We start from the raw sequence: 57671 nt of genomic DNA, 5'->3' as shown, positions 1-57671 counted from the left end.
ATGAGTCCGAACCCCGAAACTTCCCCTCTCCCCCCCCAAGTAACAGCTCCAGCGGGCCTGGACCTGACGCGCTGGCTGGCCGTGGGCAGCTTGCTGGGCCTGATCGTGCTGGGCCTGGCCTGGGAAATCTGGCTGGCCCCTTTGCGCGATGGGGGCAGTTGGTGGGCCATCAAGGTGCTGCCCTTGTGCATCCCGGTGGCTGGCTTGCTGAAAAACCGGATGTACACCTACCGCTGGGTCAGCCTGTTGGTATGGCTTTATTTCACCGAAGGCGTGGTGCGCGCTTGGGGTGATGCTTGGCCGTCCTCAGGATTGGCCGCGCTGCAAACCTTGCTCTGCACCACCTTGTTTGTGGCGTGCGCGCTGCATGTGCGCATCCGCTTCAAGGCCGCGAAAGCCACGGGGAACTTTGTGCCCGCGCCCCGAGAATGAGCGGTTTGCGCCACAGCCTGTCTACTCACTTCTGACTGCCATGACCGAACTGACCCTTTCCCAAACCGCCCTGATCGCGCAGCTTCGCGCCCTCTGTGGCCATGCCAACGTACTCGCCCACGACGACCCGGGCGCTGACCTGAGCCCCTGGGAGCAAGACTGGCGCAAGCGCGTCAAGGGTCTTGCGCTTGCCGTGGTGCGCCCGGGCAACACCCAAGAAGTCGCCGCCGTGGTCAAGGCCTGCGCGGCGGCCAGGACGCCCATCGTGCCTCAAGGCGGCAATACCGGGCTGGTGGTGGGCGGCGTGCCCAATGGCTCGGGCACCCAGATCGTGCTGAGCATGACGCGCATGAACGCCGTGCGCGCCATCGACCCGGCCAACCTGACCATCACCGTGGAAGCCGGTTGCGTGCTGCAAAACCTGCAGACCGCCGCTGAGAATGCCGGATTTTTGTTCCCCCTGAGTTTGGGGGCGGAGGGCAGCTGCACCATCGGTGGTAACTTGGGCACCAACGCTGGGGGCACTCAAGTGGTGCGCTACGGCAATACCCGCGAGCTGTGCCTGGGCTTGGAAGTCGTCACCGCACAAGGTGACATCTGGCACGGCCTGACCGGGCTGCGCAAAGACAACACCGGCTACGACCTGCGCAACCTGATGATCGGCAGCGAAGGCACGCTGGGCATCATCACCGCCGCCTCCATGAAGTTGTACCCCCAGCCAGCGGCGCAGTTGACCGCTTGGGCTGCTGTGCCCAGCATGGCAGCGGCCGTACAGCTGCTGGGGTTGGCGCACCAGAACCTGGGGCCAGGTCTCACGGGCTTTGAGGTCATGGGCCAGTTCGCGTTGAGCCTGGTCGACAAACACTACCCGCAGCTGCGCGTGCCGCTTTGGCAAGCAACGCCTTGGTGCGTGCTGCTGGAGAACTCCGACAGCGAAAGCGAAAGCCACGCCCGGGGACAGTTTGAAGCCTTGCTCGAAGCCGCACTGCAAGCCGGCTGCATAACCGATGCCGTGGTCGCCGAAAACCTGACGCAAGCCAAAGGGCTGTGGCACATCCGCGAAACCATCACCCTGGCCCAGGTGCAAGAGGGCCTGAACATCAAACACGACATCAGCATCCCGGTCTCTCTCATCCCGGCCTTTGTGGACGAGACCGACGCCCTGCTGGCGCGCGAAGTGCCCGGCGTGCGTCTGGTCGACTTTGGCCACTTGGGCGACGGCAACCTGCACTACAACGTGCAAGCCCCCCAAGGGGCCGATGAAAAAGCCTTCTTGCACGACTTTGAAGACAAAGTGAACACCCTGGTGTTTGACCAGGTGCTCAAATTCAAGGGCTCGATCAGCGCCGAGCACGGTGTTGGCGAACTCAAAGTGGGCAAGTTGCCGTTGTACAAAGACCCCACTGCCCTCGCCATGATGCGGGCCGTGAAAAAAGCGCTGGACCCGCAGAACATCATGAATCCGGGGCGCGTTCTGGCCTGAATCACCCTTTAAACTTGCTCACCATGAACTCCCCTGTCCGCCCACTTCACCGCCCTGTTCGCAGCCAGTACGAAGACTTCATGCGCCACGTCTACACGACAGGCGTGCTGAAGGGCGACCGCACCGGCACCGGCACGCGCAGCGTGTTTGGCCACCAGATGCGGTTTGATTTGAACGAGGGCTTTCCGCTGGTCACCACCAAAAAGGTGTTTTTACGGGCCATCATCGTGGAGCTGCTGTGGTTTTTGCGTGGCGACAGCAACGTGAAATGGCTGCAAGAGCGTGGCTGCACCATCTGGGACGAATGGGCCCGCGAAGATGGCTCTTTGGGCCCGGTTTACGGCGTTCAGTGGCGCAGCTGGCCCAAACCTGGTGGCGGCCACATCGACCAGATTCAGCAGGTCATGGACACGCTCACAAACAACCCCGATTCGCGCCGCATCATCGTGAGCGCCTGGAACGTGGCCGAACTGGACCAAATGGCCCTCATGCCTTGCCATGCGTTCTTCCAGTTCTATGTGGCCCCACCGCAAAACCCCGGCGAAAAAGCCAAACTCAGCTGCCAGCTGTACCAGCGCAGCGCCGACATCTTTTTGGGCGTGCCCTTCAACATCGCCAGCTATGCGCTGCTGACCCACATGGTGGCGCAGCAATGCGACATGGACGTGGGCGACTTCATCTGGACCGGTGGGGATTGCCACATTTACAGCAATCACCACGAACAGGTCGAACTGCAATTGAGCCGCACCCCCATGGCCTACCCGACGCTCAACATCAAGCGCAAGCCCTCGTCGATCCTGGATTACGAATTCGAGGACTTCGAAGTGGTGGGTTACGAATGCCACCCCGCCATCAAGGCCCCTGTCGCGGTCTGATGAAGCTGCACCTGATTTATGCCCGCGCCCGCAACGGCGTGATCGGCAAAGACAATCAAATGCCCTGGCACCTGGCCGAGGACTTGGCGCACTTCAAGCGCGTCACGCTCGGGCAGCCGGTCATCATGGGCCGCAAGACTTGGGACTCGCTGCCTGCGCGGTTTAGGCCGCTGCCAGGGCGATTGAACATCGTCATCACACGCCAAAGCGACTGGCAAGCCAAAGGCGCATGGCGTGCAGCCTCCTTGGATGACGCCATGCGCCTGTGCGGTGACGCGCCCGATGCGTGGATCATGGGCGGTGCCGAGATCTACCGCCAAGCCGAGCCCCTGGCCAGCACGGCGGTGGTGACCGAGATCGATGCAGACTTTGAAGGCGACGCCTTCGCGCCCGAACTGGGTGCTCAGTGGCAAGAGGTGCAACGCGAACAACACACCACGACAAGCGGCTTGGGCTTTGCTTTCGTCACCTACCAACACAACATCAAGTCATGAAAATTGCCACCTGGAATGTGAACTCCTTGTCTGTGCGTCTGGCGCAAGTGCTGGACTGGCTGGCCGCCCACCCAACCGAGGTGCTGGCCTTGCAAGAACTCAAGCTCACGGACGACAAATTCCCTGTGGCAGCTTTCACCGAGGCAGGTTACCAAGCCCAGTGGTTTGGCCAAAAAACCTACAACGGCGTGGCGCTGATCTCCAAAGCCGAAGGCGCGGAGGTGGTCAAAAACATCCCCGGCTTTGCAGACGACATGTCGCGCGTGATCACCGCCACCTACCCCGATGGGGCGGGTGGCACGGTGCGGGTGATCGGTGCTTATTTCCCGAATGGCCAAGCACCGGACAGCGATAAATTTGTCTACAAAATGCGCTGGATTGATGCCTTGCGCGATTGGGTGCAAAGCGAGATGAAAAAGCACCCGAACTTGGTGCTCACGGGCGACTTCAACATCACCTTTGACGAACTCGACATGTGGGACCCGGTGGGCCTGGCGGGCACCATCCACTGCACCGTGGCCGAGCGTGAAAAACTGCAAGCCCTGACCGATTTGGGCCTGACTGACAGCTTTCGACTGTTTGAGCAGCCCGAGAAAAGCTACAGCTGGTGGGACTACCGCGAGTTTGCATTCCGCCGCAACCGGGGCCTGCGCATCGACCACATCCTGATTTCACAAGCCCTCAAAGCACGCGCCAGCGCCTGCGTCATCGACCGCGCCCCCCGCAAAAACGAGCGGCCCAGCGACCACACGCCTGTGGTGCTGACGCTGTCCGAGTGAGCTGCTGACCACCAGGATCAGGGAGGCACGGTGTGGTGCCAATACCGCCGAGCCCCATCCCTTTCACAGTGCACCGCCTCGGGTTTTGAGCTGACCCAGCGCGCAGCGCCACAGCGGGTGTTTTCAACCAAATCAATGCCCAACGCCCTGTAACGCTGAACCACAGGCTCTGCCGGATGGCCGTAACGGTTGCGGTAGCCGGCTTGAACCACGGCCACTTGGGGCTTCAAGGCTTCGATGAATGGGCCAGTGGACGATGTTTTGCTGCCATGGTGTGGCACCAAGAGCAGGTTCACGGGCTCAAGGCCTGACGCCACCAGGGCCAACTCTTGCGGGGCCTCAATGTCACCCGCCAACAAAGCCGAGGCTGTGCCGTGGCTGATGCGCAGCACACAGCTGAGCGCATTGGGCTTGGTTTTTTTGTCCAAGGGCGCGCCAGTCACTTGTTCAGGCGGATGCAGGATCTCAAAAAGCACCCCATCCCAGACCCAGGATTGTCCGGCTTGGCAGCGCGTCCAGCCCGGCCGCAGGCTGTGCAATCGGTGGCCCTCTTCCAAAGAAGACCACAGCGCCGCTTGAGGCTGCATGGCCAGCACCGCCGCCGCCCCCCCCGTGTGGTCGCTGTCTCGATGACTCAGCATCAAGGTATCAATGCGCTCGCCCATCTGCGCAAGCAAGGGCACCAACACCCGGTGCCCCGCATCACTTTCGGGTGAATAACTTGGCCCTGCGTCGTACAGCAAGCTGTGCTGTGCGGTTCGCACCAGCACCGCATTGCCCTGGCCCACATCAGCGGCCAGCAACTCAAAAGTGCCCGCCGCAGGTCTGGGCGCTTGCCAAAAAAGAACGGGCCACAGCAGCGGCAGGCAGAGCAACTTCCAGGACAAGGGCGCTTTGAGCACCAGCACCACGGCGCCAAACAAGGCCAAAGCAGCGAAGCCCCAAGGTGCCATGGCCATAGACACAGAGGACATGGGCCATGAAGCCATCCAAGTCAACACCACCGACAGCGGTTGCAAAGCCCAAACCGCCAAATCCCAAGCGCCCGACCACGCCACCCCCAGCATGGCCAAGGGCGTGACCAAGAAAGTCACCCAGGGTATGGCCAGCAAATTGGCCAGCAACCCCACCAAAGAAACCTGCCCAAAAAATAACAATCCAAGTGGTGCCAAGGCGACTGTGACAATGAACTGCTCCCGAACCAAAGCCCCAGCACGTCTTGACCAAACTCTTGACCAAACCGGATGTTTTTCTCCCGGCTCCCAAGCATGGCCCGTCGCCATCAAAATCCCCACAGCCACAAAACTGAGCCAAAAGCCCGGCTGCAACATGGCCCAAGGGTCCCAGGTCAGCACCACCGCCCCGGCCAAAGCCCAGACCAATGGCCCAGGCCAAAGCCGGGCCGACAGTTTGAGCAGCACCACCACCGCCAACATCCACATCGTGCGCTGCGCGGGCACCCCCCAGCCGCTGAACAAGGCATAAAAACCCGCCAGCACAAGCCCGGCCAAAGCCCCCACCTGAGGGGCGGGCCAACGCAAGGCCCCGACAAATCCCCAAGGCACCGACCGTCGCCAGCCCCAAGCCACGACCAGCGAAGCCAGCCAGGCGAACATGGTCACATGCAGACCTGAAATGCTCATCAAATGGGCCACCCCGGTGGCCCGAAAGAGGTCCCAATCGCTTCGCTCGATGGCGGCCTGATCGCCCGTGACCAAGGCGGCGATCACGCCACTGTGTTGGGCTGACGATGCACCACCTGGCACCGCGGCCAGATGGGTCAGCAAACGATCCCGAACCGACTGCCTCCAGCTTTCTATCGGGTGACGCCCCGTGCTGGCCAGCCGCTCTGGGCTCGGGTCTTTGACGCCTGTTTTGACATACCCGGTGGCCCGAATATTTTGCTCCCACAGCCACAGCTCGTAATCAAAACCCCTGGGGTTCAGATGGCCGTGAGGCGCTTTCAAGCGGACACGCAGTCGCCATCGCTCACCCGCCTTCACCGGCTCGGGCAATGCCGACAAGTTCCATCCGCTGTCGTGTCTGCCATCTTGCCCGTACCACCCCAAATACACCTGCGAGGGCAGTTCGGTGTCCATGTCGATCGCCCGGTTTTGACCTGATTGATCAACCCGCCAGGCTTGCTCAATGCGAAAACGAAAACGCCACCCCACGTCTTGCCGCTGCGGCATGGCTTGCACCACACCCACCACATCCAAATCTTGGCCCTCCAACGCGGGGTCGATGGCCAACGACCGCGACAGCGCATGCAGACCCGTGACAGCAAACGAAAGACAAACCAACACGCCCCCCACAAGGAGGGTTCTGGGCCTAAAGGTCGGGTATCGGCGGTGGATCCAACAACCTGCGCCACCCGCCAAGGACGCCAGTGAGACATAAGCCGAAACAGCCCAAAGTGTCTCTTGCTGCAGTTGCAAAGCGATTCCAGCACACCAAGCAACCAGGGCAAATAACCAACCTTGTCCTGTGCGCGTGCTCATGGACAAACCTGTGGGATGAAAGTTGGGCTGGGACGCAGACTTGAATTGAGGTTCATGACAGCCTCCCTGAATGGGCTGGTGGTGGGAATCGCTCGGTAGTGATGCAAAGCGTACTTTTTACAACAGTTTAGACAGGTCTCATGCCCTTTGTCTTGATCAGCGCGCGAATGCGTTTCGGCGACAATCCCAACACTGGCCTCAGGTCAGCGCCGATCCACCCACACCAAGAGCCCACAACATGAACGTCTATGACACCCTGAAGTCCCTGAACATTGAGCTCCCTCCCGTGGCCCTACCTGCTGCGGCCTATGTCCCTTTTGTGCAAACCGGCAACCTGGTCTTTTTGTCGGGCCACGTTGCCAAAAAAGACGGCAAAGCGTGGGTGGGGCAACTGGGCAAGAACATCGACACCCCCGAAGGCCAGAGAGCTGCGCGTGCCGTGGCCATTGACCTGATGGGCACCCTGCACGCGGCCGTGGGCGATCTGAACAAGGTCAAGCGCATTGTCAAAGTGATGAGCCTGGTCAACTCCACCGGCGACTTCACCGAACAGCACCTGGTCACCAACGGCTGCAGCGAATTGTTGGGGCAGGTTTTCGGACCCCAAGTGGGTGCCCATGCCCGCAGCGCCTTTGGTGTTGCGCAAATCCCCATGGGCGCTTGCGTTGAGATCGAACTGATCGCCGAGATCAATTGAACGACCTAATCCCATTCGCATTTTTTAAAAGAGAAACACCATGACCATTTCCATGTCCAGCGCCACCCTGCCCGTCTGCACCCGCATGCTCACCAACCTGGGCCACATTCTGGCCAAGGCCGAGCAGTTTGTAGAAGCCAAAAAGATCGACCCCACGGCGCTGACCACCTACCGATTGGCGCCGGACATGCTCCCTTTCACACGCCAGGTGCTGATCGCCTGCGATGCGGTTAAAAACGGCGTGGCCCGTTTGAGCGGAGTCGAAGCGCCCAAGTTTGACGACACCGAAACCACCCTGGCCCAGCTGCAAGAACGCATCCTCAAAACCCTGGCCTTCATCGCTACCGTGCCCGCCTCTGCACTGGACGGCACCGAAGACAAAGAAATCACCTTTCCGGCAGGCCCTGGCAAAACCCGCACCCTCAACGGGCAAAACTACCTGACGGGCTGGATGCTGCCCAACATGTACTTCCACATCACCACGGCCTACACCATCCTGCGCCACAACGGGGTTGAAGTGGGCAAGATCGATTACCTGCTGGGTGCTCAGGGCTGAACTGGGAGCTCAGGGCTGAGTTGGCGATGACAGGCCTGATTGTCCCCACAGCCCGTGTCCAAAGCTGTGGAAAAGTGCAGGGACAAGCCGCCAAAGGCCCGACCAGCATGGGCTGACGGGGCGTGCTTAAAAAAGCATCACTCTACCCGCGTCACCCGATTCGGCTTGAAGCCCAGATCCGCCACTTTGCCCTTCTTGGCCCGCGCCACTTTGGCATTGTTCAGGCTGCGGATTTCCAGCGTTTCTTCTCGCGCTTTGCCACCGCGCCCAATGCCTTCGATCTTGATGCTGCGGGTATAGGCCGCAGCACCGGCCAAGCTGTCTTTGGCCTCCAGGTCGATCAGCATCAGGCCCCGTCCGCCTTTTTCCATGGTCTTGAGTTCGTTGATCTCAAAGGTCAAGACACGGCCGCCCGTACTGGCACAGCACACGCTGGTCGCTGCAGGCATGGGCAGCTTGTCGGCAGGCACGGTGGCGCTGGAGCCGCTCACATGGCTGGGGGCGCAGACGGTTTCGCCGTCGCCCAGGCTGATGAAAGCCTTGCCCGCTTTGTTGCGCGAGATCATGTTCTCGACCGAAGCCAAGAAGCCGTAGCCGCCCGAGCCACTCAACAGCAGCATGGCGTTGGCGGGGCCTGCAAAGTAGTGGGCAATTTGCGTGGTGGGCTCCAGCTCGATCAGCGTGGTCACAGGCTGCCCGTCGCCTCTTGCGCCGGGCAAGGTGGCCACAGGCACGCTGTAGACGCGGCCGTTACTGCCCATGATGATGAGCGTGTCCACCGTGCGGCACTCAAAGGTGCCGTACAGGCCGTCGCCCGCCTTGAAGGCAAAGCTCGTGGCGTCGTGGCCGTGGCCAGTGCGGGCACGCACCCAGCCTTTTTCCGACACGACCACCGTCACCGGCTCGTCCACCACCTTGACTTCGGCGATGGCTTTTTTCTCTTCCTGGATCAAGGTGCGTCGCGGGTCGGCAAAAGTCTTGGCGTCGGCTTCGATCTCCTTGACCATCAGGCGGCGCAGCGCGGCGGGGCTGCCCAAAATTTCTTCCAGCTTTCCTTGTTCACCGCGCAGTTCACTCAGCTCTTGCTCGATCTTGATGGCCTCAAGTCGCGCCAGTTGGCGCAGGCGGATTTCGAGGATGTCTTCGGCCTGGCGATCGCTCAAGCGGAAGGCCTCGATCAGCGCCGGCTTGGGCTCGTCGCTGTGGCGGATGATGCGGATCACCTCGTCGATGTTGAGCAAGACCAGCTGACGGCCTTCCAGAATGTGGATGCGGTCCAGCACTTTGTTCAAGCGGTGCTGGCTGCGGCGGGTGATGGTGGTCTGACGAAAGCTGATCCACTCCACCAACATCTGGCGCAGCGACTTTTGAATCGGCTTGCCGTCGATGCCCACGGACGTCATGTTGATCGGTGCCGAGGTTTCCAGGCTGGTGTGCGCCAGCAAGGCGGTGATGAGTTCTTGCTGCAGGGTGCGGCTGGTCTTGGGCTCGAACACCAGGCGCACGGCGGCGTCTTTGCTCGATTCGTCGCGCACCACGTCCAGCACCGCCAGCATGCTGGCTTTGAGCTGCAACTGGTCGGTGCTGAGCGCTTTTTTACCGGCTTTGACTTTGGGGTTGGTGAGTTCTTCGATCTCTTCGAGCACGCGCTGCGAGCTGACACCTTGCGGCAATTCGGTCACTACCAGTTGCCACTGGCCCCGGGCGAGTTCTTCGATCTTCCAGCGGGCACGCACTTTGAGGCTGCCGCGACCGGTGCGGTAAGCGTCGGCGATGTCGCTGGCCGGGCTGATGATCTGACCACCACCAGGGTAGTCGGGGCCGGGGATGATGGCCATCAACTCGCCGTCGCTCAGCTTGTCGTTCTTGATCAAGGCGACGCAAGCGTCGGCCACTTCGCGCAGGTTGTGGCTGGGGATTTCGGTGGCCAGGCCGACAGCGATGCCGCTGGCGCCATTGAGCAAGCTGAAGGGCAAGCGGGCGGGCAGCTGGCGCGGCTCTTCGGTGGAGCCGTCGTAGTTGGGGATGAAGTCCACCGTGCCCATGTCGATCTCATCCAGCAGCAAACTGGTGATGCGCGACAAACGCGCTTCGGTGTAACGCATGGCGGCCGCGCCGTCGCCGTCACGCGAGCCGAAGTTGCCCTGCCCGTCGATCAGCGGGTAGCGCTGCGAAAAGTCTTGCGCCATGCGCACCAGCGCGTCATACGCCGCTGTATCACCGTGTGGGTGGTAGCGGCCCAGCACATCGCCCACCACGCGGGCGCTTTTGACGGGCTTGGCGGCGGTGTTGTTGTTGGGGCCGCTGTACGACAGACCCATGCGGTCCATCGAATACAAAATGCGCCGCTGCACCGGCTTTTGGCCGTCGCACACATCGGGCAAGGCGCGGCCTTTGACGACGGACAGCGCGTATTCGAGGTAGGCACGCTGGGCGTAGGCGCCCAGGTGGTCGCCTTCGGGGGCGGCTGGGGTTTCGGGGGTCAACAGGTCAGTGGTCATGGCAATGGTTTTGTAGGTCGGAGCTTTAGCTCCGACGTGGGGTGCGCACACATTTGTCGGAGCTGAAGCTCCGACCTACAAGAAATTCAAACGTCGATTTCGATGCTGTCGCCGTGCAGTTCCATCAGCTCGCGGCGGGCGGCGGCTTCGCCTTTGCCCATCAGCTGGGTCATCAGGTTTTCGGTGCCCGCGTTGTCCAGTGGGCCCAACTCGATCGGCAGCAAGCGGCGCGTGTCGGGGTTGAGCGTGGTGTCCCACAGCTGCTCGGCGCTCATCTCGCCCAGACCCTTGAAGCGGCTGATGCTCCAGCCACCTTCTTTCACGCCGTCTTTGCGCAGCTTGTCGATGATGGCGGTGAGTTCGCCGTCGTCCAGCGCATAAGCTTTGGATGCGGGCTTTTTGCCGCGTGCCGGTGCATCGACGCGGAACAGCGGCGGCCGCGCCACATACAAATGACCGGTTTCGATCAGCTTGGGGAAATGCCGGAAGAACAAGGTCAGCAGCAGCACCTGGATGTGCGAGCCGTCCACGTCCGCGTCGGACAAGATGCAGACCTTGCCGTAGCGCAGGTTGCTCATGTCAGGGTTGTCGTTGGGCCCGTGCGGGTCCACGCCGATGGCCACCGAGATGTCGTGGATTTCGTTGTTGGCAAACAGGCGGTCGCGGTCCACTTCCCAGGTGTTGAGCACCTTGCCGCGCAGGGGCAAGATGGCCTGGCACTCTTTGTTGCGGCCCATCTTGGCGCTGCCACCGGCCGAGTCGCCCTCGACCAAAAACACCTCGTTGTGCAGGATGTCTTTGCTCTCGCAATCGGTCAGTTTGCCGGGCAGCACGGCCACGCCGGAGCTCTTGCGCTTTTCGACCTTCTGGCCCGCTTTTTGGCGGGTTTGCGCGGCCTTGATGGCCAGCTCGGCCAGCTTTTTGCCGTGGTCCACATGCTCGTTGAGCCACAACTCCAAAGCCGGGCGCACAAAGCTGGAGACCAGGCGCACCGCGTCGCGCGAGTTCAGGCGCTCCTTGATCTGGCCCTGAAACTGCGGGTCGAGCACTTTGGCGCTCAGCACATAGCTGGCACGCGCAAACACGTCTTCGGGCATGAGCTTGACGCCTTTGGGCAGCAAGCCGTGCAACTCGATGAAACTCTTGACAGCGGTGAACAGGCCGTCGCGCAAGCCGCTGTCGTGTGTGCCGCCCGCGCTGGTGGGAATCAGGTTGACGTAGCTCTCACGCACCGGCGCACCGTCTTCGGTGAAAGCCACCGCCCACGAAGCGCCCTCGCCTTCGGCAAAGCTGTCGTGGTTCGCATCGGCAAAGCCTTCACCTTCAAAAATCGGAATGACCGGGTCGCCATTCAGGGTTTGCGTCAGGTAGTCGCGCAGCCCTGCTTTGTATTGCCATTGCTGGGTTTCCTTGGTTTTCTCGTTCAGCAAAGTCACCGTCACGCCCGGCATCAGCACCGCTTTGCTGCGCAGCAGGTGGGTCAGCTCGTTCATGGGCAGAGCGCTGGATTCAAAATATTTGGCGTCGGGCCAGGCGCGCACCGTGGTGCCTTGCTTGCGGTCGCCTTCGCCTGACTTGCGGGTGACCAAAGGCTCTGTCACATCGCCGCCCGAAAAGACCAGGCTGGCCACTTGGCCTTCACGGTAGCTGGTGGCCTCCAGCCGTTTGGACAGCGCATTGGTCACCGAAACGCCCACGCCGTGCAAACCGCCCGAGAAGCTGTAGGCACCGCCCTTGCCCTTGTCGAACTTGCCGCCCGCATGCAGTCGGGTGAACACCAGCTCGATCACGGGGGCGTTTTCTTCGGGGTGCAGGCCAAAGGGAATGCCCCGGCCATCGTCTTCGATGCTGACCGAGCCGTCCAAGTGCAGGATGACTTTGATCTTTTTGCCGTAACCCGCCAGCGCCTCGTCGGCGGCGTTGTCCAGCACTTCTTGAATGATGTGCAGCGGGTTGTCGGTGCGGGTGTACATGCCCGGGCGTTGTTTGACGGGCTCGAGGCCCTTGAGGACTCGAATCGAGCCTTCGGAGTACTCGGTGGGAATTTTGACAGTTGATTGGGTGACCATGGAGGCGGATTGTAGTGGGATTTACGAAGGCTTACTGGATGCATAGACAGTGGTTAAGGCGCAACAAATGAGCGAGGCATCTGCGAGACGGCTGATGTCCAAGCAATTGGTTAAAGTCGGGAGATGCAAAACAAACCCCTGTCTCTAACCCAGGTACTCCTTTGTGGTGCGGCCATCGTCACCCTGTCGATGGGCATTCGCCACGGCTTTGGCTTGTGGCTGCAGCCCATCACCCAGGCCCAAGGCTGGGGACGTGAAGAATTCGCCTTTGCCATGGCCATCCAAAACCTCTCTTGGGGTTTCATGGGCATTTTTGCGGGCATGGTGGCCGACAAGTTTGGCGCGTTTCGCGTGATTGCCTTGGGCGCCGTGGTCTACGGCGTAGGCCTGTTGGGCATGGCCTGGGCTACTGACCCTTGGGTGTTCGCGCTGTTTACCGGGGTGATCATTGGCACCGCCCAAGCCGGGACTACCTATGCCGTGATTTATGGTGTGATCGGCCGCAATGTACCCGCTGAGCGCCGCTCTTGGGCCATGGGCATTGCAGCAGCCGCCGGCAGTTTTGGTCAGTTTTTGATGGTGCCTGTCGAGGGCTTGCTGATCAGCCAAATGGGCTGGCAAACCGCTTTGGTCATTTTGGCTGCGGCAGCGATGCTGATCATCCCGCTGGCTTGGGGTCTGCGCGAACCTGCACTGAACGGGCCCGGCCAAGTCAAGCGAGACCAAACCATTGGCCAGGCTTTGAAGGAAGCCTTCAAGTACCCCAGTTTTCAGCTGCTGATGGCGGGCTATTTCGTGTGCGGATTTCAGGTGGTGTTCATTGGCGTGCACATGCCCAGCTACCTCAAAGACCACGGCCTGGCCCCGCAGGTGGCCAGTTATGCGCTGGCCCTGATCGGCCTGTTCAACGTGTTTGGCACTTACATCGCAGGCACCATGGGCCCCCAAATTGCCAAGAAAAATATCCTGGTTTCCATCTACATTGGCCGCTCAGTGGCCATCACTTTGTTTTTGCTGGCGCCGCTCACGCCCACCAGTGTTTACATTTTCTCGGCCGTCATAGGCTTGTTGTGGCTGTCTACTGTACCGCCCACCAACGCGGCTGTGGCTCAAATTTTTGGCGTCGCACACTTGTCCATGCTCAGCGGCTTCATCTTTTTCGGCCACCAAATTGGCTCGTTCATGGGCGTGTGGCTGGGCGGGTATTTATACGACAAAACCGGCAGTTACGATGTCGTTTGGTACTTGGCCATTGCCTTGGGCATTTTTGCAGCCTTGGTCAATCTCCCGGTACGTGAAAGCCCCATCATCCGTAACCCCCCTCAAACCACATGAGCACCCGGCAAACCTGGCTGTTGCTGGGGGCTGCAGCCCTGGGCCTGACGTTCTGGCTGTATGGCCAGTCAGACGTGGTCATCATGCTGTCCGAACAACTGTGGTCCTGCTTTTAGCCCCACCGCCTTGAAAGCGCCGACGACATGCATGGCACCGAAAACCCCTCCGCCTGGCTGCAACGCTGGGCCCACCTGATGGCCCCGGGCTGCACCGTGCTCGATGTGGCTTGCGGCGCAGGCCGTCACATGCGTTATTTGGCCAATCTTGGTCACCGTGTCACGGGTGTTGACCGCAACCCTGAAGCCGTGGCGCTGGCCCAAAGCAGCGGTTCGGTCATTTGCGCCGACATTGAAAACGGCCCTTGGCCCTTTGCCGGGCAAACCTTTGCTTGCGTAGTGGTCACGAATTACCTCTGGCGGCCCCTGCTGCCCACCCTGGTGCAAAGCGTGGCACCGGGCGGCGTGCTGATTTACGAAACCTTTGCGGCAGGCAACGAAAGCGTGGGCAAGCCCTCGCGGCCTGACTTTTTGCTGCAGCCCGGCGAACTCCTCCAAGCCACGGTTGGCTTGCGCACCGTGGCTTACGAAGACGGTTTCGAGGCCTCGCCGGACCGCTTTGTGCAGCGGATAGTGGCCGTGAGATCCGGGGCAACCGAGGCCTTGGAACGCAGGCCATTGCAACCGGCCTGAAACTGCGCCAACTTCAGGCTGTTGCATGGCTTTGCCCCCTTGCAAGGTGTGCCGATCGCCCGGTGACTTGCACTCGTTAGAATGGTCTTTTTTCTTGCTCAGAAACACCTGACATGACCACCGAATTTCGCCCCATCCGTGGCAGCATCCCTGCCATGATCACCCCCATGCTCACAGACGGCAAAGTGGATTACCCGACTTTGCGAAAACTGATCGACTGGCATGTGGCCGAAGGCACCGATGCCATCGTGGTGGTGGGCACATCGGGCGAATCGCCCACTGTGACGGTGGAAGAACACTGTGAAATCATCCGTGTCTCGGTTGAACAAGCGGCCAAACGCATCCCCATCATTGCTGGTTGTGGCGCGAACTCCACCGCAGAAGCGATCAATCTGGCCAAATTTGCACAAAAAGTTGGCGCCGACGCGCAACTGCAAGTAGTGCCTTACTACAACAAGCCCACCCAAGAAGGCCTTTACCAGCACTTCAAAGCCATTGCCGAGGCCGTGCCGACGCTGCCCGTGATTCTTTACAACGTGCCAGGCCGAACCGTGGCCGATTTGCAGCACGACACGGTGCTGCGCCTGGCCCAAGTGCCCGGCATCATCGGCATCAAGGAAGCGACCAGCAACATCGAGCGTGCCCAGTGGCTCATCCGTGACGTCCCCAAAGAATTTGCGGTGTTTTCAGGCGACGACGCCACCGCAGTGGCCCTGATGCTGTGCGGCGGCGCTGGCAACATCAGCGTGACGGCCAACGTGGCCCCTCGCCTGATGCATGAACTGTGCATGGCAGCGATCCATGGCGACGTCAAAGAAGCCATGCGCATACAGTTTCAACTGCTGCCTGTGCACAAAAACCTGTTTGTCGAAGCCAACCCCATACCCGTGAAATGGGCCATGCAGCGCATGGGCCTGTGCGGCCCCACACTGCGCTTGCCCATGACCGAGCTCTCCGCGTCTCAACAGCCTCTGGTTGAAGCGGCCATGAAGGCCAGCGGCCTGATTTGATGGACAACCCCAGGATATTTGTGAACCCTCTGTTTTTTAACGCCATGCCCAACTTACATTTCAAACGCTCCGCCACTGTGTTGGCCTTGTCCAGTTTGCTCAGCGGCTGCTCGATGCTGCAAGAAGACAAGATTGACTACAAAAGCGCCGCCAAAGCGCCCACTCTCGAAGTGCCACCGGACCTGACGCAACTGCGCAAAGAATCGCGTTACGCCATCGAAAGCACTTCAGCTACCGCCTCAGGCTTTCAAAATGCGGGCAGCCGCGTGGTCGACGCGGGCACTGCAGCCAACGCTCTGGGGCCCGTCAGGATTGAGCGCCAGGGCAACCAGCGATGGCTGGTGGCCAGCTTGCCCGCCGACAAAGTCTGGGAGCCCCTGCGCGAGTTCTGGACCAGCAATGGTTTTGTGCTGGTGACCGATGCCCCCGATGTCGGCATCATGGAAACCGAGTGGGCAGAAAACCGGGCCAAACTGCCGCAGGACTTCATCCGCAAAACACTGGGCAAAGTGCTGGACTCCTTGTACTCAACGGGTGAACGCGACAAATTCAGAACCCGTGTGGAGCGCAACGCACAAGGTGGTGTCGAGATCTACGTCACCCACCGGGGCATGATTGAAAATTACTCGGACAGTCAGAAAGTTTCAACCATCTGGCAACCCCGACCCAGCGACCATGAGCTGGAAATTGAATTCCTGCGCCGCCTGATGGTCAAGCTGGGCACCTCGACAGAAGTCGCCAAAACGACCGCTGCAGCAGCCATCAACACGCCAGACACCATCAGCCAAGTCAGCAGCCTCAATGGCCAGCCCGTGATCGTGCTTCCGGACAACCTGGACCGCGCATGGCGCCGTACAGGTGTTGCCTTGGACCGCAGCGGCTTCACGGTAGAAGACCGTGACCGCACCGCTGGCGTGTACTTTGTGCGCTATGTGGCCGCTGGCACCACCAACGAACCGACGGGTTTCCTCGGACGTCTGTTTTCCAGTAAAAAAGATGTGCCTTCAACGCTGACCAAATATCAGATCAGCATCACTTCGTCTGGCGACAACCAAAGCACGCTGCGCGTTCTGACCGCCAGTGGTCAACCCGAAGCATCGGCCCAGGATGCCGAGCGCATCTTGAAGTTGATCGCGGCCGACTTGCGCTGAACGCGTGATGTCAAGACGAAAAAAAACCCCGCTTTGCGGGGTTTTTTGTAACCCATCCGGTTTGCACCGGATGAATGCGATCACTTGGAAGCAGATGCGTCAGCAGCTGGAGCAGCGGCAGGAGCCGATGCGTCAGCAGCTGGAGCTGGAGCAGGTGCTGCTGCAGGTGCTGGAGCTGGTGCTGGGGCTTCTTTTTTGCCGCAAGCGGACAAAGCAGCAGCAGCGATGAAGACGGCCAGAACGAGGGACTTGTTCATTTTGATTTTCCTAAGGTATGAATGAGAAAACAATTTCCGGAAATTGTTTCAACGGTTGTTAAAGCCGTTGAAACTGAGCCAAAAGCACTCGAGCTCTTTTGTACTCAGCCTTGGATTATAGCGTTTTCCCTAGTCATGCAAAAGAAAGCTTGCTCGTGTCTTGCATTTATTTGGTGCAGTCAATAACACTTAGAAATCAAACTCACAAAGCCTGCAGCCAACCCGCGCTGGCCCAATCCAGCAACGCATCCTTCGCATCTGCACTCAAAGTCTTGACTTTTCTGCCCATCATGAAGCGATCATCGGCCAATTGACGCAAAGCGATCGCATCACGCCCTCCAACCTTGAAGCTCTCTCCGTTGATGAAAATGTGCTGTTCGTCGTACATCATTTTGGTGCGCAGGTTGAGCTGAACGCCCGCCGACAGATCAAGCTCGCCTTGTGCGCCATCGAACCAAACATGCGCTTTCGGCTCGGTCAGATACTCTCCGAGCAAACTATCGAGGAGCTGAGGGTTTTTCAATGCTTTGTCGACAACTTGCCGCGCGAAGCCAGCCAAAGCCTGTGGAATAGCGGCAGGAGACGACACAGCCGCTTGTTTCGGATCGCGATAAAGCCCATCACCCACACCGTCGAAAGCCTCATCGGCCAAGCCCAGCAACAACTCACGCGCCAACTCGCCCTCTTGGGGCGCCCGAAAGCCCATCGACCAGGTCATGCACTCCCCCACGGCCACGCCATCGTGTGCATATTTGGGCGGCAGATACAGCATGTCGCCGGGGTTGAGAACAAACTCTTCTTCGGCTTCAAAGTTTTGCAAAATCTTGAGCGGCACGCCTGGCTGCAGACTCAGGTCTTTGTTGCGGCCAATACGCCAGCGGCGCTGGCCATGCGCCTGCAGCAAAAACACGTCATAGCTGTCAAAGTGTGGCCCCACGCCACCCCCATCGGTGGCGTAGCTGATCATCACATCGTCCAGCCGCGCATCGGGCACAAAGCGGAACTGCTGCAGCAGCGCATGCACCCCGTCGTGGTGCAAGTCGACGCCTTGCACCAGAAAAGTCCATTTTTTCTGGCTGAACGGCGGCAGACTCCGTTTTGGGAAGGGCCCGTGTTTCATCTTCCACCCCTTGGACGAATCCACGATCAAACGCGACTGCACGCCCTCCTCGCCCGCCAGCGCCAACAAGTTGGCACGGCCCACGCAGGGCACAAAGCCCGGGATGGCATTGCGCACCAGCAAAGGCTTTTTTTGCCAGTGGCGCTTCATGAATTGGCTGGGGGTCAGGCCGCCGAGCAGGGCCAAGGCTTGTTCTGTGTTCATGTGGGAGATCCGGTTGCTCAGGCCGAAAGACCTGCGCTAAAGACAAGGCGGCCAAAAACGGGCCGCCAAACTGCGACAATTGTCCTATGGAAATCAAGACACCTTCTGTGGTCGCACTGACCTGGACACTCAAAGACACGCTGGGCGAAGTTCTGGACACCTTGGACGAGCCCGTTGAATTTTTCATTGGCGGCCAGGACCTGCTGCCCAAGATTGAGGAAGCGCTGCAAGGCCACGAAAAAGGCGCCAAGGTCGACCTGCACCTGGAGCCAGAGGACGCCTTTGGCGACTTCAACGAAGAGCTGCTTTTCTTGGAGCCGCTGGCCCTCTTTCCCGAAGGACTCGAGCCTGGCCTCACCATCGAAGGCACCGCCTTACCCGAGGGCTGCAACCCCGACGCACCACGCAATGCGCTCTACACCGTGACCGAAATCTACCCTGAGCATGTGGTGCTGGACGCCAACCACCCGCTGTCGGGCATCGCGCTGCGCTTGCACCTGAAAGTGGAATCGGTGCGCGAGCCCAACGAAGCCGAAGTGGGCAGCGGCAGCTGTGGCAAGGGATTTTTCAAGATTGAAGTCGGCGACGAGGGCAGCCTGACGCCGCCCACGCTGCACTGACCCCTCATTAACAGCGCCCTCAAGGCGCTTATTTTTGGCCGGTCGAGCCGTAACCGCCTTCGCCACGCTCGCTGGGTGCAGCAAATTCATGGACCACGTTGAACGTGGCTTGGAGCACGGGCACGATCACCATCTGAGCGATGCGCTCCATGGGTTCAATGGTGAACGACACGTCGCTGCGGTTCCAGGCGCTGACCATCAACTGCCCTTGGTAATCGCTGTCAATCAAGCCCACCAGATTGCCCAGCACGATGCCGTGCTTGTGGCCCAAGCCAGAACGCGGCAGCAACATGGCCGCGTAACCAGGATCCTTGAGGTGGATCGCCATGCCCGTGGGCACCAGTTGCCAGGCATTGGGTGCCAAGGTGAGCGGCGCATCCAGGCACGCGCGCAGATCCAAACCTGCGCTGCCAGGGGTCGCGTAATTGGGCATTTGCGCGGCGATGCGCGCATCGAGAATTTTGACGTCAAGGTTCATGGTCATGCTTGTGCTCCGCCCAGCCGCCGGGCAATGTCTTCAATGAGTTGAACGGCCAGCACCTGCTTGCTGGCCTGCGGCAGCTCCCGAGCGCCTTGTTCGTCCACCAGCAGCAAGGCGTTGTCGTCCTGCCCAAAAGTGGCCGGACCGATGTTGCCCACCAGCAACGGCACTCGCTTGCGCAATCGTTTGGCTGTGGCGTAGGCCAGCAAGTCGTGGCTTTCGGCGGCAAAGCCGACGCAAAACAGTGTGCCCTTTTGCGCCGCAGCCGACTGGGCCACGGTGGCCAAAATGTCGGGGTTCTCCACAAAGCTCAGCTCCGGCGTCTGCCCTGATCCGTCTTTTTTGATTTTCTGACCGGCCGAGTTGGCTGGACGCCAGTCTGCCACCGCAGCCGTGGCGACAAATACACCCCGATCAGGAACATGGGCCTGCACGGCTTGCAGCATATCGCGGGCGGAGCGCACGTTCACGCGTTTGACACCTCGGGGCGTGGCCAGGCTCACCGGGCCTGCGATCAGGGTCACATCGGCACCCGCCATGCGGGCCGCACGCGCAATGGCAAAACCCATCTTGCCGCTCGACAAATTGGTGACGCCTCGGACCGGATCGATGGCCTCGTAAGTGGGACCGGCTGTCACCAACACCGACTTGCCCGCCAGCACCTTGGGGCTAAAAAACGCCTCCAGGTCATCCAAAATTTCTTCGGCTTCCAGCATGCGGCCGTCGCCCGTCTCGCCGCAAGCTTGGTCGCCCTGCCCCACATCCAGCACATGGATGCCGTCGGCCTTGAGCTGCGCCACATTGCGCTGCGTGGCGGGGTTGGACCACATTTCGCGGTTCATGGCCGGTGCCACGATCAGCGGAACCTTGTCCAGTGGTCGGGCCAAGCACATCAAGCTCAACAGTTCGTCGGCACCGCCATGCAGCAGCTTGGACAGAAAATCGGCACTGGCCGGGGCCACCACAATCGCATCGGCCTCACGGCTGAGGTTGATGTGGGCCATGTTGTTGGCCTCTCGCGGGTCCCACTGCGAGGTGTAAACCGGCCTGCCCGACAGGGCCTGCATGGTCACTGCCGTCATGAAGTGCTCGGCCGCATCGGTCATCACGACCTGCACCGTCACGCCCGCCTTGACCAAGGCGCGGCAGAGTTCTGCCGACTTGAAGGCCGCGATGCCGCCCGACAAGCCCAGAACGATATGTTTTCCAGCCAATGTGCTCATGCGTGGAAATGTAGCAGACGTGACTGTCTATAATCACGATTTCCACCTACCGGGCGCTTCAAGCACCCGTTCTGGACATGACCAAATTTGTCTTCGTCACCGGCGGTGTGGTGTCTTCCCTGGGCAAGGGTATCGCCTCCGCTTCGCTCGCCGCTCTCCTTGAATCGCGCGGCCTGTCTGTCACCCTCATCAAGCTCGACCCTTACCTCAATGTGGACCCCGGCACCATGTCGCCGATCCAGCATGGCGAGGTGTTTGTGACCGACGACGGCGCAGAAACCGATCTGGACCTGGGCCACTACGAGCGCTTCATCAACACCCGGATGAAGAAGGCCAACAACTTCACCACCGGCCAGATTTACAAAAGCGTGCTCGAAAAAGAGCGCCGTGGCGATTACTTGGGAAAGACCGTGCAGGTCATTCCCCACGTCACCAACGAAATTCAGGACTTCGTCAAGCGCGGCGCAGGTTACGGCACCCCTGAGGCGGTGGATGTGGCCATCGTCGAGATCGGCGGTACCGTGGGCGACATCGAATCTTTGCCTTTTTTGGAAGCCGTGCGCCAACTCAGCTTGCGCATGGGGTCCAACAACACCGCCTTCGTGCACCTGACCTACGTGCCCTGGATTGCGGCTGCAGGCGAACTCAAGACCAAGCCCACCCAACACACAGTCCAAAAACTGCGCGAAATCGGCATCCAGCCCGATGCCTTGCTATGCCGCGCAGACCGCTACATTCCGGACGATGAGCGTGACAAAATCTCGCTTTTTACCAACGTGCAAAGCTGGGGCGTGATCTCCATGCCCGACGTGGACACCATTTACAAAGTGCCCCGCGTGCTGCACGAGCAAGGCTTGGACGGCCTGATCTGCGACAAATTGCGCCTGAGTACCCCACCGGCCAACCTCAAACGCTGGGATGATTTGGTCCACGACACCGAGCACCCGCAAGGCGAAGTGACGATTGCCATGGTCGGCAAATACGTGGAACTGTCCGACAGCTACAAATCGGTCAACGAAGCGCTGCGCCATGCCGGCATGCGCAACCATGTGCGCGTGAAGATCGAGCACATCGATTCCGAAACCATGACCTCCGAAACCGTGGCCAACTTGGCCCGCTTTGACGGCGTGCTGGTGCCCGGCGGCTTTGGCAAGCGCGGTGTGGAAGGCAAGATCGAAACCGCGCAATTCGCCCGCACCCACCAAGTGCCTTATCTGGGCATTTGCTTGGGGATGCAGGTCGCCACCATCGAATACGCCCGCCACATGGCTGGCATGGATAACGCCAACAGCACCGAGTTCGAACCTGATACGCCCTTCCCGGTGATCGCTTTGATCAACGAGTGGAAAGATGCCGACGGCACCATCCAGGTGCGTGATGCCAATTCGGACTTGGGCGGCACCATGCGCTTGGGCGCGCAAAGCTCGGACGTGGCCAAGGGCACACTGGCACACCAGATTTATGGCGACGTGGTCACCGAACGCCACCGCCACCGGTATGAAGCCAACGTCAATTACCTGGACGACCTGCGCAAAGCGGGCTTGGTGATCTCGGCCTTGACCCAGCGCGAGCAACTGACCGAAATCGTTGAGCTGCCGCAAAACGTCCACCCCTGGTATGTGGGTGTGCAATTCCACCCTGAATTCAAGTCCACCCCGTGGGACGGTCACCCCCTGTTCAACGCCTTCATCAAGGCGGCCATTGCGCACCAGGCCAAGGCCTGATTCCCCTCACAGGACACCCCATGAAACTTTGCGGATTTGACGTTGGCCTGCACCAGCCCTTCTTTTTGATCGCGGGCACCTGCTCGATCGAAGGCCTGGAGATGTCCATTGAAGTGGCGGGCCGCCTCAAAGAGGCTTGCTCGGCGCTGGGCATTGCGCTCATCTACAAAGGCTCGTTCGACAAGGCCAACCGCTCCTCAGGGAATACCCAGCGAGGCGTGGGCATCGATGCGGGCCTGAAAATTCTCCAGGAGGTACGCCGTCAAATTGGCGTGCCCATCCTCACCGATGTGCACGACGAATCGCAAGTCAAAACCGTGGCCAGCGTGGTCGATGTGTTGCAAACCCCCGCCTTCTTGTGCCGCCAGACCGATTTCATACGCGCCGTGGCGCAGTCGGGCAAGCCGGTCAACATCAAGAAAGGCCAGTTTTTGGCCCCTTGGGACATGAAAAACGTCATCGACAAGGCCCGTACTGCAGCACGCGAAGTCGGCATGCCCGAAGACAACTTTTTGGCCTGTGAGCGCGGCGTGAGCTTTGGCTACAACAACCTCGTGGCCGACATGACGAGCCTGGCCGAAATGCGCAAGACCGGCGCACCGGTGGTGTTTGACGTGACCCACTCGGTGCAAAAACCGGGGGGCCAAGGCACCAGCAGCGGCGGCGCGCGTGACATGGTGCCGGTGCTGGCCCGTGCAGGCGTGGCCGTGGGCGTAGCAGGTCTGTTCATGGAAACCCACCCCAAGCCAGCAGACGCGTGGTCCGACGGCCCGAACGCGGTGCCCCTGGGCCAGATGAAGGCACTGCTCGAGACGCTGGTGCAGCTCGATGCCATCACCAAAAAGAACCCGTTTTTAGAGGACGATTTTTCATGAGCGCTTACATCATTGCCCACGTTCAAGTCACCAACCCGGTGCAGTACGAAGAGTACAAAAAATGGTCGACAGCCGCCATGAAAACCGCTGGTGCAGAAGTCTGCGTGCGCGGCGGCCAGGTTCAAGTGCTCGAAGGCGACTGGGCGCCCGAACGCATCGTCGTCCTGAAGTTTCCTTCTTTTGAAGCGGCCAAAGCTTTTTACGAACTGCCCGAATACCTGAAAGCCCGCGAAGCGCGCGAAGGTGCCGCCATCATGCGCATGGTGGCCGTTGAGGGCGTTTGACCCCTTGGCTTGGAATACTTGTTTTATTTTTCATTTTTGAGAGACTTCCCAAATGAGTGCAATCGTAGATATCGTCGGCCGTGAAATCCTCGACAGCCGTGGCAACCCCACCGTCGAATGCGACGTGCTGCTGGAGTCCGGCGTCATGGGCCGCGCCGCTGTGCCGTCTGGCGCATCGACTGGCAGCCGCGAAGCCATTGAGTTGCGCGATGGCGACAAGAGCCGCTATTTGGGCAAAGGCGTGCTCAAGGCGGTGGAGCACATCAACACTGAAATCTCCGAAGCCGTGCTGGGGCTCGACGCCTCCGAGCAGGGCTTTTTGGACCGTACCCTGATCGACCTGGACGGCACCGACAACAAGTCACGCCTAGGTGCCAACGCCATGCTGGCCGTGTCCATGGCCGTGGCCCGTGCTGCAGCCGAGGAATCTGGCTTGCCGCTGTACCGCTACTTTGGCGGCATGAACGCCAACCAATTGCCCGTGCCCATGATGAACGTCATCAATGGCGGCGCGCACGCCAACAACAACCTGGACTTGCAAGAGTTCATGATCATCCCCGTGGGCGCACCGTCGTTCCGTGAAGCCGTGCGCTGGGGCGCTGAAGTTTTCCACGCCCTGAAGAAAATCATCCACGACAAGGGCATGAGCATTGCCGTGGGCGACGAAGGCGGCTTTGCTCCCAACGTCGACAGCCACGAAGCGGCCATCCAGATGGTGCTGGATGCCATCACGGCTGCGGGTTACACCCCTGGTGAGCAAATCGCCATTGGCCTCGATTGCGCCGCCAGCGAGTTCTACAAAGACGGTAAATACAAATTGTCCGGTGAAGGCCTGGAGCTGAGCGCTGAGCAATGGACCGACATGCTGGCCACCTGGTGCGACAAGTACCCCATCATCAGCATCGAAGACGGCATGGCCGAAAACGACTGGGATGGCTGGAAGGTGCTGACCGACCGCTTGGCCAACAACGTGCAGATCGTTGGCGACGACCTGTTCGTGACCAACACCAAGATCTTCAAGGAAGGCATCGACAAGGGCATCGCGAACTCAATCCTGATCAAGATCAACCAGATCGGCACGCTGACCGAAACCTTTGCAGCCATCGAAATGGCCAAGCGTGCCGGTTACACCGCCGTCATCTCACACCGCTCGGGGGAGACCGAAGACTCGACGATTGCCGACATCGCGGTGGGTTTGAATGCGGGTCAGATCAAGACCGGCTCCATGAGCCGTTCCGACCGCATGGCCAAGTACAACCAGCTGCTTCGCATCGAAGAAGACCTGGGCGAAGTGGCGGTGTACCCTGGCCGCAGCGCTTTTTACAACCTGCTTTGAACAGTGCGTCATGGGCAACCGCCTGGTCCCGATCGTGCTGTTCGCCTTGCTGGCGATCGTGCAAGCCCAACTGTGGTTCGGCCCGGGCAGCCTGCCGCATGTGAGTGAGTTGCGCCAAGAGCTGGCGCAGCAAAAACAGGCCAACGAAGAAGCCCGTCGCCGCATGGATCAACTGAGCGCCGAAGTCAACGACCTCAAAGAAGGTCTGAACATGGTGGAGGAGCGGGCCAGACAGGAACTGGGCATGGTTAAGGCCAACGAAATTTTCGTGCAGATCGCCAAATGAACCATCCCCCTACCGGGTGGATGCCGCCTAGGACATGAGAGCCCTTCGTACAGCCATTGTGGGTGCCGAAAGCACAGGCAAAAGTTGGCTCACTCAGGCCTTGGCCGAGGTTTTGCGCGACAGGGGCCAAACGGTGCACACGGTGGACGAAGTGCTGCGCCACTGGTGCGACCGCGCTGGTCGTACACCGCAGCGCCACGAGCAAATGGCCATCGCGCAACAACAAGCCGATGCCGCGCATACCCTGGCCCAGCAAGCGCCCGACACCTGGCTGTTGTCGGACACCACGCCCCTGATGACCGCCGTCTACAGCCATCTTCTGTTTGATGATGAGCGCCTCTACCCCATGGCTTTGGCGCATCAAGCCCTATACGACATCACCTTGGTCACGGGCCTGGACCTGCCCTGGCTGGCCGACGGCCTGCAACGCGATGGCCCCCAAGTACGTGGTCCGGTTGACACCTTAGTGCGGCAAGCGCTAGAGCGCTCAGGCATGCCATATCGGGTGGTGTATGGCCAAGGGCCACGGCGCTTGAACAACGCCTTGCTGGCTCTGGGTTTGGAGGGCGAGGATGCCTTCGCACAACACATCCGTGAGCAAGGCCAGTTCGCGATCAACCAGGGCCGCAGCGTTTGGCAATGCAACGACTGCAGCGACCCCGCCTGCGAGCACAAGCTGTTTACCCGGCTTGTGAAGCAGCGCTCAGCTGACTGACACAAAGCACCTTACTGAAGAGGTCATTGGACTTGAACGCATCATCACCTGTGTCAATAATTCCAGAACGAGCATCGGTTCAGTCCCTATGGGTCAGAAACCATGGACAGCCCCTAGAGCGGCACAAAAGCCAAAGCCGTGACGTAGACCTCGCCAAAGGCGTCAATGCTGACGCGGGAGCTTGGGGATCACGCAACCGCTGATGGGGCGATGGTGAAAAAAATGCAACCAGCCAGGATGGCTCAAGCAACTTTTTGACCCAGAACCCGCACAGAAGACCATTTGAAACGTGATTTATTCCTTGTAAGCTCCACAAAAACTTGTATGAATTCAAAAACTTAGAGCCACAAATTGATCTCAAATTCTGTGTCTCAATCATGCTTGGTTTCGAATTCATGCAAACCCATTAATAAATTGTATTTTAGATATACATATTATTAATTTATAATTAAATGATTTATTATTTAATCATTTTACACTCTGATTTGTCCACTCAAAAGCATTGAGAGCACGTTCGGAATAAATTTGATCAGTGACAATAAAGGCGGGAGCTCCCAGCCGGGCTTGCAGATGCAAAACTGGCGTGCCTAAATTTTTCTCAATGGATGTAATGGATGCCATGACTCAAGCGACCGAATTCGCCCCCGGCCTGACCATTCAGGGTTTTGCCGCCCCGATTAAACTTTCCCAATTCAAGCTGATCGCTTTCGACATGGACTCGACCTTGATCAACATCGAGTGTGTGGACGAAATCGCCGATGCTGCAGGACGCAAAGCAGAAGTGGCGGCCATCACCGAAGCGGCCATGCGTGGCGAAATCGCCGACTACAAAGAGAGCTTGCGCCAGCGCGTGGCCCTGCTCAAGGGTGTGACAATCGCACACATGCATGAGGTGTTGAGTGCGCGACTGCGCCTGAATCCAGGCGCGGCAGATTTGGTAAGCGCCTGCAAGGCTGCGGGTATGAAAGTGCTCTTGGTTTCGGGCGGCTTTACCTATTTCACCGACCATGTGCGCGATGTCTTGGGCATCGACTGGTCGCGCTCGAACGTGCTGGAATTAGAAGATGGCGTGCTGACCGGTCGCATGGTGGACCAAGCCTGGGGCGATATTTGTGACGGTGAAGAAAAACGCAAAACCCTTTTGGACACTTGCCAAATGATGGGCATCACACCAGACCAGGCCATTGCCATGGGAGACGGCGCGAATGACCTGCCCATGATGGGCGTGGCTGGTTTGTCGGTGGCTTACCACGCCAAACCCAAAGTGCGTGAGCAAGCCATGGTGGCCATCCATGAAGGTGGCTTGGATCGACTGCTGGAAGTTCTTACCCATTAAAGGGCCTGTTCAACACGGCTGTCCCAGCCAACCGAAGCTCAGGGCTTTTGGCCTGACAAAAGCAAAGCCAAACCCGTGTCGTCCAGCACGGGCACCCCCAGCGCTTGGGCTTTGTCGAGCTTGCTGCCCGATTCGGCCCCAGCAACAACGTAGTGGGTTTTTTTGCTCACCGAACCGGCCACTTTGGCACCCAGGGCTTCGAGTTTTTCCTTGGCTTCGTCGCGGCCCATACTTTGCAGCGTGCCGGTGAGCACCACGGTGATGCCCGTCAAAGGCATTTCTGTTGGGGCCAAGGCCTCACCTTCGGGCCAGGAGACCCCCGCATCGCGCAGGGCTTGCACCACTTCGCGGTTGTGTGGCTGATCAAAAAAGGTGCGAATGCTGTGGGCCACCACAGGGCCCACATCGGCCACTTGCAAAAGTGCGTCTTCGCTGGCGGCCATGATGGCATCGAGTTGACCGAAGTGGCGGGCCAGTTCTTTGGCTGTGGCCTCGCCCACATGTCGAATGCCCAGGCTGAACAAAAAGCGCCCGAGGGTGGTGGTTTTGGACTTTTCCAAAGCCTCGAGCAAGTTGACGGCAGATTTTTCGGCCATGCGGTCCATGTTGGCCAAGCGGTCGAGCTTCAGGTGGTACAGGTCGGCCAATGTGTTGACTTGGGCCGTGTCCACCAGTTGGTCCACCAGTTTGTCGCCCAAGCCGTCCACATCCATGGCGCGGCGGTGGGCAAAGTGCCAGATGGCCTGTTTGCGCTGGGCGCTGCAAAACAGCCCACCCGTGCAGCGGTGGTCGGCTTCGTCCTCTTCCCGCTCAGCCTGGCTCCCGCACACGGGGCAGTGGGTCAACATGGTGAACTGTGGCGCGTCTAAGGGACGGCGGTCCAGCACCACCGACACCACCTCAGGGATCACATCACCCGCTCGGCGCACGATCACGGTGTCGCCCACCCGAACGTCCTTGCGACGAGCTTCGAGTTCGTTGTGCAGCGTGGCATTGGTCACCGTGACACCCCCCACAAACACCGGGGCCAATTTGGCCACAGGCGTGAGTTTGCCGGTGCGGCCCACTTGCACATCGATGGCCAACACCGTGGTCATTTCCTCTTGCGCGGGGTACTTGTGCGCCACTGCCCAGCGTGGCTCGCGGGTCACAAAACCCAAGCCAGCCTGCAGCGACAGATCGTTGACCTTGTAGACCACACCGTCAATGTCGTAAGGCAAGGCATCGCGTTCCGCGGCCATGCGCTGGTGAAACGCCACCAACCCGGCAGCCCCTTGCACACAAGCGGTTTGCTCGGCTACAGGAAAGCCCCAAGCCTTGAGTTGCATGAGCATGTCGTAGTGAGAGGTCCACTGCGGACCACCTTCGTTGGCGGGCGTGATGTCGCCCAGGCCATAAGCAAAAAAACTCAGCGGACGTTCGGCCGCAATGCCCGAGTCGAGCTGGCGCACCGCACCCGCCGCAGCGTTGCGCGGGTTGACGAAGGTTTTTTCGCCTTTGGTTCCTGAGGCGATGCGTTGGCGTTGGCGCTCGTTCAGGGTTTCAAAATCGTCGCGGCGCATGTAGACCTCGCCGCGCACTTCGAGCACGCTGGGCGCGTGGGTCGGCAGTCGCAAGGGGATTTGCCCGATGGTGCGGATGTTGGTGGTGACGTCTTCACCGGTTTCGCCATCGCCTCGGGTGGCCGCTTGCACCAGCAAGCCGCCTTCGTAACGCAAGCTCATGGCCAGGCCGTCAAATTTGAGTTCGCCCACGTAGCCCACGCAAGGGTCAGATTCGCTCAGGCCCAGCTCTTTGCGGATGCGGGCGTCAAAGGCCTCGGCCCCGCTGGCTTCGGTGTCGGTCTCGGTGCGGATGCTGAGCATGGGCACCCGGTGCGCGACTTGGGCAAAAGCGTTCAGAACCGCCCCACCGACACGCTGGGTAGGCGAGTCGGATGTCAGCAGTTCGGGGTGCGCCAATTCTAGGGCTTGCAGCTCGCGAAAGAGCCGGTCGTATTCGGCATCGGGGATTTCGGGTGCGTCCAGCGTGTAATAAGCATGGGCATGGTGGTGCAACAGGCGGCGCAGGGCTTGAGCCCGGCTGGCCGGAGTGTCGGCAGGTGGCAATGCCGTCGATGATTCGGCAAACAAGTCGTCAAAAAGGCCTGGCGTGGTGGGGCTCACGGCTGTGGGGGCATTCAAGAGAACAGACGGCGGGCTTGGGGCGATCCGGCTGACAGCTCACGGGCGTCCAGCGCGTCATACAGCTGCTGCAAGTCCAGACCAATCTGGTCAAGCGTGGCTTCACTGAGCACCTGGCCTTCGCCATCGGTCACCACACCGTCCATCTGTGCAGCCAGCGAAACAGCGGCTTCGCGCAGGCAGACATAGGGCTGCTCTTCACGGGCGGTCTGGGGCACATCCAGGCTCAATGCAAAAGAGCGAATGGCCGACAGATCCGGGTCTTCGGCCATCGCCGCATGGGCATCAAAGGTGAGTGAAAGGACAGCGGGCAGGCCTGGCACCAAGGCAGGCAAAACCATGCGGCCGGGCATGGCACCGGGAACAAAGCCCAAGCGAGCAGCATGCTGATGAATGTAGCCAGGGCTCCAGGTTGCGGTGCGGGCACACAGCGTGAAGCTCAGCTGAGCGTCGTGCACGCTGGCAAATTGGTCCAGCTCTTTGGCGCGTGCGACATCTTCCAGCATGTCACTGAAACTGGCGCTGCCGCCTATGGCATCTGCAAAAGCCTGCGTTTTGACCACGAATTCAGAAAACTCGATGTTGTTGAGCGCACCCATTCGGTTGGCCAGTTGAACCCCCGCCTGAAAGGCGTTGTAACGTCGCCCAGCGGCCAGTGCTTCCCACTGCCCTGTTGCTTGCACAAGCCCCTCGACAGAAAACAACTTGGTGCCAACCCGGCGTGTGGTTGGCAGGGCCGCCAAAGCGGCGTCACCCGACACAGCTTGGTCCACTTCGATCGAAGCCAACACGTCGATCAATGCGTCCAATTGGGGTTTCCGATCGGGCTGGTTCAGGTGCGTGAAAGCATCTTGCAGAACGGGATCAATGGCATCGGTGCTGCTGACAGGAACAGCGTGGTCGGCGTTCAGCACAGGTTCGATGGCATTTAAAGCCGACTCGAGCGGAGGATCTCGTTGGGGGTCGGCTTGGCGAGGCGCGTTTTTGCGTGATGTCCAGTAGTTGTAGACCACCACGGCACCCACCGTGAGCGCTCCGATGGCGGCCAGACTCAACTGCAATGAGCTCATCGATTCCAACATAACTTCCTCAGGCCACGTCGGCCAATGACACTGCGGACTCCATGTCCACAGCCACGATGCGTGAAACGCCCTGCTCCTGCATGGTCACGCCGATCAACTGCTCGGCCATTTCCATGGCGATCTTGTTGTGACTGATGAACAGGAACTGGGTCTCTTTGCCCATGCCCTTGACCAGCTTGGTATAGCGTTCGGTGTTGGCGTCGTCCAGCGGCGCGTCCACCTCGTCGAGCAAGCAAAATGGTGCGGGGTTGAGCTGAAAAATTGCAAACACCAATGCGATGGCCGTGAGGGCTTTTTCGCCACCCGACAGCAAGTGGATGGTCTGATTTTTCTTGCCCGGCGGCTGGGCCAGCACCTGCACACCGGCGTCCAAAATTTCGTCACCGGTCATGACCAAACGCGCATTGCCGCCGCCAAACAACTCAGGGAACATGCGGCTGAAGTGCTCGTTGACGATCTTGAAGGTGCCACCCAGCAATTCGCGGGTTTCAGCGTCGATCTTGCGGATCGCATCTTCCAGGGTGTTCATGGCGTCGGTCAGGTCGGTGCACTGGGCATCCAGAAAGGTCTTGCGCTCACGCGATGTGGTGAGCTCTTCAAGCGCGGCCAAATTGACCGGGCCCAAAGCGGTGATTTCGCGGTGGATGCGGTCGATCTCACCTTGCAGCCCAGTCACGCGCACCTGGCCAGCCTCGATAGAAGCAGACACGGCCTGCAAGTCTGCCTGCGCATCGGCCAGCAGCTGGCTGTATTGCTCCAGCCCCAAGCGTGCGGCTTGTTCCTTGAGCTGCAAATCGGTGATGCGTTGACGCAGCGGTTCGAGTTCGCGTTCAAAGCTCACACGGCGCTCGTCGCTGGCGCGCAGTTTGGCGGTCAGCTCGTCGTAGGCGCTGCGCCGTGCGCCCAATGTTTGCTCGCGCTCCAGTTTGACGGCCAGCACATTTTGCAAACCAGCTTGTGCAGCGGCATCGGTCAGGCGGTTGAGTTCGTCTCGGGCGCGCTGCATTTCGGCGTCGATGCTGGCCACTTGCTGCTGCGCGGTCTCGATGATGCGCTGCAGCTCGGCCCGGCGGGCATCCAGGCTGCGCTGTGAAAATTGGGCTTCTTGGGCGCGGCGCTCCAGGCTGCGCTGTTGTTCGCGGCATTCGGACAGCTTGCGCTCGGCCTCGATCACGCGTTCATCCAACTGGGCGTGGCGCTCTTGCGTGTCGGCCAGCTGCATGTCCAGCTCTTCAAAGCGGGCTTCGGCGGTGACGCGGCGCTCTTGCAGCTCGTCCAGTAAAGCCTCGATTTCGGCCAAGTCGTTGTTGATCTGCTCGCTGCGGGCGCGGGTTTGGGCCACCAACTGCGACAGGCGAAGGGTCTCAACCTGCAGCGCGTGGGTGCGTGACTGGCTTTCGCTGGCTTCGCGGCGCACGGTGATCAGGCGCTGCGAGGCATCGGCATAGGCCGCTTCGGCCCGCACCAGGGCGCTGCGGCTTTCTTCAGAAATCAGGGTCTGGGCGCGCAGCTGCTTTTCCAGGTTCTCGATCTCTTGAGCGCGGCCCAGCAAACCGGCTTGCTCGGAGTCTTGCGCGTAAAACACCACGCTGTTGAGTTGAACCGCATGGCCAGCCTGCACCAACAGGGTTTCTCCCGCGTGCAATTGACTGCGCCAGGCCAGCGCGTCTTCCAGATTGGGGGCGGTGTAGCAGCCATGCAGCCAATCGGCAAGCAATGCCGACAAGCCGGCATCGTGCACACGCAGCAACTCGGCCAAGGACTTGCAGCCTGAGGGCATGCCACTTCGCGGAGCGGCTTTGGCTGCCAAAGGCGGGCTGAAAAAGCTCAGCTTGGCGGGCGGCGCGTCATTGGCAAACGCGCGCACCATGTCCAGGCGTGACACTTCGAGCGCCGACAAGCGCTCACGCAGAGCCGATTCGAGGGCGTTTTCCCAGCCGGGCTCGATGTGGATGCGGCTCCAAAGGCCTTCCAGACCGTCCATACCGTGCTTGGCCAGCCAAGGCTTGAGTTTGCCGTCGGTACGCACCTTCTCTTGCAGGGCCCTGAGCGCCTCGATGCGGGCGCTCAGATCGGCCAAGCGGGACGATTCAGTGTTCACGGCGGATTGGCGGGTGCGGCGGTCTTCTTCCAAGGCTGGCACCTGTTCTTGCAGGTCTTGCAGCCGGGCTTCCGATTCAGCAGACAGGGCTTCGGCCTCGGCCAGCTGTTCTTGCAACTGCTGCAGGCGTGCTTCATCGGGCGCGGCCAAGGCGTTGCGGTCGGTCAGCAAGCGTTCGCGGCGGTTGTCCTGCTGGCGCGATTGTTCTTCGACGTTGCGCTGGTCTGCGGCGAGCACGCCAATTTGCTGCTGCACCTGCACCACAGCAGCACGCTGGTTATTGGCGTCGTTTTGCGCTTTGAGGAGGGCTTCTTCCAAGTCGGGCAAGGCCATGGCTTGGTCTTGAACTTGCGCTGCCAGCGTCATGCTCTGGTCTTCGGCTGTGGCCGCTTGCTCGGCCAGGGTTTCCAGCTCGGCTTGCGCGTCTTGGCTGCGTGTGCCCCATTGCGCGGTTTGCTCCAACAGCTGCTGCAAGCGCTGCTCGGCGCGTTGGCGTCCTTCCACCACAAAGCGGATTTCTGCTTCGAGCTTTCCAACCTCGGCACTGGCTTCGTACAATTTCCCTTGGGCTTGGTTGACCTCGTCACCTGCAGCGTAATGCGCTTGACGGATGGTTTCCAGGTCGGCCTCGACGTGCCGCAAATCGGCCATGCGCGATTCCAGTGCATTGACCGCTTGGTCAACGTCCGACTTCATGCGGCCTTGGTCGGCCTCGGCGTCGCGGCGCTTCAAAAACCACAACTGATGCTGCTTGAGCGTGCTGTCGGCCTGCAAGTTGTTGTAACGCTGGGCCACTTCGGCCTGCTTTTCCAACTTTTCCAAATTGGCGTTCAATTCACGCAAGATGTCGTCGACCCGGGTCAGGTTCTCGCGGGTGTCGGACAGGCGGTTTTCGGTCTCGCGGCGGCGCTCCTTGTATTTGGACACGCCTGCGGCTTCCTCCAAAAACAAGCGCAGCTCTTCCGGGCGCGACTCGATGATGCGGCTAATCGTCCCTTGGCCAATGATGGCGTAGGCGCGTGGGCCCAAGCCCGTGCCCAAAAACACATCCTGCACGTCGCGGCGGCGCACCGGCTGGTTGTTGATGTAATAACTGCTGTTGCCGTCGCGGGTCAACACGCGCTTGACCGCGATCTCGGCAAATTGGCCCCACTGGCCACCGGCGCGGTGGTCGGCATTGTCAAACACCAGCTCCACACTGGCGCGGCTGGCGGGTTTGCGGGTGGTGGTGCCGTTGAAAATCACATCCTGCATGGACTCGCCACGCAACTCCGACGCCTTGGACTCGCCCAGCACCCAGCGCACCGCATCCATGATGTTGGATTTGCCGCAACCGTTGGGCCCGACCACGCCCACCAGCTGCCCAGGCAGCATGAAGTTGGTGGGTTCGGCAAACGATTTGAATCCCGAAAGCTTGATGGAATTGAGGCGCACGGCAGTTTTGTTCGAGGTCGGATCGGTTCGAGATCAGAGGATGGGGTCAGCCCCAATGGCCAACACCGTTAAAAGAGCCAATGTTACCCGACAGACATGGCGAAAAACCTGCTGTCAAGCACAAGGCCCAGCTGCCGCCCTTCATCCCGGATAATCGCGACATGAACCCCCTTCTCGCCAAGCTGCAACCCTACCCTTTTGAACGGCTCAAACAGCTGTTCGCCAGCGTCACGCCCAACCCCACCCTCAAACCCATCAGTTTGGGGATTGGCGAGCCCAAACACGCCACACCGGCATTCATTCAGGAAGCACTCAAGGCCGCGGTGTCGACCGGTTTGTCGGCCTACCCCGCCACCGCAGGCGAGCCCGCCTTGCGAAAAGCCTGTGCAGCCTGGCTCAAGACACGGTATGACCTGAAGCTGGATGCGGCTACCCAGGTGTTGCCGGTCAACGGCTCGCGCGAAGCCCTGTTTGCCCTGACGCAAACCGTGATCGACCCGACCCGACCGGGCGCGACGGTGGTCAGCCCCAACCCCTTCTATCAAATCTACGAAGGCGCGGCCTTGCTCTCGGGTGCTGAGCTCTATTACGTGCCCAGCGACCCGGCGCGCAACTTTGCCAGCGACTGGGACAGCGTACCCGCCGAGGTCTGGTCTCGCACGCAGCTTTTGTTTGTATGTTCCCCCGGCAACCCCACGGGCGCGGTCATGCCCCTGCCGGAATGGCAAAAGCTGTTTGCCCTGTCGGACCAGCACGGTTTCGTCATTGCGTCGGACGAGTGCTACAGCGAGATTTATTTCCGCGAAGAAGCACCTTTGGGGGGTCTTGAAGCCGCCCACCAGTTGGGCCGCACCGATTTCAAACGCCTGATCGCCTTCACCAGCTTGAGCAAGCGCAGCAACGTGCCGGGCCTGCGCAGCGGTTTTGTGGCGGGCGACGCGGCCATCATCCAACAGTTTTTGCTCTACCGCACTTACCACGGCAGCGCCATGAGCCCGGTGGTACAAGCGGCCAGCGTGGCCGCCTGGGGCGACGAGGCCCATGTGGTGGACAACCGCAACCAGTACCGCACCAAGTTCGCCAAAATCACGCCGGTATTGGCCAAAGTGCTGGACGTGAAACTGCCCGACGCCAGCTTTTACCTGTGGGCCGGTGTGCCTGCGGGTTGGCAAGGCGACGACGCCGCGTTTGCCAGGGCGCTTTACCAGGACGAGAGCGTCACGGTGCTGCCCGGCAGCTACCTGGCGCGTGACTTCAAAGGCAGCAATCCGGGCCAGGGCCGCATCCGCATGGCGTTGGTGGCCGAGACGGCCGAATGCCTGGAAGCAGCCGAGCGCATCGCGCGCTTCGTGCGCGCCCACCCCAAAAAGGCTTGAACATGACCACCTGTCACGACACCCTGCGCTTGGCCGAACAGCTGATTTCCAAGCCCTCGGTCACCCCGGATGACGCCGGTTGCCTGGACCTGATCGCCGACGCCCTGAAGCCGCTGGACTTTGTCTGCGAATTCATGGACTCCGGCCCCGACACCTTCCGAGTGCGCAACCTGTGGGCCAAGCGGGCGGGCAGCTCGGGCCAGACCCTGGCCTTTGCGGGCCACACCGACGTGGTGCCCACTGGGCCACTCACGCACTGGAACAGCGACCCCTTCACCCCCACGCACCGCGACGGCAAGTTGTTTGGCCGAGGGGCAAGCGACATGAAAACTTCGCTGGCGGCCATGGTGGTGGCGGTGCAGGAGTTCCTGGCAAGCAATCCCGAGCCGAAGCTTGGCCTCGCCTTTTTGCTGACCAGCGACGAAGAAGGTCCGGCGCTGGACGGCACCGTGGTGGTCTGCAAAGCCTTGGTGGCAAGGGATGATGCGCCACAGTTTTGCATCGTGGGCGAACCCACCTCAGTGCAGCAAACAGGCGACATGATCAAAAACGGCCGACGCGGCACCTTAAGCGGCAAACTCACCGTCAAAGGAGTGCAAGGCCACATCGCCTACCCGCACCTGGCCGACAACCCGATCCACCGCTTGGCCCCGGCACTGACCGAGCTGGTGGCCATTCGGTGGGACGAAGGCAATGCCTTCTTCCAACCCACCAGTTGGCAGGTCAGCAACATCCATGCGGGCACGGGCGCGAGCAATGTGATCCCCGGCGACTGCGTGGTGGACTTCAACTTCCGTTTTTGCACCGAATCCACACCCGAGAGCCTGCAGCAGCGCTTGACGGCCGTGCTGGACCAACACGGCTTGCAGTACCAACTGAAATGGACCCTCGGCGGCCTGCCGTTTTTGACCACACCGGGCAGCTTGGTCAAAGCCATTCAACAAGCCATCACCGACGAAACCGGCCTGACCACCGAGCTGTCCACCACAGGCGGCACCAGCGACGGCCGCTTCATCGCGCAGATTTGCCCACAAGTCATCGAGTTCGGTCCGCCCAACGCGACCATCCACAAGGTCAACGAGCATGTAGCGCTGACAGACATCGCGCCTCTCAAAGCCATCTACCGCCGCACGCTGGAACACCTCGACGCGGGCCTGTCCGCATGAGCGCCTTGACCCTGTCGGGGTTGATCGCGGCATCTTCCGAGCGGCTCGCACACGCGGGAGTGGCTTTCGGCCACGGCACCCAGAGCGCCTTTGACGAAGCCGTCTGGCTGGTGCTTTGGCGTCTGGGCCTGCCGCTGGACATCGATCTGGACGAAGTGAAAGAACAGGCCGTGACGCCCGAACAGCAGGCGGCTTGCGCTGCGCTGATCGAAGAACGCGTTGTCACCCGCAAACCCGCCGCCTACCTCACACAAGAAGCCTGGTTGCAGGGCGTGTCGTTTTACATCGACGAGCGCGCCATCGTGCCGCGCAGCCTGATCGCCGAGGTGCTGGCCGATGGCACGATCGACGCCTGGCTGAGCGAGCAAACCACCCGCGTGCTGGACCTGTGCACCGGTAACGGCAGCCTGGCCGTGCTGGCGGCACTGGCTTGGCCCGAGGTGCAAGTCACCGGGGCGGACATTTCCGATGATGCGCTGGCCGTGGCCGCCATCAATGTGGCGCGTCACGACTTGCAAGCGCGCGTCCAACTGATCCACAGCGACGGTCTGAGTGCATTGCCGGGCCCGTTTGACCTCATCTTGTGCAACCCACCCTATGTGTGCCAAGCCAGCATGGACGCCCTGCCCGCCGAATACCGCGCTGAGCCCGAACTGGCGTTGGCTGGCGGCACCGACGGCATGGACTTTGTGCGGCAACTGTTCAAGGATGCGCCATCACGTATGAGCGAGCAAGCCTTGTTGGTGCTGGAAATCGGAAACGAAGTCGACCATTTCATCGCAGCCTTCCCCGAACTCGAAGTCGCCTGGCTGGACACCAGCGCGGGCGACGATCAGGTGCTGTTGATCTCCCGCGAAGCCTTGCTCAGCTTTTGAATGCCCGGCCTGCAGGCCTGGGAAACGACCTAATTTTCAACACGCCATCTCACCGACACACACATCGGCGAAAATGGCGGGTTGTGCTTTTAGAGGTCAGTCCCTCCAGACTGACCCTGCTCCCCATACCGGCATCTGTTCCGGACACTGCTTTTCATGATCAATCTTAAAAACGTCACCCTCCGCCGAGGCACCAAGGTGCTGCTGGACAAAGCTTCTGTCACCCTCAACCCCGGCGAAAAAGTCGGTCTGGTGGGGCGCAACGGGGCGGGCAAATCCACCTTGTTTGCGTTGTTCAACGGCAGCTTGACCGAGGACGGCGGCGACTTTGAAATGCCGCGCCAGTGGCGCATGGGTCAAGTTGCACAAAACATGCCCGAGACCGACCAAGCCGCCGCTGACTTTGTGCTGGAAGGAGACACCCGATTGGCCGAATTGCGCCAACGTTTGGTGGTGGCCGAAGCCAGTGGCGACGGCATGGAAATGGCCCACGTTTACACCGACTTGGCCGATGCCGGGGACCACGACGCCATGCCGCGTGCAGAGGCCCTGATTTTGGGCCTGGGCTTTCGGGTGGACGAGCTCAACAACCCGGTCAACAGCTTTTCGGGCGGCTGGCGCATGCGCTTGCAGCTGGCCCGCGCACTGATGTGCCCGTCAGACATCCTGATATTGGACGAGCCCACCAACCACTTGGACTTGGATGCGCTGGTCTGGCTGGAAGCCTGGTTGCAGCGCTACGCGGGTACGATGATCGTGATCAGCCACGACCGCGAGTTTCTGGATGCCGTGACCGATGTCACCTTGCACATCGACCACGCCAAACTCACCCGTTACGGCAGCAACTACAGTGGCTTTGAAATCCTGCGTGCCCAACAGATGGAGCTGCAACAAGCTTCGTTCTCCAAGCAGCAAGACAAGATCGCCCACCTGCAAAAGTTCATCACCCGCTTCAAAGCCCAGGCCAGCAAAGCCAAGCAGGCTCAAAGCCGGGTCAAGGCACTCGAGCGCATGGAAAAAGTGGCCCCGCTGCTGGCCGATGCCGAGTTCACCTTCGGCTTCAAGGAACCCAACAACCTGCCCAACCCGATGCTGGCCATCAGCGACGCGAGTTTTGGCTATGTGGTGGACGACGAGCCCAAAGCCATCTTGCAAGGCGTGAGCAAATCGGTGTTGGCGGGCCAGCGCATTGGTATTTTGGGGGCCAACGGTCAAGGCAAATCGACCCTGGTCAAAACGATTGCCCGCACCATGCCACTGCTGGCCGGCACGCTGACCGAGGGCAAGGGCCTGAACATCGGCTACTTTGCGCAGCAAGAACTCGATGTGCTGCACCCGAATGACAATCCGCTGGAGCACATGATTCGCCTGTCCAAAGAGCTGGGCAGCAACGAGCCCAGCCGCGAACAGGACCTGCGCAACTACCTGGGCACCTTCAACTTCAGTGGCGACATGGTCAAGCAGTCCGTGGGCTCCATGAGCGGCGGCGAAAAAGCCCGACTGGTGCTGGCCATGATCGTGTGGCAACGGCCCAACCTGCTGCTGCTGGACGAGCCCACCAACCACCTTGACTTGGCGACCCGAGAGGCCCTGTCGATGGCGCTCAACGAGTTCGAAGGCACCGTCATGCTGGTCAGCCACGACCGCGCCTTGCTGCGCGCCGTGTGCGACGAGTTCTGGATGGTGGGTCGGGGCAAGGTCGAGCCCTTTGACGGCGATCTGGACGATTACCAGAAATACCTGTTGGAAGAGTCCAAACGCCTGCGCGAAGAGGCCAAAAATTCAGCCCGCGATGTTGTGGTCACGGCGACCACGGCACCAGTTCCAGCGGCAAGCGCCATCGTGCCGCGCAACGACCCAAGCCCTTCGAGCGCTGCGCCTGCACTCGCAGCAGCCCCTGCGGCCAAGGAGTCAAGCTCGGCCGTCACGCAGACCGGCACACCCGGCCTGAGCAGCGCCGAACTGCGAAAACAGGACGCCCAAAAACGCCAGCAACTGGCCGCTCAAACCCGCCCACTCAAGCGCGAGCTGGAACAAAACGAGCAGCGCATGGCCAACATCGAAACCGAGAAAACCCGATTGGAAGCGTTGCTGACCACCCCTGTATCCCCCTCCGAAATGGCCGACGCGGGTCGACGTCTTAAAGCCTTGTCCGACGAAGTGGCCTCCCTGGAAGATCGCTGGCTGGCGCTGACGTCTTTGCTCGAAGAGACCACATCGACAGCGCTTTGACCCGTCACACATGAACCCCCCATGCAGGAATTTGCCATCCGGCATTTTTTTCGCCATGTCATGCGTTGGCGTTCACAACTTGGCTCGCGCTAGCCTGAGAGATGTCGGCATAAAGAACAGTCGGGCATGAAAAAAGCACTTTGAACCGAAGTTCAAAGTGCTTTTCAATTTGGTGGGACCAGCGGGGGTCGAACCCACGACAAACGGATTAAAAGTCCGCTGCTCTACCAACTGAGCTATGGTCCCTTTGCAGAGGTGCTGTGCACTTAGGCAAGTCTCAAATTATAGCGTCATTTTTTGACCCGCTCAGAGGGGGTCGCTAAAAAATTCAATATTTCTGAAGCCGCGCACATGCCAAAGGTGGCCGTCACACTGACCACCGATCCGTACCCATGGCAGTTGAGCGAGCCGTCGCTTTCCAGGGCGCAAGAAGCATCTGGCGGGGCCACGGCTTCGCGACTGAAGACGCCTTGAACGCCCATGCGTTTGTCGCCTCTGGCGGCACCATGGTGTTTGCGCAATTGGTATCTCAACTGCGCCAGCAAAGGGTCATGGGTGACGCGCGACAGGTCGTCTACATCGACCTTGTGCGCGAGGCGTTTGCCGCCAGCGGCCCCCACAGTGATAAAGCCCACACCTTCACTCAGTGCCCATCGCGCCAGGCTCACTTTGGCCTTGACCTGGTCACAGGCATCAACCAGGGCATCGGGGATGCAGGGCAACAGCGCAGGCCAATTTTCAGGGCTCACAAAATCGTCCACTGCATCAACTTGGCATTGCGGGTGAATCAGTGCAATGCGTTCTTGCATGGCCAACACTTTGGATTGGCCCGTGGTGTTGCTGAGCGCGTGGATTTGCCGGTTGATATTGGACTCTGAAATGTGGTCCATGTCGATCAGGGTCAAACGCGCCACGCCGCTTCGGGCCAGGGCTTCTGCCACCCAAGAGCCCACGCCACCGATCCCCACCACCACGACATGCGATTGCCGAATGCGCTGCGCACCGAACACGCCGTACAGGCGTTGAAGACCGCCGAACCGGCGAGTGTTCTCGTCGTCTTTTTCCATCTGTGGCATCTGGCTCATGGACTGGTCTCGGAAAAAATAAAGCGAGGGCGAAGCGCGAATGAGAAGGCTCAAGCCTCGCGCATTTGCCAATGCAAAGCGGCCCAAGCCCCGGCAAAGATGCCCAGCACCGACAGCAGGCTGCCCAAGCTCAAGGTCGACAGCCCACTCAGGCCCTGACCCAAGGTGCACCCCATGGCCAGCACGCCGCCTGTGCCCATGAGCGCGCCACCGACCAAATGGCGAACCAAATCGGCTCGGTCGGTGAAGCCTTCCCAACGAAAACTGCCTTGCTGCAATGCGCTCAGGCAAGCCCCCACCAAAACACCGGCCACCGTGACCATGCCCAGGGTCAGCCGTTTGCTGCCGTCGCTGTAATACAGCAGGGCATCGAGCCAAAAGCCTACAGGTGCCGTGAAACTGAACGCCTCCATGCGGCCGCTTTGGGTGGCCAGGAACACCGGCTCCAGGGTTTGCGGGTGTTCAGACACAAAACCCATCACACCACTGACCCACCACAGTGCCACCGCCAGCAAGCCAAGACCCGCACCCGTGACCCAGTTGAACACCGAGTGGAAACGGCGATCTTGGACGATCCATCCCAGCAAGAGCAAAGACACCAGCGCTGCGCTGATGCCCAAGCCGGTGCGCAGGTCCAGCGCCCAAAAAGCAGACAACCACTGCCCGACAAAAGGGCCATAGGGCAAATCAATGGCCACCGTGTCCAACCCGTGCACGCGCCACACCGCCGTGAAGCCGCGCATGGCCGCCAGCGCCGAAACCGCCATGGCCAGCAAGACCACCAGGGATTTGAGGTTGCCCGCCGCCAAGCGAACCAAGGATTTGCTGCTGCAGCCCGATGCCAGCACCATGCCGATACCGAACATGGCACCACCCGAAAGCGCCGACAGCCAAACCAACTGAGAAGAGGCGTAAATGGTGTTCAGTGGGCTGATCCAGCCGAGCCAGGCCATCAAGCCGAAACCGGCCGTGGCCACCGCCACCGCCAATGCCCATTGCCGCAGGCGGGTTGCGTCGCGCATCACCACCCAATCGCTGATGGCCCCCATGGTGCAAAAGTGACCCCGATGAATCAACACCCCCACCATCAATGACAAGGCGAAGCTGGCCCCCTGAACCTGGTAAACCAACTGCTGGACTTCATCCACAGAATACAAAACCATCCGATGTCAGCGCAGGCGAGCCAGGCGCTCGCGGGCGGTGCCCGCCGTTTCGGCCTGAGGATAGGCAACGATCAGATCTTCCAGAGTTTTACGCGCCGCCTTCATGTCCTTGAGTTCAATCTGAACATTGGAGATCGCCAGCATGGACTCGGCCGCACGCGGGTGATTCGGCGACATGCTCAGCAGCTTTTGGAAGTTCGCCATCGATTCTTTGTAAGCCTTGTTGGCGTACTGGGCGTTGCCCAGCCAGAACAGGGCCGAGGGCACATAAGCGCTGGCGGCATGCCGCAACACAAACGATTCCAGAGCACCTTGGGCTGCAGCAAAGTCGGCCTGACGAAACAGTGCCATGGCTTTGTCATGGTCGGCTTTTTCAGCAGGATCAACCATCACTTCGCGGCCATCGATGGTGGCGGGTACAGGCTCGAAGCGGCGCAAGCGGTCATCGACGCTGATGAGCACGTCTTTTTGACGCAACTGCAATTCAGTCAGGTCGCGCGCCAGGCGCTCTTGTGCGCCCAAGCTTTGGGCCAGTTCTGATTTGAGGCGATCGATTTGGCCTTGCAGATCCAGCAGCGCACTGCGCAGTTGGGCATTGGCCTGGTTTTGTGTTTGACTTTGCGACTGCGCGTTTTGCTCGATCAGAGCGCGGGTGGCATTTTGAGACTGCTCCAGACGCTGGCGCAAATCGAGAATGGCCCGACGCGCTTCATCGTCCCCGCCAAACAAAACCGCATGTGCAGGGCTGGACAAGACGGCCAAGCCAAGGGTCAGCGCCATAGCGGCATTGAACCAGACCGATCGAACGTGTTGCATGTCAGGCCTCAATAACGGATTTCAACGCGGCGGTTTTGCGCCTGATCGGCCTCAGAAGCGCCGTTGGCCAAGGGCTTTTCCTTGCCAAAGCTCACGGCTTCGAGTTGTGACTCGGGGACGCCCAGCAAGCTCAATGCCTGGCGCACCGCATCGGCTCGCTTTTGACCCAAGGCCAAGTTGTATTCGCGGCCACCACGGTCATCGGTGTGGCCTTCCAAATTGGCTTTGCGCTGCTTATTGGCTTGCAAAAATTGGGCATGCGAAGCGATCACGGGACGGGCTTCGGGACGAAGCACAAAGCTGTCGTAGTCAAAAAACACCACATGGGCAATGCCGACAGGGCCTTGGCCTGCCGCGGGTTGGCCGACAGACACAGCCGCTACGCTGCTGGTTGTTTGAGCGCCACCTTGTCCAGCAGCAATGCCTTGAACACCCACGACGCTCGGTTTGGCCGATTTGTCTTCCACGGGCACATCATCGAGTTTGACGCCCGAGGCGCAGCCCGCCAGGGCCACCGTGACCATCAACACCGACCAGAAATGCTTTTTCATATTGAACCTCATGGATAAAAACAGATTTTAAATTCAGAACTCAGGGACGAACCGGACCCCAATGCGGCTCGCGGATGTCGCCGCCTTGCACAGCCAAGCGGGCTTTGATGCGCCCATCCAGTGTGGTGGTCATCAAGGCTTCACCGCCTTGTTGCGTGGCGTAAACCAGCAAACGGCTGTTGGCGGCAAAACTGGGGCGCTCATCGGCGTTGGTGTCCGTCAACGCTGTGGCCTGACCTGTGGCCAACTCCATCAGGTGCAAGCGGAAACCGCCCGACAAGCGAGAAACATAGGCCAGCCAGCGACCATCGGGGCTGATGGCAGGCGAGATGTTGTAGTTGCCCGAAAAAGTCACCCGGTCGGCAGGACCGCCCTGTGCAGGCATTTTGTAGATTTGGGGGTTACCGCCCCGGTCACTGACAAAGTACAAGGTGTTGCCATCCGGCGAAAACGCCGGTTCGGTGTTGATATTGCCCGCAGTCAGGCGCTGGGGCTCGCCGCCTTGCAAGGACACCCGGTAGAGCTGTGAGCCACCATCGCGGCTGAGCGTGGCCACAATCGACCGGCCGTCAGGGGACCATGCCGGTGCGCTGTTGGAGCCTTTGAAATTGGCAACCACCCTGCGCTGACCACTGGCCAACTCGTGAACATACACGACGGGCTTGCGTGACTCAAAGGACACATAGGCCAATTGGGTGCCCGTGGGCGACCAGGAGGGGGAGATGATGGGTTCTGGACTGCTGAGGGCAGAGCGTGCACCCTCCCCATCGGAATCGGCAATCCACAGGTTGTAGCGGCCACTGGATTTGGTGACATAACTGATGCGCGAGGTGAACACACCGGGGGTACCCGTCAGCTGCTGGTACACCCAGTCGGACACACGATGGGCCGACAAACGCAAATCAGCCGCGGTGACGTTGTCCTTGAAATCGGACTTTTCCTGTCCCTTGACCGCGTCCCACAATCGGGCCCGGACATCGAAGCGGCCGTTGGCCAGGCGCGTGACCGATCCCGCCACCAGGGCCTCGGCCGACAAGGGGCGCAGGACCGACCAGTCTGGGCGGCTCATTTCGTCGAGTGCCAGACTTTCTGAAGGCAAGGGCTTGAACTGGCCACTGCGGGCCAAGTCGGCTTGCACAATCTGGGACATCTTCTGGCCGACCTGGGCTTCGCCCTTGAAGGGCGCCACCAGCACGGGCAATTGGGTCAGACCCACGCCCGTGACTTCGACACGGAACTGCGCCAGTGCGCTGCTGGCAGCCAACAACATCGAGAGCCAGATCAACAGCGAACCCAGACGGCGGACAGGTGTGCAAAACAGGTTCATGTGCATCAACAGCAGAGCGTTACGATTCAAAACACCAATCGTACACCGTGATGACCTCTTTTTGACCAATGACCGCACCCAAGCGCCTAAGACTGCGCGGCAGACCACATGGCGGCAGAGCACGAGGCGACAGTCCAGCCTCTTAGAATAGCAAAATCCATGTCTGAAGCCCAAACCGCCCCCACACCGCCCACGGGCAACACCCCGCAGCCTGGCATTGCCCAGCGTTTGTTGCGCCTGAAACCCTATTTTTGGCGTCAACGTGGCGTCTGGATGCTGGCCATTGGGGCCACTTTGGTCGCCGCCCTGACCGAACCCCTGATTCCTGCCCTGTTTCAGCCTTTGCTGGACAACGGTTTCGCTGAAAACAGTTTGCCGCTGTGGTCGATTCCGCTGGTGGTCATTGGCCTTTTTGGCCTGCGTGGTCTGGCGCACTTTGTGGCGCAGTACGCGCTGGCGCGTGTGACCAATGACGGCATGGAAAAACTGCGCAGCGACTTGTTTGCCAAACTGGTGCGGGCCGATTTGTCGCTGTTCAGTCGCCAGTCGGCCAGCGCCTTGTCCAACACCGTGGTGTACGAAGTGCAAATTGGTGCATCGCAGCTGGTGTCGGCCTTGATCGGCTTGACCCGCGACGGTTTCACCCTGCTGGCCCTGATTGGCTATTTGATGTGGCTGAACTGGCAGCTCACGCTGGTGGTGTTCACCGTGGCCCCGGGTCTGAGCTGGATCATGAAAGTGCTGTCTCGTCGCCTGTATGGGCTGACGAAGGAAAGCCAGAAAGCCACCGACGATCTGGCCTACGTGGTGGAAGAAAACGTGCAGGCCCATCGCTTGGTACGCCTGCACGGAGCCCAAGCGCAACAAATGGGTCGCTTCAATGCGCTGGGGCAGCGACTGCGGCGCTTGGCCCTCAAATCCACGGTAGCCTCGGCCGCCATGACGCCGCTGACGCAAATCATGGCGGCGATTGCCCTGTCCTTGGTGCTGGTGATCGCGCTGGTGCAGAGTCGCGAAGCCGGGTCGGGGACCACGGTGGGCGGTTTTGTGGCCTTCATCACGGCCATGCTGATGCTGATCGCGCCCATCAAACGGCTTGCCGATGTGGCCAATCCCATCACACGGGGCCTGGCCGCGCTGGAGCGTGGCTTGGCCCTGATGCACGATGCGCCCGAAGAAAGCCAGGGCCAACACCAAACGCAGCGGGCAAACGGCGCCCTGGAGTGGCAGGACGTGTCCGTGCAATTCAACCCGGACGGTGCACCCGCATTGGCGAACATCCAACTGAGCGTGGCACCGGGCGAAACGGTGGCCCTGGTGGGCACGTCGGGGGCAGGTAAAACCACTCTGATTCAACTGTTGCCACGCTTTTTGAACCCAACCAGTGGCCTGGTGCTGCTCGATGGCGTGCCGCTGCCGCTGTGGCAACTGGACAGCTTGCGCAGCCAGTTGGCCATGGTCAGTCAAGATGTGGTGATGTTCAACGACAGCTTGGCGGCCAATGTGAGCTTGGGCCAAACGCCCGACCGCGACAAAGTGCAACAATGCCTGAAAGCGGCGAATTTGTGGTCCCATGTGCAAACCCTGTCCCAAGGCATGGACACCGATTTAGGCCACAACGCCAACCAGCTCTCGGGGGGGCAACGCCAGCGCCTGGCGATTGCCCGGGCTCTGTACAAGGATGCACCCGTTTTGATTTTGGACGAAGCCACATCGGCACTGGACAACGAATCCGAACGGCTGGTGCAGGACGCCCTGCAAAAACTGATGCAGGGCCGCACGACCTTGATCGTGGCGCACCGGCTGTCGACCATCGAGCACGCCGACCGGGTCATCGTGATGGAGAGCGGTCACATTGTCGAACAAGGTGCACCCGCCGAGTTGCTGGCGCGCGGTGGCGCCTATGCGCGACTGCACCACCGAGGCGAATGGGCCCCTGAACTGCAGGCCTGACTGGCCTTAAAGCAGCACGATGTCGTATTGCTCAGGCCCCAAAGCAGCCTCGACTTGGAGTGAAATGGGCTTGGCGATGAAGTCCGACAAGCCTGCCAGGTGCTGGCTTTCTTCGTCCAGCAGCAAATCGATGACCGCCGAGGTGGCCACGATGCGGAACTCCCGCGGGTTGAACTGACGCGCTTCGCGCAGGATCTCGCGCAAGATGTCGTATACCACCGAGCGCGGCGTCTTGACGATGCCCTTGCCCTGGCAACTCGGGCAGGGTTCGCACAACATGTGGGCCAAAGATTCGCGGGTGCGCTTGCGCGTCATTTCCAGCAAGCCGAGTGACGAAAATTCCCCGGCCATGGTTTTGACGCGGTCACGCGAGAGCTGTTTTCGGAACTCGGCCAGCACTGCATCCTGATGCTCGGGGCGGGCCATGTCGATGAAGTCGGCAATGACGATGCCGCCCAGGTTGCGCAGGCGAAGTTGCCGTGCAATGGCCTGGGCTGCCTCCAAGTTGGTTTTGAAAATCGTGTCTTCAAAATTGCGCGCACCGACATAACCGCCCGTGTTCACGTCCACCGTGGTCAGCGCCTCGGTTTGGTCAATGATCAGGTAACCGCCCGATTTCAGTTCCACCCGCCGGCCCAGCGCCTTGGCAATTTCCTCGTCGATGGCATACAGGTCAAAAATCGGGCGCTCACCTTTGTACAGCTGCAGGCGCTCGGCCGCTTTGGGCATGAACTCGAGGCCAAATTCCTGCAGCTGGGCAAACTGCTCCTGCGAATCAATGCGGATGCTTTGTGTGGCCTCCCCCACCAGGTCGCGCAACACGCGCTGCAACAGCGTCAAGTCCTGATGCAGGATGTTGGCGGGCGGCTGCCGCAAAGAGGCCTCTTTGATACGGGTCCAGGTCTTGCGCAGGTAAGCGATGTCGTCTTGCAACTCTTCGTCGCTCGAGTCTTCGGCGTTGGTGCGCAAGATGAATCCGCCGCCAGCAGGCCCCACCAAAGCTTGCATCCTTTGGCGCAGCGCATCGCGCTGCTCAGAAGGAATTTTTTGCGACACCCCGATGTGGTCGTCTTGCGGCAAGAACACCAAGTGCCGGCCTGCGATGCTGATCTGGGTGGACAGGCGCGCGCCCTTGGTCCCCATGGGGTCCTTGATCACCTGCACCATGATGGCGCGGCCTTCGAACACCTGTTTTTCAATCGGCACCAGCGGCTGGCCCGTGCGGGCTGAGGCCGCCTCGCCTTCGGCGTGTTTTTGCCAAACATCGGCCACATGCAAAAAAGCCGCTTTGTCGAGGCCAATGTCGATGAAGGCCGATTGCATGCCGGGCAGAACACGGGCCACTTTGCCCAAATAAACATTGCCCACCAGACCGCGTTCCAGCGTGCGCTCGACATGCAACTCTTGCACCGCGCCAAATTCGACCACAGCGACCCGTGTTTCTTGGGGCGACCAATTGACCAAAATATCTTGTTGCATGGAGGGCATCAGATGGGAAAAAGAAAAACAATTCGGAAAACGACAGGGCACCATCAGCACCTTGGCTTGCGAGAACGCTCAACAGCGCAAGCCCAAGGACCGCAGCAAAGCGGCAGTCTCGAACAGCGGCAAACCCATGATGCCTGAATAACTGCCCCGGATCTGTTCAATATGGGCAGCCGCCCTGCCCTGTACCCCGTAAGCACCGGCTTTGCCCATGGGCTCGCCTGTGGCCACGTAGGCCTTGATCTGAGCGGGTGTCATGGGCGCAAAGCGCACCCACGATTGAGACACCGTCGCCACCCGTTTGTGCCCTTTTTGTGCGGCAACGGCTGTCAATACGCGGTGGGTTTGGCCAGACAGCCGTTTCACAATGCGCACGGCATCGGCCTCATCAGTCGGTTTACCCAAAATATCCCGGCCCAGGCACACGGTGGTGTCAGCGCACAGCACGGGCGCGGCAGGCAGGCCCTGACGATTCAACCGTTGCATCGCCGCATCGAGTTTCAAAGCTGTAACCCGCGCCACATAGCGTGCAGGGGCTTCCGCACCCCGCACATCTTCCAAAGACTCGGCGTCCTCTTCAGGCGAGGCCAGCAGCAACCTGTGGGCCACGCCCATCTGGTCAAGGAGCTGGCTGCGCCGAGGGCTTTGAGAGGCAAGGTAAATGAAGTCGCTCATTCGCGGTGGTAGGGGTGGTTGGCGTTGATGGACCAGGCGCGGTAGAGCTGCTCGATCAACAGAACGCGGGCCATGGCGTGAGGCAAGGTCAGATCGGACAAGCGGATGCGCTCGTGCGCTGCCTGGCGAAACTCGGGCTCCAGCCCGTCGGGGCCACCAATGACCAAGGCCACGTCGTCGCCCCCCAACTGCCAGCTGGTTAGGCGGATGGCCAAGGCTTGCGTGGTCAGGTGGGTGCCGCGCTCGTCGAGTACCACGATGCGGGTGCCACGGGGAATGGCCGCTTCGATGCGCTGGCGCTCGGCCGCGTACAGGTTGGGCAAGGTTTTGGAGCCCCGAGGCTCGGTTTTCACGGCTTTGAGCTCGACCTTGAGCTCAGGCGGAAAGCGTTTGGCGTAGTCGTCCCAAGCGGTCTGCGCCCAATCCGGCACACGCAGGCCAACCGCAACGATCAGCAGCTTCATTCAGGATCAATCGGCTTTTCGGCGGGTGGCCGCTTGCACGGGCTTGCGGGCTGGGGGTTTTTTGGCTGCCGGTTGGGCAGCTGATTTGGCCGTGGGCTTGCCCACTGTCTTCAACGTGGGCTTGCTGGTGGGGCTGTTGGCTTTCGGAGTCGACTTGGCTGCTGTTTCAGTAGCGGGTTTAGCGGTGGTTTTAGCGGGTGCCTTGCCCGCTGGCTTGGCCGATTTGGCCGGTGCTTTCAATGCGGGTTTGGCTGCCGGCTTCTTGGCTGCGGGTGGTTTGGCCTCGGCAGATTTGGCGGCAGCTTTGCCCGTGGCTTTTTTCGCCACCGAGTTCTTGATGTGGCCCTTGACCTCTGCTGTTACGGCAGGCTTGGGCGCACCAAACTTCAGGCGTACGGGCGTTCCGCCCCAGATTTGTTCCAGGTTGTAATAGGTGCGAATGGTGGGCTGCATGACGTGCACCACGGCTGGGCCGCAGTCGACAATGATCCACTCGCCGTTGTCTTCGCCCTCAATGCGGGGTTTGCCAAAGCCGGCGTTGCGCACTTTGTCACGCACGCTGGCGGCCAGGGCCTTGGTCTGGCGGTTGGACGTACCCGAGGCAATGATGACCCGCTCAAACAAGGAGGAAAGGTGCTCGGTGTCAAACACCTGGATCTCTTGGGCCTTGACGTCCTCCAGTGCGTCCACGATGGTTCGTTGGAGTTTTTGAATGTCTTTTTTGGCTGCGTTATCGGTCATCAATGGGGCCTGTAAAGGTGGTGTTCGTGAATATAGCGCTCAACAGCGGGGGGTACCAAGCCTGTCAAGGCCTGCTCTGTGGCCGCCAGCACACGGATGTCCGTGGCACTGTGGGGCATCAGCGGCATGTCCAGAGTGCGAATGCGCGCTTGCAGCGTGTCTGAAAGGGGTGGATTTGTAGGTGCAGCGCCTGATTCTTCGTTCCAGGCACGCACGGCCATATCACGGTCTGCGGCGCAGATTATAGCGATGCGCCCGATTTCACCGATTTGGTGCCAGGACGGCAAGGACCGCCGCTGGTCGTCACCAATGAGCAAAAACAGCTGCGCCTGCGGATATTCGTTCTGCAACTCATGCAGGGTGTCCACCGTGTAGCTGGGACCGGATCGGCAAGTTTCGCGCTCGTCCACCACAACAAGCGGCAAATGTGCAAAGGCCAGTCGGGTCATGGCCACCCGGTTGACGGCATCAGACAACTGACGTGGTTTGTGCCAAGCATCACCCGTGGGAAAAACACGCACTTGCTGGAGTTGCAACTGCTCGATGGCCGCCTCCACCAAGGCCACATGCGCCAAGTGCGGCGGATCAAAAGCGCCACCAAAAACACCCAGGCGCTGCATGCCAGCCTTGACGTTGGGCATCGCAGTCGGCAGGTTCAAACCCAGTCCTTGGGCACCAGAAAGTGGCTGAGCAAGCGCGCTTCGGGCGATCCCGGCGGATCCTGGCGCTGATAAGACCAGCGAACTTCAGGCGGCATGGACAGCAAGATCGATTCAGTGCGGCCACCGGACTGCAAACCGAAATGCGTGCCCCGGTCCCAGACCAAGTTGAACTCCACATAGCGGCCACGGCGGTAGAGCTGAAAGTCACGTTCATGCTCGCCATAGGGTGAGTCCTTGCGGCGCATCACGATGGGCATGTAGGCCGTCAGCAGTGAATCAGCCACGCTTTGCAGCATGGCAAAGCTCTGGTCCATGCCCAGTTCAGAAAAATCGTCGAAAAAAATGCCCCCCACTCCGCGTTGCTCGTGGCGATGCTTGTTACAAAAATAGTCATCACACCAGGTCTTGAAGCGAGGGTGCAAACCCTCGCCAAACGGGGACAACGCGTCCTTGCAAGTCTGGTGAAAATGCACCGCGTCTTCGTCAAAACCGTAGTAGGGCGTCAGGTCCATGCCACCGCCAAACCAGGCCACGGGCGCCCGGCCCTCGGGTTTGGCCGCGATCATGCGCACGTTCATGTGCACGGTGGGCACATAGGGGTTGCGCGGGTGAAACACCAAGGACACGCCCATCGCCTCAAAGGCCGAGCCGGACAACTCTGGGCGGTGCTGGGTGGCCGAGGGCGGCAGCTGTGGCCCGGTGACGTGCGAAAACCCGCAACCAGCCCGTTCAAAAATGGGCCCACCTTCCAGAATCTGGGTGATGCCATTGCCCTGGAGTTTTTCGCCAGGGTCTTTTTGCCAGGCGTCGGTCAGGAAAGGGGTGCCATCAAGATCTGTCAAGGCCCCGGTGATGCGCGACTGCAGGCCCAGCAGATAGTTCTTGACGGTGCCGAGTTGAAAGCTGGTGCTCATGGTGGAGACAGACGTGGTCAGGTTTTCAGGAAATGGTTGTGGTCTCTGGCGGGAAAGGCTGATCGACCTGAACAGGGCGCCACGGGATGATGGGCCCCATCAGGTGCGCATGAAAGCCCGTCACCCCTGCATAGACTTGGGCCAGGTGGGCGTAATCTTGCTCAACATGTCCCGTCAGGTCGTAAAAATCGACCACGCCAAAACGACGCCGCCCCCAGTCCAGCTTGACCAAGGCCAAGGGCACCTGCGCCCCGAGGGCCAGTTGGTAAAAACCGCTGCGCCAGCCCGGTGTATGTTGGCGTGTGCCCTCGGGCGCCAAACCCAACCAGAGAAACTGGTCGTTTTGCTTGTGTTGCTCAAAAACATGCACCATCTGTCCGACCACGCCCTTTGACGAGCTGCGGTCAATCGGGATGCCGCCCAGATACCGAAGCCAGGCACCGACCAGTGGAAATTTGAACAACGAATCCTTGCCCCAAAAATGCACCGGAACGCCCAGTGCCCATTTGGCCAGCATACCGATCGGAAAATCCCAATTGCTGGTGTGGGGGTAAAAAACTGCGACGCCCTGACGGGTCGGAAAACCCTCAAAGTCCACATGCCAACCCAGCAGTTTCAAGACCCAGCTGGCCAAGGAGGAGCCTTTGAAGGTCACGGGGTGGTCGGACAAACTGCGCATGGCGTAAGTGTGGCTTCAGTTTTTGATGGCGCGGTAACCAATGTCTTGGCGCATCTGCATGCCTTCAAAGGCAATTGGGATCGCCTCCTGGTAAGCCTTTTGCTGCGCTTGCTTGACCGAGTCAGCCAGCACCGTGACGCACAGCACACGCCCCCCAGAGGTCAGGATTTGACCGTCTTTTTCGGTGGTGCCCGCATGGAACACCATGGCATCGTTCAAGTCTTTGGGCAGACCTGTCACGGCATCGCCCTTGCGTGGGTCCAGCGGATAACCCGCGGCGGCCATGACCACCCCCAGCGCCACGCGCCGGTCCCATTCCATCTCCAATTGATTCAGGCCCTCGCCGGTCGCCGCCATCAGCACTTCAAACAGATCGGACTTCAGGCGCATCAAGATGGGCTGGGTCTCGGGGTCGCCCATGCGGCAGTTGAATTCCAGGGTCTTGATGCGGCCTTGCGGGTCGATCATCAAGCCTGCATACAAGAAGCCGGTGTAGGGGATGCCGTCTTTTTCCATGCCCCGAATGGTGGGCAAGATGACCTCACGCATGGCGCGGGCGTGCACCTCGGCCGTGACCACAGGGGCAGGAGAATAAGCCCCCATACCGCCCGTGTTGGGGCCTTCGTCGCCGTCCAGCAAGCGTTTATGGTCCTGGCTGGTGGCCAGGGCCGCCACGTTTTTGCCGTCACACAGCACCATGAAACTGGCTTCTTCGCCTTGCAAGAACTCTTCGATCACCACGCGTGCACCGCCTGCGTTGTGCGCCACACCGAGCGTGTTATCGAGCAACATGAAATCAATCGCCTCATGCGCCTGGGACAACGTCATGGCCACCACCACCCCTTTGCCTGCGGCCAAGCCGTCGGCCTTGACCACAATGGGTGCGCCTTGGCGGTCCACGTAGGCGTGGGCCAGAGCCGGGTCAGTGAAGGTCTCAAATTCGGCGGTGGGGATGCCATGGCGCTGCATGAAGGCCTTGGAAAAAGCCTTGGAGCTTTCCATCTGAGCGGCGGCCTGGGTGGGGCCGAATATCCGCAAGCCATGGGCGCGAAAATCGTCCACAATGCCCGCCGCCAAGGGAGCTTCGGGGCCCACCAAGGTCAGACCGATGCCATTGTCCAAAGCCCACTGGCGCAGCAGCGCCAAGTCAGTAATCGGCACATTGACCAGGTTTTTGTCTTTGGCCGTGCCGCCATTACCGGGTGCCACATAAACCAGCTGCACTTTGGGCGACTGCGCGAGTTTCCAAGCCATGGCGTGCTCACGGCCACCGCTGCCAACGACCAATACTTTCATCCAACTTCCTTAATCTTCAAATTCGGCGTTGTGGAAAACGTTTTGCACATCGTCCAAGTCTTCCAATATATCCAATAATTTCTGCATTTTGACGGCCTCATCGCCTGACAAAGACACAGAATTTTCGGCACGCCAAGTGACCTCGGACATCTCGGCCACCAGTCCAGCGGACTCCAGCGCGTTTTTCACGGCCTCAAAATCAGCGGGTGTGGTCAAGACCTCGATCGCGCCCTCCTCGTCGGTGAGCACATCTTGGGCACCGGCTTCCAACGCCACCTCCATGACCCGATCTTCCGAAGTGCCGGGGGCGAAGATGAGTTGACCGCAGTGTTTGAATTGGAACGCCACCGAGCCCTCTGTGCCCAAGTTGCCGCCATGCTTGCTCAGCGAATGGCGCATTTCGGCCACGGTGCGCACCCGGTTGTCGGTCATGGTGTCCACGATGATGGCCGCGCCACCAATGCCGTAGCCTTCGTATCGGATTTCCTCGTAAGTCACACCCTCCAGATTGCCAGTGGCTTTGTCCACGTTGCGCTTGATGGTGTCGGCTGGCATATTGGCCGCTTTGGCCTTCTCGATGGCCAGGCGCAGGCGGGGATTGGCGCTGACGTCGCCGCCGCCCGAGCGGGCCGCGACCATGATCTCCCGCACCACGCGGGTCCAGATCCGTTGGCGCTTTTCGTCTTGCCGCCCTTTGCGGTGCTGAATGTTTGCCCATTTACTGTGGCCAGCCATCGGAAATTCCTTGAATGTTGATTTAACCTAGAGGCTTGATTTTACTTTTCACGCCGAGGAGGAGATTTTCGATGGCTGATCCGATGTTGATTGCTCAAAATACCCTGGCGCAGTGTCACCTGCTGCCGGGTCTGGCCAACCGCCACGGCCTGATCACCGGCGCCACCGGCACCGGCAAAACCGTGACTCTGCAAACCCTGGCCGAAAACTTTTCCCGCATCGGTGTGCCGGTTTTCATGGCCGATGTCAAAGGCGACCTGACCGGAGTCAGCCAAGCCGGCAAGATCGGCGTCAAGCTGGCCGCCGTGCTGCAAGGACGAGGGCTTGCTCTGCCCGAGTCCCTGGCCTGCCCCACCACCTTGTGGGACGTGTTTGGCGAGCAAGGTCATCCGGTGCGCGCCACCATCTCCGACATGGGGCCTTTGCTGCTCACGCGCATGCTGGGCCTGAACGACACCCAGGCCGGGGTGCTGAACCTGGTGTTCAAGATCGCCGACGACAACGGCTTGCTGCTGCTGGACATGAAAGACCTGCGGGCCATGCTGCAGTACGTGGGCGACAACGCCAAGCAGTTCACCACCGAGTACGGCAACATCAGCGCCGCCAGCATCGGGGCCATCCAACGCGGCTTGGTGCAAATCGAGACCCAGGGCGGTGACCAGTTCTTTGGCGAGCCCATGCTCAACATCGAAGACTTCATGCAGACCGACGCACAAGGCCAGGGGGTGGTGAACATCCTGGCGGCCGACAAGCTGATGAATTCACCCCGCCTGTACGCCACCTTCTTGCTGTGGATGCTGTCGGAGTTGTTCGAGGTGCTGCCCGAGATCGGCGACCCGGAAAAACCCAAGCTGATTTTCTTTTTTGACGAGGCGCACTTGCTCTTCAAGGACGCGCCAGCGGTCCTGGTCGAGCGGATCGAGCTGGTGGTGCGCCTGGTGCGCTCCAAGGGCGTAGGAGTGTACTTCGTCACGCAAAACCCGCTGGACATCCCCGACAGCGTGCTGGGCCAGCTGGGCAACCGGGTGCAGCACGCCCTGCGCGCCTACACACCTCGCGACCAAAAAGCCGTGAAATCCACCGCGCAAACCATGCGCCCCAAGGCAGGACTGGACATTGAGGCGGCCATCACCGAGCTGGCCGTGGGCGAGGCGTTGGTGAGCTTTCTGGACGCCAAGGGCCGTCCCTGCGAGACCGAACGCGTGTTTGTCTTGCCACCGGGCAGCCAACTCGGCCCCATCACACCTGACCAGCGCCAGTCGCTGATTCAAGGCTCTTTGGTGGCCGGGGTGTACGAACCAGCCCAGGACCGGGAGTCGGCTTACGAAAAAATCAAGGGTCAGGCCACTGCATCCGGCCAAGCCAACACCATCCGTCCCTTGCCTGGGCAAACCGCAACTGCGGCCGAGCCGGCCGGCGGTGGCCTGATGGGTGGGCTGTCAGACCTGCTGTTTGGCCGCTCAGGCCCGCGGGGTGGGCAACGCGACGGGGTGGCCCAGTTGGTGGTCAAAAGTGCCGTGCGCACGGTGGGCTCGGCCATTGGCAGGGAAATCGTGCGCGGCGTACTGGGCAACTTACTGGGAAGCGGCCGCCGCAGGTAAGGACAAGCCAACAGCCGACAAGCAACTGCTTTTGACCTGCAAAAAAGGCCCCGAAGCGCCTTTGTGGTGAACCCGCCCCCGAAAAAGGGGCCAGGACGCTGACACGGGTCTTAATCCGCGGTCGCTTCTTCTGGCTCGGTAGGCTCCGACCGCGACGCGCGACTTTCCTTTTTCGGATTGGGCGTGATGTCCAGCAAGACCTCGTCCTTGTCGTCGATGTCCACCGTCAGGCGACCCCCCTCGGTCAGGCGCCCGAACAACAATTCGTCGGCCAAGGCCTTGCGAATCGTGTCCTGGATCAGGCGCTGCATCGGACGCGCACCCATGAGCGGGTCAAAGCCCTTTTTGCCCAAGAACTTGCGCAAGGCGTCGGTGAAGGTGACTTCCACCTTTTTCTCGCCCAACTGCGTTTCCAGTTGCAGCAAGAATTTATCCACGACGCGCAGGATGATCTGTGAGTCTAGGGGCTTGAAGCTGACCATCGCATCCAAGCGGTTGCGGAACTCGGGGGTGAACAAGCGTTTGATATCGCCCATTTCGTCCCCGGCTGCACGCGGGTTGGTGAAACCGATGGTGGCCTTGTTCATGGTCTCGGCCCCCGCGTTGGTGGTCATGATGATGATCACGTTGCGGAAGTCGGCCTTGCGCCCGTTGTTGTCGGTCAAGGTGCCGTGGTCCATGACCTGCAGCAGCACGTTGAAGATGTCCGGGTGGGCCTTCTCGATTTCGTCGAGCAAGAGCACGCAATGCGGCTTCTTGGTCACGGCTTCGGTCAGCAGGCCACCTTGGTCAAAACCCACATAGCCCGGAGGCGCGCCGATCAGGCGGCTCACCGCATGGCGCTCCATGTACTCGGACATGTCAAAGCGAATGAGCTCAATGCCCATGATGTAAGCCAGTTGCTTGGCCGCCTCGGTCTTGCCCACGCCGGTGGGGCCCGAGAACAGGAAGGAGCCAATCGGCTTGTCGGTCTTGCCCAGGCCCGAGCGGGCCATCTTGACGGCCGAGGCCAACACTTCAAGGGCCTTGTCCTGACCAAACACCACCGATTTGAGGTCACGCTCGATGGTCTGCAACTTGCTGCGGTCGTCGTTGGACACGTTAGCGGGCGGTATGCGGGCGATCTTGGCCACGATGTCCTCGATCTCGGCTTTGCCAATCGTCTTTTTGCGTTTGGATGCGACCTGGATGCGTTGGGCAGCACCGGCTTCGTCGATCACGTCAATCGCCTTGTCGGGCAGCTGGCGGTCGTTGATGAACTTGGCCGACAACTCGGCGGCAGCCTGCAAGGCGGCAATGGTGTACTTGACGCTGTGGTGGTCTTCAAAACGACTTTTCAGGCCCTTGAGGATGTCCACCGTCTCCGACACCGTGGGCTCAACCACGTCCACTTTCTGAAAGCGACGCGACAAAGCAGCGTCCTTTTCAAAGATGCCTCGGTATTCGGTGAAAGTGGTCGCGCCGATGCACTTGAGCTGGCCACTGGAGAGGGCTGGCTTGAGCAAGTTGGAGGCGTCCAAGGTGCCGCCCGAGGCCGCACCCGCACCGATCAGGGTGTGGATTTCGTCGATGAAAAGGATACCGTTGGGTTTTTCCTTGAGCGACTTGAGCACCCCTTTGAGGCGCTGTTCAAAGTCACCGCGGTACTTGGTACCTGCCAGCAGTGCGCCCATGTCGAGCGAATACACCGTGGCTTCCGCCAGGATGTCGGGCACAGTGCCCTGCGTGATGCGCCAAGCCAGACCTTCAGCAATCGCTGTTTTACCCACACCGGCTTCGCCCACCAGCAGCGGGTTGTTCTTGCGACGGCGGCACAGGATCTGGATCGTACGCTCGACTTCGTATTCACGGCCAATCAGCGGATCGATCTTGCCGTCTTTGGCAGCTTGGTTCAGGTTGTTGGTGTATTGCTCCAGGGGTGAGGCTTTTTCGTTGCGCTCACCACCGCTGGCCTCTTCGGTTTCGGAGCTCGCGGGCGCGTCGGATTTGGTCGCCTCGGGCGGATCGGTCTTGCGGATGCCGTGGGCAATGAAATTGACCAC

50 protein-coding genes and 1 tRNA gene are annotated in these 57671 nt (G+C 60.3%); 26 read left to right on the top strand and 25 right to left on the bottom strand.

What is annotated here, in order from left to right; all coding sequences use genetic code 11:
- The 5 genes from ACIQ47_RS02110 to xth are packed head-to-tail and all read left to right on the top strand — an operon-like array spanning nucleotide 1 to nucleotide 4063.
- Complete coding sequence (locus tag ACIQ47_RS02110; protein ID WP_396436612.1) at nucleotides 1-432, top strand: DUF2069 domain-containing protein; 432 nt, start codon at nucleotides 1-3, stop codon at nucleotides 430-432.
- 40 nt (nucleotides 433-472) lie between these two features.
- Nucleotides 473-1915 (top strand): FAD-binding oxidoreductase, encoded by a 1443-nt coding sequence (locus tag ACIQ47_RS02105; protein WP_396436611.1) that lies wholly within the window; start codon nucleotides 473-475, stop codon nucleotides 1913-1915.
- A gap of 23 nt (nucleotides 1916-1938) precedes the next feature.
- Nucleotides 1939-2790, top strand: a complete 852-nt coding sequence (locus ACIQ47_RS02100) for a thymidylate synthase (RefSeq protein WP_396436610.1) — start codon at nucleotides 1939-1941, stop codon at nucleotides 2788-2790.
- The gene (locus ACIQ47_RS02095) at nucleotides 2790-3284 is read left to right on the top strand and encodes a dihydrofolate reductase (RefSeq protein WP_396436609.1); all 495 of its coding nucleotides are present in this window, start codon (nucleotides 2790-2792) and stop codon (nucleotides 3282-3284) included. Before ACIQ47_RS02100 ends, ACIQ47_RS02095 begins: the two co-directional genes overlap by 1 nt.
- Nucleotides 3281-4063 carry an exodeoxyribonuclease III gene (xth, locus tag ACIQ47_RS02090; protein WP_396436608.1) on the top strand — a complete coding sequence of 261 codons (783 nt, stop codon included), beginning with the start codon at nucleotides 3281-3283 and terminating at the stop codon, nucleotides 4061-4063. The genes ACIQ47_RS02095 and xth overlap by 4 nt, the downstream gene beginning before the upstream one ends.
- Nucleotides 4064-4080: 17 nt before the next feature.
- On the opposite strand, the gene ACIQ47_RS02085 is transcribed toward xth, so the two are convergent.
- On the bottom strand, nucleotides 4081-6564 hold the full coding sequence (locus tag ACIQ47_RS02085) for a DNA internalization-related competence protein ComEC/Rec2 (RefSeq protein ID WP_396436607.1): 2484 nt from the start codon (nucleotides 6562-6564) through the stop codon (nucleotides 4081-4083).
- Between the two features lie 238 nt (nucleotides 6565-6802).
- On the opposite strand from ACIQ47_RS02085, the gene ACIQ47_RS02080 reads away from it, so the two are divergent.
- Nucleotides 6803-7261, top strand: a complete 459-nt coding sequence (locus ACIQ47_RS02080) for a RidA family protein (protein ID WP_396436606.1) — start codon at nucleotides 6803-6805, stop codon at nucleotides 7259-7261.
- Between the two features lie 40 nt (nucleotides 7262-7301).
- Nucleotides 7302-7817, top strand: coding sequence for a DUF1993 family protein (locus tag ACIQ47_RS02075; RefSeq protein WP_396436605.1), 516 nt, complete (start codon nucleotides 7302-7304; stop codon nucleotides 7815-7817).
- Nucleotides 7818-7954: 137 nt separating this feature from the next.
- On the opposite strand, the gene parC is transcribed toward ACIQ47_RS02075, so the two are convergent.
- On the bottom strand, nucleotides 7955-10318 hold the full coding sequence (gene parC, locus ACIQ47_RS02070) for a DNA topoisomerase IV subunit A (protein ID WP_396436604.1): 2364 nt from the start codon (nucleotides 10316-10318) through the stop codon (nucleotides 7955-7957).
- Nucleotides 10319-10404: 86 nt separating this feature from the next.
- Complete coding sequence (locus ACIQ47_RS02065) at nucleotides 10405-12387, bottom strand: DNA topoisomerase IV subunit B (protein WP_396436603.1); 1983 nt, start codon at nucleotides 12385-12387, stop codon at nucleotides 10405-10407.
- A 123-nt stretch (nucleotides 12388-12510) separates the two neighbouring features.
- On the opposite strand from ACIQ47_RS02065, the gene ACIQ47_RS02060 reads away from it, so the two are divergent.
- The 5 genes from ACIQ47_RS02060 to ACIQ47_RS02040 all read left to right on the top strand — a co-directional run bounded on the left by ACIQ47_RS02060 (nucleotide 12511) and on the right by ACIQ47_RS02040 (nucleotide 16801).
- Nucleotides 12511-13722 (top strand): MFS transporter, encoded by a 1212-nt coding sequence (locus ACIQ47_RS02060; protein ID WP_396436602.1) that lies wholly within the window; start codon nucleotides 12511-12513, stop codon nucleotides 13720-13722.
- Between the two features lie 143 nt (nucleotides 13723-13865).
- Nucleotides 13866-14411 (top strand): class I SAM-dependent methyltransferase, encoded by a 546-nt coding sequence (locus ACIQ47_RS02055; protein ID WP_396436601.1) that lies wholly within the window; start codon nucleotides 13866-13868, stop codon nucleotides 14409-14411.
- Nucleotides 14412-14524: 113 nt separating this feature from the next.
- The gene (dapA, locus tag ACIQ47_RS02050) at nucleotides 14525-15421 is read left to right on the top strand and encodes a 4-hydroxy-tetrahydrodipicolinate synthase (protein ID WP_396436600.1); all 897 of its coding nucleotides are present in this window, start codon (nucleotides 14525-14527) and stop codon (nucleotides 15419-15421) included.
- Between the two features lie 44 nt (nucleotides 15422-15465).
- Entirely contained in the window at nucleotides 15466-16572 is a 1107-nt protein-coding gene (bamC, locus tag ACIQ47_RS02045; protein ID WP_396436599.1) for an outer membrane protein assembly factor BamC, read from the top strand.
- Nucleotides 16573-16642: 70 nt separating this feature from the next.
- On the top strand, nucleotides 16643-16801 hold the full coding sequence (locus ACIQ47_RS02040) for a hypothetical protein (RefSeq protein WP_396436598.1): 159 nt from the start codon (nucleotides 16643-16645) through the stop codon (nucleotides 16799-16801).
- Nucleotides 16802-17031: 230 nt separating this feature from the next.
- Here ACIQ47_RS02040 and ACIQ47_RS02035 read toward each other — a convergent pair whose 3' ends face one another.
- Nucleotides 17032-18153, bottom strand: coding sequence for a JmjC domain-containing protein (locus tag ACIQ47_RS02035; protein ID WP_396436597.1), 1122 nt, complete (start codon nucleotides 18151-18153; stop codon nucleotides 17032-17034).
- An 86-nt stretch (nucleotides 18154-18239) separates the two neighbouring features.
- Between ACIQ47_RS02035 and ACIQ47_RS02030 the strand changes: the two genes are divergently transcribed.
- Nucleotides 18240-18773, top strand: a complete 534-nt coding sequence (locus ACIQ47_RS02030) for a peptidylprolyl isomerase (protein WP_396436596.1) — start codon at nucleotides 18240-18242, stop codon at nucleotides 18771-18773.
- Between the two features lie 28 nt (nucleotides 18774-18801).
- Here the strand turns inward: ACIQ47_RS02030 and dut are convergent, their stop codons facing one another.
- Nucleotides 18802-19251 carry a dUTP diphosphatase gene (gene dut, locus ACIQ47_RS02025; RefSeq protein WP_396436619.1) on the bottom strand — a complete coding sequence of 150 codons (450 nt, stop codon included), beginning with the start codon at nucleotides 19249-19251 and terminating at the stop codon, nucleotides 18802-18804.
- 2 nt (nucleotides 19252-19253) lie between these two features.
- Entirely contained in the window at nucleotides 19254-20477 is a 1224-nt protein-coding gene (coaBC, locus tag ACIQ47_RS02020; protein ID WP_396436595.1) for a bifunctional phosphopantothenoylcysteine decarboxylase/phosphopantothenate--cysteine ligase CoaBC, read from the bottom strand.
- A gap of 77 nt (nucleotides 20478-20554) precedes the next feature.
- Between coaBC and ACIQ47_RS02015 the strand changes: the two genes are divergently transcribed.
- The 7 genes from ACIQ47_RS02015 to serB all read left to right on the top strand — a co-directional run bounded on the left by ACIQ47_RS02015 (nucleotide 20555) and on the right by serB (nucleotide 27033).
- Nucleotides 20555-22201, top strand: coding sequence for a CTP synthase (locus tag ACIQ47_RS02015; RefSeq protein WP_396436594.1), 1647 nt, complete (start codon nucleotides 20555-20557; stop codon nucleotides 22199-22201).
- 20 nt (nucleotides 22202-22221) lie between these two features.
- Nucleotides 22222-23076 (top strand): 3-deoxy-8-phosphooctulonate synthase, encoded by an 855-nt coding sequence (kdsA, locus tag ACIQ47_RS02010; RefSeq protein WP_396436593.1) that lies wholly within the window; start codon nucleotides 22222-22224, stop codon nucleotides 23074-23076.
- The gene (locus tag ACIQ47_RS02005; RefSeq protein WP_353246914.1) at nucleotides 23073-23360 is read left to right on the top strand and encodes a DUF1330 domain-containing protein; all 288 of its coding nucleotides are present in this window, start codon (nucleotides 23073-23075) and stop codon (nucleotides 23358-23360) included. Before kdsA ends, ACIQ47_RS02005 begins: the two co-directional genes overlap by 4 nt.
- A gap of 52 nt (nucleotides 23361-23412) precedes the next feature.
- A complete protein-coding gene (gene eno, locus ACIQ47_RS02000) occupies nucleotides 23413-24696 on the top strand; it encodes a phosphopyruvate hydratase (protein WP_396436592.1) in 1284 nt (427 codons plus the stop codon).
- A gap of 10 nt (nucleotides 24697-24706) precedes the next feature.
- Nucleotides 24707-24982: a cell division protein FtsB gene (gene ftsB, locus ACIQ47_RS01995; RefSeq protein WP_396436591.1), complete on the top strand. Its 276-nt coding sequence runs from the start codon at nucleotides 24707-24709 to the stop codon at nucleotides 24980-24982.
- Between the two features lie 34 nt (nucleotides 24983-25016).
- On the top strand, nucleotides 25017-25697 hold the full coding sequence (locus ACIQ47_RS01990; protein WP_396436590.1) for an AAA family ATPase: 681 nt from the start codon (nucleotides 25017-25019) through the stop codon (nucleotides 25695-25697).
- Between the two features lie 619 nt (nucleotides 25698-26316).
- Nucleotides 26317-27033, top strand: a complete 717-nt coding sequence (gene serB / locus ACIQ47_RS01985; RefSeq protein ID WP_396436589.1) for a phosphoserine phosphatase SerB — start codon at nucleotides 26317-26319, stop codon at nucleotides 27031-27033.
- Nucleotides 27034-27071: 38 nt separating this feature from the next.
- Here the strand turns inward: serB and ligA are convergent, their stop codons facing one another.
- Genes ligA through smc form a run of 3 tightly spaced genes read right to left on the bottom strand, consistent with a single transcriptional unit; the run spans nucleotide 27072 to nucleotide 33833 of the window.
- Nucleotides 27072-29198 (bottom strand): NAD-dependent DNA ligase LigA, encoded by a 2127-nt coding sequence (gene ligA / locus ACIQ47_RS01980; RefSeq protein WP_396436618.1) that lies wholly within the window; start codon nucleotides 29196-29198, stop codon nucleotides 27072-27074.
- 14 nt (nucleotides 29199-29212) lie between these two features.
- On the bottom strand, nucleotides 29213-30286 hold the full coding sequence (locus ACIQ47_RS01975) for a cell division protein FtsZ (protein ID WP_396436588.1): 1074 nt from the start codon (nucleotides 30284-30286) through the stop codon (nucleotides 29213-29215).
- A gap of 19 nt (nucleotides 30287-30305) precedes the next feature.
- Nucleotides 30306-33833 (bottom strand): chromosome segregation protein SMC, encoded by a 3528-nt coding sequence (gene smc / locus ACIQ47_RS01970; protein ID WP_396436587.1) that lies wholly within the window; start codon nucleotides 33831-33833, stop codon nucleotides 30306-30308.
- 161 nt (nucleotides 33834-33994) lie between these two features.
- On the opposite strand from smc, the gene dapC reads away from it, so the two are divergent.
- From dapC to ACIQ47_RS01950, 4 genes are all read left to right on the top strand, one after another.
- Entirely contained in the window at nucleotides 33995-35209 is a 1215-nt protein-coding gene (dapC, locus tag ACIQ47_RS01965) for a succinyldiaminopimelate transaminase (RefSeq protein ID WP_396436586.1), read from the top strand.
- A gap of 2 nt (nucleotides 35210-35211) precedes the next feature.
- The gene (dapE, locus tag ACIQ47_RS01960) at nucleotides 35212-36375 is read left to right on the top strand and encodes a succinyl-diaminopimelate desuccinylase (RefSeq protein ID WP_396436585.1); all 1164 of its coding nucleotides are present in this window, start codon (nucleotides 35212-35214) and stop codon (nucleotides 36373-36375) included.
- A complete protein-coding gene (gene prmB / locus ACIQ47_RS01955) occupies nucleotides 36372-37250 on the top strand; it encodes a 50S ribosomal protein L3 N(5)-glutamine methyltransferase (protein WP_296291953.1) in 879 nt (292 codons plus the stop codon). Before dapE ends, prmB begins: the two co-directional genes overlap by 4 nt.
- A 156-nt stretch (nucleotides 37251-37406) precedes the next feature.
- Entirely contained in the window at nucleotides 37407-39482 is a 2076-nt protein-coding gene (locus ACIQ47_RS01950; protein ID WP_396436584.1) for an ABC-F family ATP-binding cassette domain-containing protein, read from the top strand.
- 170 nt (nucleotides 39483-39652) lie between these two features.
- Here ACIQ47_RS01950 and ACIQ47_RS01945 read toward each other — a convergent pair.
- The 6 genes from ACIQ47_RS01945 to tolB form a co-directional block, all read right to left on the bottom strand.
- Nucleotides 39653-39728 (bottom strand) — tRNA-Lys (locus ACIQ47_RS01945).
- Between the two features lie 44 nt (nucleotides 39729-39772).
- A complete protein-coding gene (locus ACIQ47_RS01940; RefSeq protein WP_396436583.1) occupies nucleotides 39773-40567 on the bottom strand; it encodes a ThiF family adenylyltransferase in 795 nt (264 codons plus the stop codon).
- A gap of 50 nt (nucleotides 40568-40617) precedes the next feature.
- Nucleotides 40618-41730, bottom strand: a complete 1113-nt coding sequence (locus ACIQ47_RS01935) for a YeeE/YedE family protein (protein ID WP_396436582.1) — start codon at nucleotides 41728-41730, stop codon at nucleotides 40618-40620.
- Between the two features lie 6 nt (nucleotides 41731-41736).
- Nucleotides 41737-42546, bottom strand: coding sequence for a tetratricopeptide repeat protein (locus tag ACIQ47_RS01930; protein ID WP_396436581.1), 810 nt, complete (start codon nucleotides 42544-42546; stop codon nucleotides 41737-41739).
- An 8-nt stretch (nucleotides 42547-42554) separates the two neighbouring features.
- On the bottom strand, nucleotides 42555-43097 hold the full coding sequence (gene pal, locus ACIQ47_RS01925) for a peptidoglycan-associated lipoprotein Pal (protein WP_396436580.1): 543 nt from the start codon (nucleotides 43095-43097) through the stop codon (nucleotides 42555-42557).
- Nucleotides 43098-43137: 40 nt separating this feature from the next.
- Complete coding sequence (gene tolB / locus ACIQ47_RS01920) at nucleotides 43138-44367, bottom strand: Tol-Pal system beta propeller repeat protein TolB (RefSeq protein ID WP_396436617.1); 1230 nt, start codon at nucleotides 44365-44367, stop codon at nucleotides 43138-43140.
- A gap of 216 nt (nucleotides 44368-44583) precedes the next feature.
- Here tolB and msbA point away from each other — a divergent pair, with 216 nt between their 5' ends.
- Nucleotides 44584-46377, top strand: coding sequence for a lipid A export permease/ATP-binding protein MsbA (gene msbA / locus ACIQ47_RS01915; RefSeq protein ID WP_396436579.1), 1794 nt, complete (start codon nucleotides 44584-44586; stop codon nucleotides 46375-46377).
- 6 nt (nucleotides 46378-46383) lie between these two features.
- Here the strand turns inward: msbA and rng are convergent, their stop codons facing one another.
- The 9 genes from rng to ACIQ47_RS01870 all read right to left on the bottom strand — a co-directional run bounded on the left by rng (nucleotide 46384) and on the right by ACIQ47_RS01870 (nucleotide 54028).
- Entirely contained in the window at nucleotides 46384-47856 is a 1473-nt protein-coding gene (gene rng, locus ACIQ47_RS01910; protein ID WP_396436578.1) for a ribonuclease G, read from the bottom strand.
- Between the two features lie 78 nt (nucleotides 47857-47934).
- Complete coding sequence (locus ACIQ47_RS01905) at nucleotides 47935-48537, bottom strand: Maf family protein (protein ID WP_396436577.1); 603 nt, start codon at nucleotides 48535-48537, stop codon at nucleotides 47935-47937.
- Nucleotides 48534-49001 (bottom strand): 23S rRNA (pseudouridine(1915)-N(3))-methyltransferase RlmH, encoded by a 468-nt coding sequence (gene rlmH / locus ACIQ47_RS01900; RefSeq protein WP_396436576.1) that lies wholly within the window; start codon nucleotides 48999-49001, stop codon nucleotides 48534-48536. The genes ACIQ47_RS01905 and rlmH overlap by 4 nt, the downstream gene beginning before the upstream one ends.
- Before the next feature lie 6 nt (nucleotides 49002-49007).
- Nucleotides 49008-49742 carry a ribosome silencing factor gene (rsfS, locus tag ACIQ47_RS01895; RefSeq protein ID WP_396436575.1) on the bottom strand — a complete coding sequence of 245 codons (735 nt, stop codon included), beginning with the start codon at nucleotides 49740-49742 and terminating at the stop codon, nucleotides 49008-49010.
- Complete coding sequence (gene nadD / locus ACIQ47_RS01890) at nucleotides 49742-50362, bottom strand: nicotinate (nicotinamide) nucleotide adenylyltransferase (RefSeq protein WP_396436616.1); 621 nt, start codon at nucleotides 50360-50362, stop codon at nucleotides 49742-49744. The genes rsfS and nadD overlap by 1 nt, the downstream gene beginning before the upstream one ends.
- Nucleotides 50363-50397: 35 nt before the next feature.
- Nucleotides 50398-51318, bottom strand: coding sequence for an oxygen-dependent coproporphyrinogen oxidase (gene hemF, locus ACIQ47_RS01885; protein WP_396436574.1), 921 nt, complete (start codon nucleotides 51316-51318; stop codon nucleotides 50398-50400).
- 25 nt (nucleotides 51319-51343) lie between these two features.
- On the bottom strand, nucleotides 51344-51997 hold the full coding sequence (locus ACIQ47_RS01880; RefSeq protein ID WP_396436573.1) for a 1-acyl-sn-glycerol-3-phosphate acyltransferase: 654 nt from the start codon (nucleotides 51995-51997) through the stop codon (nucleotides 51344-51346).
- Between the two features lie 15 nt (nucleotides 51998-52012).
- Complete coding sequence (gene purD, locus ACIQ47_RS01875) at nucleotides 52013-53293, bottom strand: phosphoribosylamine--glycine ligase (protein WP_296291966.1); 1281 nt, start codon at nucleotides 53291-53293, stop codon at nucleotides 52013-52015.
- A 9-nt stretch (nucleotides 53294-53302) separates the two neighbouring features.
- Complete coding sequence (locus tag ACIQ47_RS01870; RefSeq protein ID WP_396436572.1) at nucleotides 53303-54028, bottom strand: YebC/PmpR family DNA-binding transcriptional regulator; 726 nt, start codon at nucleotides 54026-54028, stop codon at nucleotides 53303-53305.
- A gap of 71 nt (nucleotides 54029-54099) precedes the next feature.
- Here ACIQ47_RS01870 and ACIQ47_RS01865 point away from each other — a divergent pair, with 71 nt between their 5' ends.
- Nucleotides 54100-55629, top strand: coding sequence for a helicase HerA-like C-terminal domain-containing protein (locus ACIQ47_RS01865; RefSeq protein ID WP_396436571.1), 1530 nt, complete (start codon nucleotides 54100-54102; stop codon nucleotides 55627-55629).
- A gap of 110 nt (nucleotides 55630-55739) precedes the next feature.
- Here the strand turns inward: ACIQ47_RS01865 and ACIQ47_RS01860 are convergent.
- On the bottom strand, nucleotides 55740-57671 hold a 1932-nt coding region (locus ACIQ47_RS01860), incomplete at its 5' end, for an AAA family ATPase (protein WP_396436570.1).

Source organism: Limnohabitans sp., assembly GCF_044373035.1.
Lineage (GTDB): Bacteria > Pseudomonadota > Gammaproteobacteria > Burkholderiales > Burkholderiaceae_C > Limnohabitans_A.
Note: the sequence above shows the minus strand (reverse complement) of the source record. Positions and strands in the feature narration are given on the sequence as shown.

Coding starts and splice junctions, on each gene's coding strand:
- ACIQ47_RS02110 (WP_396436612.1), top strand. CDS start 1: ATGAGTCCGAACCCCGAAACTTCCCCTCTCCCCCCCCAAGTAACAGCT.
- ACIQ47_RS02105 (WP_396436611.1), top strand. CDS start 473: ATGACCGAACTGACCCTTTCCCAAACCGCCCTGATCGCGCAGCTTCGC.
- ACIQ47_RS02100 (WP_396436610.1), top strand. CDS start 1,939: ATGAACTCCCCTGTCCGCCCACTTCACCGCCCTGTTCGCAGCCAGTAC.
- ACIQ47_RS02095 (WP_396436609.1), top strand. CDS start 2,790: ATGAAGCTGCACCTGATTTATGCCCGCGCCCGCAACGGCGTGATCGGC.
- xth (WP_396436608.1), top strand. CDS start 3,281: ATGAAAATTGCCACCTGGAATGTGAACTCCTTGTCTGTGCGTCTGGCG.
- ACIQ47_RS02085 (WP_396436607.1), bottom strand. CDS start 6,564: ATGAGCACGCGCACAGGACAAGGTTGGTTATTTGCCCTGGTTGCTTGG.
- ACIQ47_RS02080 (WP_396436606.1), top strand. CDS start 6,803: ATGAACGTCTATGACACCCTGAAGTCCCTGAACATTGAGCTCCCTCCC.
- ACIQ47_RS02075 (WP_396436605.1), top strand. CDS start 7,302: ATGACCATTTCCATGTCCAGCGCCACCCTGCCCGTCTGCACCCGCATG.
- parC (WP_396436604.1), bottom strand. CDS start 10,318: ATGACCACTGACCTGTTGACCCCCGAAACCCCAGCCGCCCCCGAAGGC.
- ACIQ47_RS02065 (WP_396436603.1), bottom strand. CDS start 12,387: ATGGTCACCCAATCAACTGTCAAAATTCCCACCGAGTACTCCGAAGGC.
- ACIQ47_RS02060 (WP_396436602.1), top strand. CDS start 12,511: ATGCAAAACAAACCCCTGTCTCTAACCCAGGTACTCCTTTGTGGTGCG.
- ACIQ47_RS02055 (WP_396436601.1), top strand. CDS start 13,866: ATGCATGGCACCGAAAACCCCTCCGCCTGGCTGCAACGCTGGGCCCAC.
- dapA (WP_396436600.1), top strand. CDS start 14,525: ATGACCACCGAATTTCGCCCCATCCGTGGCAGCATCCCTGCCATGATC.
- bamC (WP_396436599.1), top strand. CDS start 15,466: ATGCCCAACTTACATTTCAAACGCTCCGCCACTGTGTTGGCCTTGTCC.
- ACIQ47_RS02040 (WP_396436598.1), top strand. CDS start 16,643: ATGAATGCGATCACTTGGAAGCAGATGCGTCAGCAGCTGGAGCAGCGG.
- ACIQ47_RS02035 (WP_396436597.1), bottom strand. CDS start 18,153: ATGAACACAGAACAAGCCTTGGCCCTGCTCGGCGGCCTGACCCCCAGC.
- ACIQ47_RS02030 (WP_396436596.1), top strand. CDS start 18,240: ATGGAAATCAAGACACCTTCTGTGGTCGCACTGACCTGGACACTCAAA.
- dut (WP_396436619.1), bottom strand. CDS start 19,251: ATGAACCTTGACGTCAAAATTCTCGATGCGCGCATCGCCGCGCAAATG.
- coaBC (WP_396436595.1), bottom strand. CDS start 20,477: ATGAGCACATTGGCTGGAAAACATATCGTTCTGGGCTTGTCGGGCGGC.
- ACIQ47_RS02015 (WP_396436594.1), top strand. CDS start 20,555: ATGACCAAATTTGTCTTCGTCACCGGCGGTGTGGTGTCTTCCCTGGGC.
- kdsA (WP_396436593.1), top strand. CDS start 22,222: ATGAAACTTTGCGGATTTGACGTTGGCCTGCACCAGCCCTTCTTTTTG.
- ACIQ47_RS02005 (WP_353246914.1), top strand. CDS start 23,073: ATGAGCGCTTACATCATTGCCCACGTTCAAGTCACCAACCCGGTGCAG.
- eno (WP_396436592.1), top strand. CDS start 23,413: ATGAGTGCAATCGTAGATATCGTCGGCCGTGAAATCCTCGACAGCCGT.
- ftsB (WP_396436591.1), top strand. CDS start 24,707: ATGGGCAACCGCCTGGTCCCGATCGTGCTGTTCGCCTTGCTGGCGATC.
- ACIQ47_RS01990 (WP_396436590.1), top strand. CDS start 25,017: ATGAGAGCCCTTCGTACAGCCATTGTGGGTGCCGAAAGCACAGGCAAA.
- serB (WP_396436589.1), top strand. CDS start 26,317: ATGACTCAAGCGACCGAATTCGCCCCCGGCCTGACCATTCAGGGTTTT.
- ACIQ47_RS01975 (WP_396436588.1), bottom strand. CDS start 30,286: ATGAGCTCATTGCAGTTGAGTCTGGCCGCCATCGGAGCGCTCACGGTG.
- dapC (WP_396436586.1), top strand. CDS start 33,995: ATGAACCCCCTTCTCGCCAAGCTGCAACCCTACCCTTTTGAACGGCTC.
- dapE (WP_396436585.1), top strand. CDS start 35,212: ATGACCACCTGTCACGACACCCTGCGCTTGGCCGAACAGCTGATTTCC.
- prmB (WP_296291953.1), top strand. CDS start 36,372: ATGAGCGCCTTGACCCTGTCGGGGTTGATCGCGGCATCTTCCGAGCGG.
- ACIQ47_RS01950 (WP_396436584.1), top strand. CDS start 37,407: ATGATCAATCTTAAAAACGTCACCCTCCGCCGAGGCACCAAGGTGCTG.
- ACIQ47_RS01940 (WP_396436583.1), bottom strand. CDS start 40,567: ATGAGCCAGATGCCACAGATGGAAAAAGACGACGAGAACACTCGCCGG.
- ACIQ47_RS01935 (WP_396436582.1), bottom strand. CDS start 41,730: ATGGTTTTGTATTCTGTGGATGAAGTCCAGCAGTTGGTTTACCAGGTT.
- ACIQ47_RS01930 (WP_396436581.1), bottom strand. CDS start 42,546: ATGCAACACGTTCGATCGGTCTGGTTCAATGCCGCTATGGCGCTGACC.
- pal (WP_396436580.1), bottom strand. CDS start 43,097: ATGAAAAAGCATTTCTGGTCGGTGTTGATGGTCACGGTGGCCCTGGCG.
- tolB (WP_396436617.1), bottom strand. CDS start 44,367: ATGTTGTTGGCTGCCAGCAGCGCACTGGCGCAGTTCCGTGTCGAAGTC.
- msbA (WP_396436579.1), top strand. CDS start 44,584: ATGTCTGAAGCCCAAACCGCCCCCACACCGCCCACGGGCAACACCCCG.
- rng (WP_396436578.1), bottom strand. CDS start 47,856: ATGCAACAAGATATTTTGGTCAATTGGTCGCCCCAAGAAACACGGGTC.
- ACIQ47_RS01905 (WP_396436577.1), bottom strand. CDS start 48,537: ATGAGCGACTTCATTTACCTTGCCTCTCAAAGCCCTCGGCGCAGCCAG.
- rlmH (WP_396436576.1), bottom strand. CDS start 49,001: ATGAAGCTGCTGATCGTTGCGGTTGGCCTGCGTGTGCCGGATTGGGCG.
- rsfS (WP_396436575.1), bottom strand. CDS start 49,742: ATGACCGATAACGCAGCCAAAAAAGACATTCAAAAACTCCAACGAACC.
- nadD (WP_396436616.1), bottom strand. CDS start 50,362: ATGCAGCGCCTGGGTGTTTTTGGTGGCGCTTTTGATCCGCCGCACTTG.
- hemF (WP_396436574.1), bottom strand. CDS start 51,318: ATGAGCACCAGCTTTCAACTCGGCACCGTCAAGAACTATCTGCTGGGC.
- ACIQ47_RS01880 (WP_396436573.1), bottom strand. CDS start 51,997: ATGCGCAGTTTGTCCGACCACCCCGTGACCTTCAAAGGCTCCTCCTTG.
- purD (WP_296291966.1), bottom strand. CDS start 53,293: ATGAAAGTATTGGTCGTTGGCAGCGGTGGCCGTGAGCACGCCATGGCT.
- ACIQ47_RS01870 (WP_396436572.1), bottom strand. CDS start 54,028: ATGGCTGGCCACAGTAAATGGGCAAACATTCAGCACCGCAAAGGGCGG.
- ACIQ47_RS01865 (WP_396436571.1), top strand. CDS start 54,100: ATGGCTGATCCGATGTTGATTGCTCAAAATACCCTGGCGCAGTGTCAC.